Below are 57,202 nucleotides of genomic sequence, written 5' to 3'. Positions count from 1 at the left end.
CGGCACCCTCTACCTCACCGAGATCGCCGAACGCATCCAGCGGGTCGACGGCCAGCTCCACACCCTCGCCCAGACCGGCGTCGTCCTCACCCTCGTCGGCTTCGCCTTCAAGACGGCCGCCGTGCCCTTCCACTTCTGGGTGCCCGACACCTACGTCGGCGCCCCCCTGCCGATCGCGGCCTACCTGTCCGTCGTCGGCAAGGCGGTCGGCTTCACCGGCCTGATCCTCGTCACCGTCGTCGCCCTCCCGTCGTACGCCGACGTCTGGGGCCCGGCCATGGCCGCGCTCGCCGCGCTCACCATGACCGTCGGCAACGCGGGCGCGCTGCGCCAGCAGCCCACGCGCGCGTACAGCGCCGTACGCCTGCTCGCCTGGTCGTCCGTCGGACAGGCCGGCTACCTCCTGGTGCCGGTCGCCGCCGCCGCGTACTCCGACGACGCCGAACGCTCCATCGGCTCCACCGTCGCCTACGCGCTCATGTACGCCGCCGTGAACCTCGGCGCCTTCGCGGTGGCCGCCCTGGTCGGCCGCACCCGCACCCTGAACCGCCTCAGCGACTACCGCGGCCTGTACGCGACGAACCCCGTGGCCGCCCTCCTGCTGGCGTTCTTCCTGCTCTGCCTCGCGGGGCTCCCGCCGGGCATCATCGGCCTGTTCGCGAAGGTGGTTGTCTTCTCGGCGGCCGTCGACGCGGGCCTCGGCTGGCTCGCCGTCGTCATGGCCGTCAACGTCGTCGTCGCGCTGTTCTACTACCTCCAGTGGACGGCCCTGCTGTTCCGCGCCCCCGAGGGCGAAGCCGTCCGGCACCGCGTCCCCGCCCCGCTCACCGCCGCGCTCGCCGTGACCGCCGTGCTCGGCATCGCCCTGTCCGGCGCGCCCCAGCTGGTCCTGCGCTTCGCGGACACCGGCCTCTTCTAGACCGCGCACCGGCCTTCCGGAGCGCGCCCCGGCACGCGCGCGTGCGGCACCCGACCGCCACGCGCGCGTGAGGCGCGCCCGCCCCTCACCCGGACGGCCGACGCCCGCCACCGCGCGCACCGGGGAACTGGCGGCCCCCGCCTGGCGTTGACCAGTACGGAAGGGTCCACTGGACGTGTCACCACGGCACCAGTGGTGTCACACACAGGCAGAGCAGCATCGACCAGCAAAGGGTTCCCCTGCCGCACCACTTGGAGGGCGTACCGTGCACCGCCGGCACAACGGGCTCAGGACCGCAGTCCTCCTCGGGGGACTGTCCGCACTCATCATCGTCATCGGCGGCTTCTTCGGCCGTGCCGGGCTCGTCGTCGCCGTCCTCGTCGCGCTGGGCACCAACGCCTACGCGTACTGGAACAGCGACAAGCTGGCGCTACGCGCGATGCGTGCCCGCCCGGTCAGCGAATTCGAGGCCCCGGCGCTCTACCGCATGGTCCGGGAGCTCTCCACACAGGCCCGCCAGCCCATGCCCCGCCTGTACATCTCCCCGACAGAAGCACCGAACGCCTTCGCCACGGGCCGCAACCCGCGCAACGCGGCGGTGTGCTGCACCGACGGCATCCTCCGCCTGCTGGACGAGCGTGAACTGCGCGGCGTCATCGGGCACGAGCTGAGCCACGTCTACAACCGCGACATCCTCATCTCGTCGGTGGCCGGCGCCCTGGCCTCCGTGATCATGTTCCTGGTCAACTTCGCCTGGCTGATCCCGATCGGCCGCTCGGACGACGACGACGGCCCCGGCCTGCTCGGCATGCTGCTGATCATGATCCTTGGCCCGCTCGCCGCCACCCTCATCCAGCTCGCGATCAGCCGCTCCCGGGAGTACGACGCCGACGCGTCCGGCTCCCAGCTCACCGGCGACCCGCTCGCCCTCGCCAGCGCCCTGCGCAAGCTGGAGGCGGGCACGAAACAGCTTCCGCTGCCGCCCGAGCCCCGGATCGAGACCGCGAGCCACATGATGATCGCGAACCCCTTCCGTCCCGGACAGGGACTGTCGAAGATGTTCTCCACACACCCGCCCATGGCCGAGCGCATCGCCCGGCTCGAGAGGATGGCAGGCCCTCGGTGAAGACAATCCTCAACGTCATCTGGCTCGTCTTCAGCGGCTTCTGGCTGTTCCTCGGCTACGTGGTCGCCGGCGCGCTGCTGTGCGTCACCATCATCGGCATACCGTTCGGCATAGCCGCCTTCCGCATCGGCGTCTACGCCCTGTGGCCCTTCGGGTACGCGGCCGTCGAGCGCCGCGACGCGGGCGCCCCGTCCTGCGTCGGCAACGTCCTGTGGCTGGTCCTCGCGGGCTGGTGGCTGGCGATCGGCCACATCATCACCGGCGTCCTGCTGTGCGTCACGATCATCGGCATCCCGCTGGGCCTCGCCAACTTCAAGCTGATCCCGGTCTCGCTCACCCCGCTGGGCCGCGAAATCGTGCGCACGGACCAGCAGTTCACCACCACGGCCTGGTGACGCGGGGCCGGCGGCGGTCACGCGCGCGTGCGCGTCACCGCCGCCCCCTCCACCGCCGCACGCCGTACGCCGCCGCGCCGACGGCCAGCACGCCCGCACCCACGGCCACGGACGTCACCGGCAGCGCGAACGCCAGTACCGCGCAGCCGACGAGACCCACCGCCGGCGTCAGACGCGCCACCGGGGCACGGTCGAGCGTCCAGGCCGACGCGTTGGCCACCGCGTAGTACGCCAGCACCCCGAAGGAGGAGAACCCGATCGCGCCGCGCACGTCCACCGTGGCGGCCAGCACGGCGACCACCGCGCCCACCGCCAGCTCCGCGCGGTGCGGCACCTGGAACCGCGGGTGCACGGCGGCCAGCGGAGCGGGCAGGTGCCGGTCCCGGGCCATCGCCAGCGTCGTACGGGACACACCCAGGATCAGCGCGAGCAGCGAGCCCAGCGCGGCCACGGCGGCGCCCACGCGCACCACCGGCGCCAGCTCCGGAACCCCGGCGGCGCGCACCGCGTCGGCCAGCGGCGCGGTCGCGTTCCCGAGGCCGCCGGAACCCAGCACGGAGAGCACGGCCACCGCCACGCACGCGTACACGACCAGTGTGATGCCCAGGGCGAGCGGGACGGCGCGTGGAATCGTCCGCTCCGGGTCCCGCACCTCCTCGCCGAGCGTGGCGATCCGCGCGTACCCGGCGAACGCGAAGAACAGCAGACCGCCGGCCTGAAGCACCCCGCCGACGCCGCCGGAGACCCCCACGTCCAGCCGCCCGGCGTCGGACTCGGCGGAGCCCAGGCACACGACCACGACGGCGGCGAGAACCGCCAGCACCACCGCCACGATCACCCGCGTCAGCCGGGCGGACTTCTGGACCCCGCCGTAGTTCACCGCGGTCAGCGCGACCACGGCCGCGACGGCGACGGCGTTCGCCTGCCCCGGCCACACGTACGCGCCGACGGTGAGCGCCATCGCCGCGCACGACGCCGTCTTCCCGACGACGAACGACCAGCCCGCCAGGTACCCCCAGAACTCCCCGAGCCGCTCGCGCCCGTACACGTAGGTGCCGCCCGAGGCCGGGTACCGGGCGGCCAGCCGTGCCGACGAGGAGGCGTTGCAGTAGGCGACGACGGCGGCGACCGCGAGCCCGAGCAGCAGCCCCGAGCCGGCGGCGCGCGCGGCGGGGGCCAGGGCGGCGAAGACACCGGCGCCGATCATCGAGCCGAGCCCGACGACCACGGCGTCCGTCACGCCGAGGGTGCGCCGCAGTTCAGGACCGGTGGAAGTCATGGTCCGCACCCTACTGATCAGCCGCACCCGGCCACGCAACCGCCGGGTGGCGCGGGGACGTCCTCTCGACCAGCACGCCATGAACGACGGCCGAGCACGGCTCCGCCCGGAGCAGGATCACACCGGCGGGACGTCTTGGGCACAGGGGGAAAGGGCAGGGTCACGGCATGACGTTCATCAGCTGGATCATCCTCGGGCTGCTGGCGGGAGCCATCGCCAAGTTCCTGCTGCCCGGCCGCGACCCGGGCGGGCTCGTCGGTACGACGGCCATCGGCATCGCGGGCGCGTTCATCGGCGGCTGGATATCGGCCCGTTGGCTGGACCACCCGATCACCAAGGACTTCTACGACGGCGCGACGTGGGCGGCGGCCATCGGCGGCGCGCTGGTCCTGCTGGTGGGGTACCGCCTGCTTTTCGGCCACTCACGCGACTGACGCCGCGGCGGCGCGGTGGGGTGGCGGTCCGCCAGACGGCCGGGCGGCACGGCACGGCGGTTCGGGAAGGGTGGGCCCCACGGCAATGAGGGCGCCCACCCGTGCCTCACCTCACCGGTAGTTCACGAACTGCAGCGCGAAGTCGAAGTCCTTGCCCTTCAGCAGCGAGATGACGGCCTGCAGGTCGTCACGGCTCTTGGAGCTGACCCGCAGCTCGTCGCCCTGCACCTGGGCCTTCACGCCCTTCGGGCCCTCGTCCCGGATGATCTTCGCCACCTTCTTGGCGTTCTCCTGGGAGATGCCCTCCTCGATCGAGGCGAAGATCTTGTACTCCTTGCCGGAGAGCTGGGGCTCACCGGCGTCCAGCGCCTTCAGCGAGATACCGCGCTTGACCAGCTTGGACTGGAAGACGTCGAGGACAGCCTTCACCCGGTCCTCGGAGTTCGCCTCCATGAGGATCTTCTCCCCGGACCACGAGATCGAGGCACCCACGCCCTTGAAGTCGTAGCGCTGCGAGATCTCCTTGGCGGCCTGGTTGAGGGCGTTGTCGACCTCCTGCCGCTCGACCTTCGAGACGATGTCGAAACTGGAGTCGGCCATGTCCTGTGGCTCCTTGTATCGGGGTGCGTATCGGGTGCGTACCGGGCACGGACCGGCGTACGTGGGGTGGCCGCCGGACCCGGTGGGGACCCGGGCCGCATCCGCACAAGACTAGCCACCCGCGGCGTCCCGGACCCCGATCAATCGGGTGGCGAAGCACCCCTCGGCATCGGGTATTGTTTACGTCGTTGCCACGGAGCACCGCCGAAAGGCGGTTCGAAGGGCAGCAACCCCGGCGGTGTGCCCGAGCGGCCAAAGGGAGCAGACTGTAAATCTGCCGGCTCAGCCTTCCCAGGTTCGAATCCTGGCGCCGCCACACTTGAGGAGACCCCCTCCGAACTGCGGAAACGCAGCACGGAGGGGGTCTCCTCGTTGTACGGGCCGCCCCGGAACGCCCTCCGTGAGGTTCCCCGCCCCCCGGGGGCACACTGATCCCATGTCCACGCCCCGCAGGCCCTGCCCCGAGTGCCGTCGTGAGATCGCCGTCGTCGCCGGGCGGTTCGCGCGGCACGATCCGCCCGGTGCTCGTGAGCACGGCGAACTCGTCTCCTGTCCCGGTTCCCGTCGGCAGGCCCAACTGGTCGCGCCGCAGCCGACGTTGGACGGCTACGTCGTACCCGACTTCCCTGGTCAGTTGGCCCTGTTCTAGGCACCGGATGTGCCGGGTACCGGGCGCCGGCCTCAGTTGCCCGCGACCGACTTCACCGCCACCGACACCGGCGTCGACCCGGCGACCAGTTCCAGGGTGAGACCGGCCGTCGACGACGACTCCACCAGCTCCGCGAGGACGGCGGCCACGTCGTCGCGCGGCACCGGACCGCGGCCCGTGTGCGCCTCCAGCCGTACGAGACCGGTTCCGGCGTCGTCCGTCAGTGAACCCGGGCGCAGGATCGTCCAGTCGAGGCCCTTCAGGCCCTGCACGTACGCGTCGGCCTCGCCCTTGGCACGCAGGTACACGTCGAAGATCTCGCGGCCCTCGTGCTTCGGATTCGCGCCCATGGACGACACGACGACGAGGCGTCCCACGCCCGCCCGGACCGCCGCGTCCGCGAACAGGACCGCCGCGCCCTTGTCGACCGTGTCCTTGCGGGCCGCCCCGCTGCCCGGTCCCGCGCCCGCCGCGAACACCGCCGCGTCCGCGCCCCGCAGCCGCTCGGCGACCTCCTCGACAGACGCCGACTCCAGGTCCAGCACGACCGGTTCGGCACCGGCCTGCCGCAGATCGTCGGCCTGCTCGGGCTTGCGGACGATGCCCGCGACCTCGTCCCCGCGCGCGGCGAGCAGTCGCTCCAGCCGCAGCGCGATCTGACCATGACCACCAGCGATGACAATGCGCATGTCTTCGACCGTACGCCCGCGCCGCCCCGTCCGCCGTACGACTTCGGCCACCCCGCCCGCCCACCGGGGCCACCCCGCGCATCGAGGACCCGCCGGCCGCCGGTCCGCCGCCGACGCCTCCGCGCGCTCCGCCCTCCCGGCTAGGAAACCTCCCCGCGGCCCTGCCTCGGCAGCCCCAGCTCCACCGATCCCGCCGAGTTGCCGTACTCCCGTACCGCGCTGGTCCGCGCCACCACGCGCCCCCCGTGCACCACGACGCGGCTGTACGCCAGCGACAGCACGCCCGCCAGCCCCTCGCCGCGCACCGCCAGCAGTTCCGCAGGGAAGCCAGCCTCCACCCGGACCTCGGGCAGGCCCATGGCCGCCCGCGCCGACGAACTCACGGCGTCGTAGGCCTCCTCCGGCCGCAGCCCGCAGCGCGAGGCCAGCAGGTACGCCGCCTCCAGCGGGTCCCCGCGGCCCACCGGGTTGGACACGTCCCGCAGAGCGCCGCTCCCGGCGGCGACGCGCACCCCGGCCGCCCGCAGCAGCCGTACCGGCGCCGCGCCGCGGCGGTCGGCGCCCGCGCAGCCGCCCTGCGGCAGGCACACCACCGTCACGCCCGCCGCCGCAAGCTGGTCCGCCGTACGGGAGGCCAGGTCGGAGGGCAACCGGCTCAGGCCGGCGCACGGGCCCAGCGTCACGCCGGGGCGCAGTCCGCCCGCCATCGCCGCGAGCCGGGCGAGGCGGGCCGGGTCGTCGGCGTCGGTGTGCAGGTCGACGGGGCAGCCGTGCTCGGAGGCGACCTCCAGGACGGCCTCGACGTAACCCGTCGGGTCGGGGTCCAGGTCGGGGCAGCCGCCCACCACGGAGGCGCCCATCTTCACGGCGTCCCGCAGCATCGCGAGCCCGTCGGCCCCGGCGACCCCGGTCAGCACCCGGGGAACGGCGACCGTGGTCAGCTCGGCCAGCCCGCGCAGCGCACGCCGGGCGCGCAGAACGGCGCCGAGCGCGCCGAGCCCTTGGACGTCGCCCACGCGCACGTGTGCCCGTACCGCCGTCGCCCCGTGCCCGAGTTGCAGCAGCGTCGCCTCCGTGGCGCGGCGCTGCACGTCCGTGGCGTCGTACGACACCGGGCCGGCCGCGTCGGCCGTGAGCGCGGTGTCGCCGTGGGCGTGCGGCTCGGCCGGGGCCGGCAGGAGGAGATGGCCGGCGAGGTCCACCCGCACGCCGCGCGGTCCGGCCGGCGCCAGGCTGCCCGCCGTGCCGACCGCCTCGATGCGCCCGCCGCCCAGCCGTACGTCCACGGTCCGGCCGTCGGTCAGCCGCGCCCCGCACAGCAGGAGGGAGGCCGGCTCGGCCGGGCCCGGGGAGGACGACGAGTGCGGCGGCTGCGGCTGGCTGTCGGGCATCGCGCTCCTGGATCTCGGGGGGCTGCGCGGGGAGAGGACGCAAGATCACGCAGAGTGAGTCGAGCCTAGGACGGCGACCGGGCCGCGGCCCGCAGGAGCGCAATAGTCGTACCGGCGTGGTCGGCGGCCCCGCGCCGTCGGAAACCGGTACGGCCGGGGCAGTCGAGCTGCGCGGGACGGCGGGCCGGGGAGGGCGCGGCGGACGCCCCGAAACGGATTTGGGCGAACCGCTGCCGACCGTGTAATGTCTTCATCGCTCGCCCCAATAGCTCAGTCGGCAGAGCGTCTCCATGGTAAGGAGAAGGTCTACGGTTCGATTCCGTATTGGGGCTCTGGTGTGAGAGGTTCCCGCCGCGAGGCGGGGCCCGATCGCATCGCAGCGGTGTAGCTCAGTCGGTAGAGCAAGCGGCTCATAATCGCTGTGTCACCGGTTCAAGTCCGGTCACCGCTACTCTAAGTAGCCGATTGCGGGGTCGGTCCTTCGATCGGCTACTCTTCCATGCGTTAACCCAGTCCCATCCGTTCGTCAAGGAGCACTCACGTGGCTGCCACCGACGTCCGCCCGAAGATCACGCTGGCCTGCGTGGAGTGCAAGGAGCGGAACTACATCACCAAGAAGAACCGGCGTAACAACCCGGACCGTCTTGAGATGAAGAAGCACTGCCCGCGTTGCAACGCGCACACCGCGCACCGCGAAACGCGATAAACCAGGCTCGTACACGAGGCCGCCCCCGCAGTCGGGGGGCGGCCTCGCGTCGTTCTCGGTCCCGGTTACCGGTCGGTTCGGCCGGCTGCGGACACCCGCGCAGGTCAACCAGAACAGACAGTGGAGGTGCCGAGCCATGGCGCTCGACCAGTCCTTCGTGGGGCGGACCTACCCGCCCACCGAGCCCTACGAGGTGGGCCGGGAGAAGATCCGTGAGTTCGCGCAGGCGGTGGGGGACGCGAACCCTGCGTACACGGACCCGGAGGCCGCCAAGGCGTTCGGCCACCCGGACGTGATCGCTCCGCCGACTTTCGTTTTCGCGCTCACGTTCAGGGCCTCTGAGCAGGTCGTGCAGGACCCGCAGCTGGGGCTCGACTACAGCCGGGTGGTGCACGGCGACCAGAAGTTCGCGTACACCCGGCCGGTGCGGGCCGGGGACCGGCTGACGGTCACCTCCACCATCGAGGCGGTCAAGTCGATGGCGGGCAACGACATCCTGGACATCCGCGGCGAGGTCCACGACGAGGCCGGCGAGCACGTCGTGACCGCCTGGACGAAGCTGGTCGCGCGTGCGGCCGAGGGGGCGTGAGCATCACCATGACGGCGAAGATCGCGTACGCCGACGTCGAGGTCGGCACCGAACTGCCCGGCCAGTCCTTCCCCGTGACGCGCGAGACGCTCGTCCGGTACGCGGGTGCGTCCGGTGACTTCAACCCGATCCACTGGAACGAGAAGTTCGCCAAGGAGGTCGGACTGCCGGACGTCATCGCGCACGGCATGTTCACCATGGCCGAGGCGATCCGCGTCGTCACCGACTGGACCGGCGATCCGGCCGCGGTCGTCGAGTACGGTGTCCGCTTCACCAGGCCGGTCGTCGTCCCGAACGACGACAAGGGCGCCGTGATCGAGGTCACCGGCAAGGTCGCGGCCAAGCTGGACGACAACACGGTCCGCGTCGACCTGACGGCCACCAGTGCCGGACAGAAGGTGCTGGGCATGTCCCGGGCGGTCGTACGACTCGCCTGATCGTGACCCTGCGTAAGGGGCGTCCTCCATGAGGGACGCCCCTTACGTGTGTCCCGTCACAGTCGCCCCAGGACGACGACTGGGCCGCCGCTGCGGGCGGCATCACCGGCGACTCCGCGACCTCTTGACTTGGTTAGTGATTGAGTACTAACTTTCTTCGCATGGTCAGGATGAGCGCAGAAGAGAGGCGTGAGAGCGTCATTCGCGCGGCGATCTCGGAGTTCGCGCAGAACGGCTACCACGGCACCTCCACCGAGGCGATCGCCAAGCGGGTGGGTGTCTCGCAGCCGTATCTCTTCCGGCTCTTCCCGGGCAAGAAGGCGATCTTCCTCGCGGCGACCGAGCGCTGCATGCAGGACATGCGGCGGATGTTCGAGGAGGCCGCCGAAGGGCTGGAGGGCGAGGAGGCCCACGACGCCATGGGGGAGGCGTACGCGCGGCTGATCTCCGAACAGCCCGAGCGGCTCCGCATGCAGTTGCAGACCTTCCTCGCGGTCGCGGTCGCCGAGGCGTCGGGCGACCACGAGTTCGGCGAGATGGTCCGCAGGGGCTGGATGGAGATCTGGGACAGCGTCCACCTGCCGCTGGGGGCCGACACCGACGCGACCACGTCCTTCATGGCGTACGGGATGCTCATCAACACCCTCGCCGCCATGGGGTTCCCGGCCGAACATCGGGTGTGGGAGGGGTTCGACATCGCCCCCCGCGTGCGGCAGGAGACCGAGGACTCCTAGGCCTGCCTTCGGGTCGGCCCGAAGGGCGGCGAAATCAGGCCCTCTCACACCCAAAGAAGTTATTGACCAATAACTAACCGACTCGTCGCACACTCATTCACAACTCAGTGCTCACTCCTTGGGGAAGCGATGTCACAGCACACAGCGGAACGTCGCGGAGGGACCGCCTGGGCCCTCGCCATCACCAGCGTCGCCGGATTCATGGCGGCACTCGACAACCTCGTCGTCACCACCGCCCTGCCCTCGATCCGCGAGGACCTCGGCGGGGCACTGCACGACCTCGAATGGACCGTGAGCGCCTACACGCTCACCTTCGCGGTCCTGCTCATGTTCGGTGCCGCCCTCGGCGACCGCTTCGGCCGCCGCCGCCTGTTCATGGCCGGCATCGCCGTCTTCACCGCGGCCTCGGCCGCCGCGGCCATGGCCCCCGGCATCGACTCCCTGATCGCCGCCCGCGCGGTCCAGGGCGCCGGCGCGGCCGTCATGATGCCGCTGACGCTCACCCTGCTGACGGCGGCCGTACCGGCGGAACGGCGCGGCATGGCGTACGGCATCTGGGGTGCCGTGAACGGACTCGCGGTGGCCTCCGGACCGCTGGTCGGCGGCAGCCTCACCGAGCACATCTCCTGGCAGTGGATCTTCTGGCTGAACGTTCCGCTGGGCCTGGCCCTGCTGCCGCTCGCCCGGCTCCGCCTCGCCGAGTCCTACGGCACCGGCGCCCCACTCGACCTCCCCGGCACCCTGCTCGCCAGCGGCGGCCTCTTCGGGCTCGTCTACGGCCTGGTACGCGGCCCGGTCGACGGCTGGACGGGCCCGGTGGTCATGACCAGTCTGTTCGCCGGGTCGGCGCTGCTCGTCGGCTTCGTGCTCTACAGCACCCGCGCCAAGAACCCCATGCTTCCGATGCGGCTGTTCCGCTCCCGGGCCTTCGCCGGCATCAACGCGGCGAGCCTGATGATGTTCCTCGGCATGTTCGGCTCGATCTTCCTGCTCAGCCAGTACATGCAGGGCGTCCTCGGCTACTCGCCCACCGAGGCGGGGCTCCGCATGCTGCCCTGGACGGGGATGCCGATGCTCGTCGCGCCCGTCGCGGGCATCCTCTCCGACCGCATAGGCGGCCGACCGGTCGTCGCCGCGGGCCTCTTCCTCCAGGCGGCGGGCCTCGGACAGCTGGCCTTCGTGGCCACCGCCGACGCCTCCTACGCCGCGCAGCTGCCCGCCCTCGTCACCAGCGGCGTCGGCATGGCCCTGTTCTTCGCCCCCGCGTCCAGCCTCGTGATGTCCAGCGTCCGCGCCGGGGAACAGGGCATCGCCTCCGGCGCCAACAACGCGCTGCGCGAGGTCGGCGGTGCGCTCGGCATCGCCGTCATGGCGTCCATCTTCTCGGCGCGGGGCGGCTACGAGTCCGGCCAGGCCTTCGTCGAAGGGCTGCGCCCGGCGCTGTTCACGGGCTCGGCGGTCGTCGCCCTCGCCGGGGTGGCCGCGCTGCTGATCCCGACCAGGCGGGGCGCGGCACACACGGCGGCCGGGGAGGTGCCGAAGCTACTGCCGGAACCGGCCGCCCGCTGACGACCCACGATCCAGCACAAGCCCGCCCGACCAAAGGGACATCCGTAGGAACCCAGAAGGAGGAGCCATGCCCACCCTTCCCTGGACCACCCCGAACCCGGCACCGACCGGCGTCGAGGTCCACGTGTTCGCCTCCCGCTTCGAGACCCGCACCCTGTGGGGGGCGCTGAAGTTCCTCGTAGGCACGCCGGCCGTGTGGCGGCAGGTGAGCCGGGCGCCCGGCGCGTACGGGGCGACGCTCAGGGCGAAGCCGCTGAGCCGGACCTTCTGGACGCTGTCCGCCTGGGAGTCACCGGCGGCCCTCAAGGAGTTCGCCCGCTCCGGAGCCCACTCACCGGCCTCGCGGAACCTGTCCGGCCAGATGCGCGACTCGAAGTTCGTCAGCTGGCAGGTGAGGAGCGACGAACTGCCGCTCGACTGGGACGACGCGATCCGCCGCCTCACGTGACCTCGCGCGCGTACGGCCCCGCTTCGCCGACGGGACCGTACGCGCGCGTGCCGGGGCTGTCGGTGCCGTCTCGTAGTCTTGGGCCCGTGCAGGAACTCCACGACGCCCCCCTCGGCCCGCTGACCACCTTCCGGCTGGGCGGCCCCGCGACCCGGCTGGTCACCGCCACGACCGACGCCGAGGTGATCGCCGCCGTCCGCGACGCCGACGCGACCGGCACGCCGCTGCTGATCATCGGCGGCGGATCGAACCTGGTCATCGGCGACAAGGGCTTCGAGGGCACCGCCCTGCGCATCGCCACCCGCGGCGTCGAGCTCACCGGCACCCGCCTGGAGCTGGCCGCCGGCGAGGTGTGGACCGACGCCGTCGCCCGCACCGTAGAGGCCGGACTCGCCGGCATCGAATGCCTGTCGGGCATCCCGGGCTCGGCGGGCGCGACCCCCATCCAGAACGTGGGGGCGTACGGCCAGGAGGTCTCCTCGACGATCACCGAGGTGATCGCGTACGACCGCGGGTCGGGCGAGACGGTCACCCTGCGGAACGAGGAGTGCGACTTCTCCTACCGCCACAGCCGCTTCAAGGCCGACCCCGAGCGGTACGTCGTGCTGCGCGTCCGCTTCGAGCTGGAGGACGCGGACGGGCTGTCGGCGCCGATCAAGTACGCCGAGACGGCCCGCGCCCTGGGCGTGGAGCCCGGCGACCGGGTGCCGCTCGCCGACGCCCGGGAGACCGTGCTGAAGCTGCGGGCGGGCAAGGGCATGGTGCTGGACCCCGAGGACCACGACACCTGGTCGGCCGGGTCCTTCTTCACCAACCCGATCCTCACGGCGGAGCAGTTCGCCGCGTTCCACGCGCGCGTGAAGGAGCGCCTCGGCGCCGACGCGGAACCGCCCGCCTACCCGGCGGGGGAGGGGCGTACGAAGACGTCCGCGGCCTGGCTCATCGACAGGGCGGGCTTCACCAAGGGCTACGGCAGCGGTCCGGCCCGCATCTCCACCAAGCACACGCTCGCGCTCACCAACCGGGGCGGGGCCACGACGGAGGACCTGCTGGCGCTGGCCCGCGATGTGGTGTCCGGCGTCCGCGAGGCCTTCGGGATCACGCTGGTCAACGAGCCGGTGATGGTCGGCGTGAGCCTGTGAGGCGGTAGCGCGAGGGCGTGACGGTGACCGGCGTCTCTTGCGACCGGCGTCGGGGTGCCCGCGGGGTGGGTCGCGCGGCCCGGCGCTACGGGGTTGCCGCCCGCGCCCACCCGTGCGGCCCGCATGCCCGCGGCGTGCGACGTGCCGCCGCCCGGCTGTACCGCCGCTCGGCTGTCCGGCGTTGTCCGGTTGCCCGGCGTTGGCGTGACCGCGGGGTGGGTCGCGCGGCCCGGCGCTCTCGGGTTGCCGCCCGCGCCCACCCGTGCCGCCCCAGCGGCACGACTGCCCGCGGCTTGCCCGCGTGGGATGGGTGGGGCGGAATGGGCCACCGGCCCGCAGTCGCGTACGGCGGGAAGGGGACGTGTCGGGGGGTGTCCGCCCGCAGCGGTTGGCGCGTCAACGCCCCGCACTTATGTAAGCAACCGATTCCGCGCCGTTCCGAGGACGGACACCCCCCGGCGCGGCCCCGACCCACCCACCGAACCGACAGCGCAACGCACGCCACCACCGCACCCGCACAGGCCGCCGCAGGCACCCGCACAACCGCCGGAGGCACCCCCAGCCGCCCCGCCCCACCCCCTCAGCTCGTCAGCCAGGCGTCCACCCCCGCCAACAGCTCCCCCTTCACCGCTTCCGGCGCCGCCGACCCCCGTACCGACTGGCGGGCCAGTTCCGCCAGTTCCGCGTCCGAGAAGCCGTGATGCTGCCGGGCCATCTCGTACTGCGCCGCCAGACGCGAGCCGAACAGCAGCGGATCGTCCGCGCCCAGCGCCAACGGCACACCCGCCTCGAACAGCCGCCGCAACGGCACGTCCTCCGGCTTCTCGTACACCCCCAGCGCCACGTTCGACGCCGGACACACCTCGCACGTCACGCCCCGGTCCGCCAGCCGCTTCAGCAGTCGCGGATCATCCGCCGCCCGCACCCCGTGCCCGATCCGATGCGCCCCCAGGTCGTCCAGACAGTCCCGCACGGACGCCGGCCCGCTCAGCTCACCCCCGTGCGGCGCCGACAGCAGCCCGCCCTCGCGCGCGATCGCGAACGCCCGGTCGAAGTCCCGCGCCATCCCGCGCCGCTCGTCGTTGGAGAGCCCGAAGCCGATGACGCCCCGGTCCGCGTACCGCACCGCCAGCCGCGCCAGCGTCCGCGCGTCCAGCGGATGTTTCATGCGGTTCGCGGCCACGAGCACCCGCATCCCGAGCCCCGTGTCCCGCGCCGCGGTCTCCACCGCGTCCAGGATGATCTCCAGCGCCGAGACCAGCCCACCCAGCCGCGGCGCGTACGACGTCGGGTCGACCTGGATCTCCAGCCACCGGGAGCCGTCCCGCAGATCCTCCTCGGCGGCCTCCCGCACCAGCCGCTGGATGTCCTCCGGCTCCCGCAGGCACGAGCGCGCCGCGTCGTACAGCCGCTGGAAGCGGAACCAGCCCCGCTCGTCCGTCGCCCGCAGCTGCGGCGGCTCGCCACTCTTCAGGGCCTCGCTCAGCGTGTCCGGCAGACGGACGCCGTACTTGTCGGCCAGCTCCAGCACCGTCCCCGGCCGCATCGATCCGGTGAAGTGCAGGTGCAGATGGGCCTTCGGCAGCTCAGAGAGATCACGTACACGCTCCATTCCAGGATCCTGCCGTACGTGTCCGCCGTCCCGGTAGCGGTTTCCCCGTTAGTGGTCTTGCTCGCACAAACGAATGGGACCACCTCCGAGGATTCGGAGGTGGTCCCATGGCGGGAGGCGGACGTCAGTCCCGGGCCTCCGCCAGCAGCTTCTGGATACGGCTCACGCCCTCGACGAGGTCCTCGTCCCCGAGCGCGTACGACAGCCGCAGGTACCCGGGCGTACCGAACGCCTCACCGGGAACGACCGCGACCTCGACCTCTTCGAGGATCAGCGCGGCCAGCTCGACCGTGTCCCGCGGACGCTTGCCGCGGATCTCCTTGCCGAGCAGCTCCTTGACCGACGGGTACGCGTAGAACGCCCCCTCCGGCTCCGGGCAGACCACGCCGTCGATCTCGTTGAGCATCCGCACGATGGTCCTGCGGCGCCGGTCGAAGGCCTCCCGCATCGTCGCGACGGCGTCCAGGTCGCCGGACACGGCGGCGAGGGCCGCGGCCTGGGCGACGTTGGAGACGTTGGACGTGGCGTGCGACTGGAGGTTCGTCGCGGCCTTGACGACGTCCTTGGGGCCGATGATCCAGCCGACGCGCCAGCCGGTCATGGCGTACGTCTTGGCGACACCGTTGACGACGACGCACTTGTCGCGCAGCTCGGGCAGGAGCGCGGGCAGCGACGTGAAGGTGGCGTCGCCGTACACGAGGTGCTCGTAGATCTCGTCGGTCAGCACCCACAGCCCGTGCTCGACGGCCCAGCGGCCGATCGCCTCGGCGTCGGCCCGGCTGTAGACGGCGCCGGTCGGGTTCGACGGCGAGACGAACAGGACGACCTTGGTCTTCTCGGTGCGGGCGGCCTCCAGCTGCTCCACCGACACCCGGTAGCCGGTGGTCTCGTCGGCGACGACCTCCACGGGGACACCGCCGGCGAGCCGGATCGACTCGGGGTACGTCGTCCAGTACGGGGCCGGGACGATGACCTCGTCGCCCGGGTCGAGGATCGCGGCGAACGCCTCGTAGATCGCCTGCTTGCCGCCGTTGGTCACCAGGATCTGGGACGGGTCCACCTCGTAGCCGGAGTCGCGCAGCGTCTTCGCGGCGATCGCGGCCTTCAGCTCGGGCAGACCGCCGGCCGGCGTGTAGCGGTGGTACTTCGGGTTCTTGCAGGCCTCGATCGCGGCCTCGACGATGTAGTCCGGGGTCGGGAAGTCGGGCTCACCGGCGCCGAAGCCGATCACCGGACGCCCGGCGGCCTTGAGGGCCTTGGCCTTGGCGTCCACGGCGAGGGTGGCGGACTCGGAGATCGCGCCGACTCGGGCGGAGACCCGGCGCTCGGTGGGAGGGGTTGCAGCGCTCATGGGGCCCATCGTTTCAGACCGGAAACTCCAGCGGCACGGGGGTTTCACAGACTGAACAGGACCGGGCAAAGGCCGGAACATCAGTCCGTATCCACCGCGTGTTCACCGCGGCCCACCCTCGCGCACAGGGCGATCTTCCGCCAACCTGCGGCCCGCCGGGCCCGTTCGAGGGGCCGCGCCGCCGCTTTCTGTTCGACGCCCGGCCCCGGAACACGTACACTCTCACCTCGTTGGCCTTCAGCGGGTCGCGCTCATCCGGTGCACACCAAGCATCCGGGTGTATGCGGTACGTTGGTGGACACACAAAGGGTCGTAGCTCAATTGGTAGAGCACTGGTCTCCAAAACCAGCGGTTGGGGGTTCAAGTCCCTCCGGCCCTGCTACACACACCTTCGCCAGGATGTGTGCGCATGTACGTACAGCAATGCACCGCCGTGCGGCTCAGACCGGGCGCGGCACGGCCACGACCCGGAATCAGGTGAGGACGAGTGACGGACGCCGTGGGCTCCATCGACATGCCTGATGCCCAGGACGAGGCGCCGGACTCCAAGAAGAAGTCCCGCAAGGGCGGCAAGCGGGCCAAGAAGGGCCCCCTGAAGCGCCTGGCGCTCTTCTACCGCCAGATCGTCGCGGAACTCCGCAAGGTCGTCTGGCCGACTCGCAACCAGCTCACGACGTACACGACCGTGGTGATCATCTTCGTGGTCATCATGATCGGCCTGGTGACCGTGATTGACTATGGGCTCAGCAACGCAGCCAAGTACGTCTTCGGCTGAGTGCCCAGCGAAGAGCGCCGAGGTACCCGGCGCTCCTTTCGCATGTTCCACCCCTATGTATCCAGGAAGAAGCAGCCACCGTGTCTGACCCGAACGTGAACGACGCCATCGAGCCTGTCGAGTCCGTCGAGGACGAGCTCGACGCCGTCGAGGGCGCGGACAGCGAGGACACCGAGGCCTCCGCGGAGGTCGAGGCTGCCGACGCCGTCGCGGACGAGCCCGCCGAGGCCGAGACCGAAGAGGCCGACGAGGCCGCCGCCGAGGCCGCCGAAGAGGAGTCCGAGGCCGAGCCCGAGGACGAGCGCGACCCGGTCGAGAAGCTCCGCGACGAACTGCGGGTCCTGCCCGGCGAGTGGTACGTCATCCACACGTACGCCGGTTACGAGAACCGCGTGAAGACGAACCTGGAGCAGCGCGCCGTCTCGCTGAACGTCGAGGACTACATCTTCCAGGCCGAGGTGCCGCAGGAAGAGGTCGTCCAGATCAAGAACGGCGACCGCAAGACCATCAAGCAGAACAAGCTCCCGGGCTACGTCCTCGTCCGCATGGACCTGACGAACGAGTCCTGGGGCGTCGTCCGCAACACCCCCGGCGTCACCGGCTTCGTGGGCAACGCCTACGACCCGTACCCGCTGACCCTGGACGAGATCGTCAAGATGCTCGCGCCGGAGGCGGAGGAGAAGGCCGCCCGCGAGGCCGCCGAGGCCGAGGGCAAGCCTGCTCCGCAGCGCAAGGTCGAGGTCCAGGTGCTGGACTTCGAGGTGGGCGACTCGGTCACCGTCACCGACGGCCCGTTCGCCACGCTGCAGGCGACCATCAACGAGATCAACCCGGACTCGAAGAAGGTCAAGGGTCTCGTCGAGATCTTCGGCCGCGAGACCCCGGTCGAGCTGTCCTTCGACCAGATCCAGAAGAACTGACGTCTTCCGGACTCACCGCTTCCGAGTAGGTCAGGCAGGCTCTCGCAGCCGGTCTGACCTGCTCGGTTTTTAGCCGCGCATGGATACCCGTTATCGTTGTGCGGTATGCCTCCGTCCGGATGATCCGGACGGGTAGGCGGAAAAACTCTCACTAGGACCCGGAGAGAGCACATGCCTCCCAAGAAGAAGAAGGTCACGGGGCTCATCAAGCTCCAGATCCAGGCCGGTGCCGCCAACCCGGCTCCGCCGGTCGGCCCCGCGCTGGGCCAGCACGGCGTGAACATCATGGAGTTCTGCAAGGCGTACAACGCCGCGACCGAGTCGCAGCGTGGCTGGGTGATCCCGGTGGAGATCACGGTCTACGAGGACCGTTCCTTCACCTTCATCACCAAGACGCCGCCGGCCGCCAAGATGATCCTCAAGGCCGCGGGTGTGGAGAAGGGCTCCGGCGAGCCGCACAAGACCAAGGTCGCGAAGATCACGCGCGACCAGGTCCGCGAGATCGCCACCACCAAGATGCCCGACCTCAACGCCAACGACCTGGACGCCGCCGAGAAGATCATCGCCGGCACCGCCCGTTCCATGGGCGTCACGGTCGAGGGCTGACCTCACCCCGTCACCAAGCAGAAGTGTGGAAGGGCCTGCTCGGCCCGGACCACGACTCCTAAGAATCCACAGGAGCAGTAGTGAGCAAGCGCAGCAAGTCCCTTCGCGCTGCGGACGCCAAGATCGACCGGGAGAAGCTGTACGCCCCGCTCGAGGCCGTCCGTCTGGCCAAGGAGACCTCCACGACCAAGTTCGACGGCACCGTCGAGGTCGCCTTCCGTCTGGGTGTCGACCCGCGCAAGGCCGACCAGATGGTCCGTGGCACCGTGAACCTTCCGCACGGCACCGGTAAGACCGCCCGGGTCCTGGTCTTCGCGACCGGTGACCGTGCCGAGGCCGCGCGTGCCGCGGGCGCCGACATCGTCGGCGCCGACGAGCTGATCGACGAGGTGTCGAAGGGCCGTCTGGACTTCGACGCCGTTGTCGCCACCCCGGACCTCATGGGCAAGGTCGGCCGCCTCGGCCGCGTGCTCGGTCCGCGTGGTCTGATGCCGAACCCGAAGACGGGCACCGTGACGCCGGACGTCACCAAGGCCGTCAACGACATCAAGGGCGGCAAGATCGAGTTCCGCGTCGACAAGCACTCGAACCTGCACTTCATCATCGGCAAGGTGTCCTTCGACGACACCAAGCTGGTGGAGAACTACGGCGCCGCGCTGGAGGAGATCCTCCGTCTGAAGCCGTCCGCCGCCAAGGGTCGTTACATCAAGAAGGCCGCCATCACCACCACGATGGGCCCCGGCATTCCGCTCGACCCGAACCGCACCCGCAACCTCCTCGTCGAGGAGGACCCGGCCGCGGTCTGAGCCTGAGGCTCACCTCGTCGGACGACGGGCCCCGCACCTTCGGGTGCGGGGCCCGTTCCCTTTCCCCGCTTCACCGGTATCCGGGTTCGCGGCCCTGCGGGGGCGTTCTGCGCCGTTCGTGACGTGCCGGGTGGCCCGCCGGCGGGCGGGAGGGTGCGGCGGCGCCCAGAGGCGCCGTTGGAGCGGATTTGCTTGACAGCGATGCGGTCACGTACTCTCCTAACGAAGCCAAAGACCGCTGGTCGTTGCCGTGCGCTCGTCAGAGGGCGCGGTGGCCGAAGGATCCGCTGAACTGCGGACGACCCGCGCAGGTGACTGTGGAAGAACTCCCGGAGTGCGCTCGTGAAAGCGTGCGTGCGCCCGGTCGAGTCCGCCCCGTGCGCCTGCGCCGGGGCGTTTCGTTTTCCCTCAGTCCTCCTTCGGGTCCGCGCGGTCCGAATCACCCGGAAGGAGGCCGAGGCTCTATGGCGAGGCCCGACAAGTCCGCCGCGGTTGCCGAGCTGACGGACAAGTTCCGCAGCTCCAACGCCGCCGTGCTGACCGAGTACCGCGGTCTCACCGTGGCGCAGCTCAAGCAGCTGCGCCGGTCGCTCGGTGAGAACGCCCAGTACGCCGTGGTGAAGAACACGCTGACCAAGATTGCGGCCAACGAGGCCGGGATCACGACGCTGGACGACCAGTTCAATGGTCCGACGGCTGTCGCCTTCATCACCGGTGACCCGGTGGAGTCGGCGAAGGGTCTGCGCGACTTCGCCAAGGACAACCCGAATCTCGTCATCAAGGGCGGTGTCCTTGACGGCAAGGCGCTGTCCGCCGACGAGATCAAGAAGCTTGCGGACCTCGAGTCCCGCGAGGTTCTGCTCTCCAAGCTGGCGGGTGCCATGAAGGGCAAGCAGTCCCAGGCTGCCGCGCTCTTCCAGGCTCTCCCGTCGAAGCTCGTCCGCACCGTGGACGCCCTTCGTGCCAAGCAGGCAGAGCAGGGCGGTGCCGAGTAATTCGGCTCGCTTTCCGATCCTCGCCGCATGAGGTGAGGGTCGATGCGGGCCCGACGTACGCCCGCCTCACCCAGTACATCCGGCACCTGCCGATTTAGTGGAAGGACCGCCATCATGGCGAAGCTCAGCCAGGAAGACCTGCTCGCGCAGTTCGAGGAGATGACCCTCATCGAGCTCTCCGAGTTCGTGAAGGCCTTCGAGGAGAAGTTCGACGTCACCGCCGCCGCCCCGGCCGCCGTCGTCGCCGCCGCCCCGGGTGCCCCGGGTGCGGGCGCCGAGGCCGCCGAGGAGAAGGACGAGTTCGACGTCATCCTCACCGGCGCCGGCGACAAGAAGATCCAGGTCATCAAGGTCGTGCGTGAGCTGACCTCCCTGGGCCTGAAGGAGGCCAAGGACCTCGTCGACGGCACCCCGAAGCCGGTCCTGGAGAAGGTCGCCAAGGACGCCGCGGAGAAGGCCGCCGAGGCCCTCAAGGGCGCCGGCGCCTCCGTCGAGGTCAAGTAAGACCTTCCGGGTTCCGCTGGACCTGTAACGCCTCAGCACCGCAGAGCGATCATCCATCCGGGTGGTCGCTCTGCGGCGTTTCCGGGGCCCGGCGGCGGCTGCCTTGCACCTGTGGCGGTGCGGAGTAAGGTGATCTTCGTTGTGCCTCCGCGGGCCGGGAAGCCACCGGGCGGCAACCAGTTTGGGCAAGGGGGCCCTTGACGAACCGGACGCAGCGCGCGATTCTCAGGACGCGTCGCCAGAAGGATCCGAATCCGAGGCATGGATCGGCGACGAAGAGGGCAGTATCACCGTGCGTTGAGGGCAGGGCCTTGTCGCAGGAGTTGAGAACAACGAGGGTCTCGCAAACCCGCACTGGACATCAGTGTGCCAAGTGGCTACACTGACCCTTTGCGCTGCCTGTTAGCTGCCCCCTGCCCGTCACCAGGGGTCTGCCCTCGCCACAGCACCGACGAAAAGATCGTCTCTGACCTGGGACATTTGTCTGTGCATCGGTGAGGGGCCGGTACGCGCGTAGTGAGTCCGAGCCCTCGGAAGGACCCCCTCTTGGCCGCCTCGCGCAACGCCTCGACCGCGAATACGAACAACGCCGCCAGCACCGCCCCGCTGCGCATCTCTTTTGCAAAGATCAAGGAGCCCCTCGAGGTTCCGAACCTTCTCGCGCTGCAAACCGAGAGCTTCGACTGGCTGCTCGGCAACGACGCGTGGAAGGCTCGCGTCGAGGAGGCTCTCGAGAACGGGCAGGACGTCCCCACCAAGTCCGGTCTGGAGGAGATCTTCGAGGAGATCTCCCCGATCGAGGACTTCAGCGGGTCGATGTCGCTGACCTTCCGCGACCACCGTTTCGAGCCGCCGAAGAACTCGATCGACGAGTGCAAGGAGCGCGACTTCACGTACGCGGCTCCGCTGTTCGTCACGGCCGAGTTCACGAACAACGAGACCGGCGAGATCAAGTCCCAGACGGTCTTCATGGGCGACTTCCCGCTCATGACCAACAAGGGCACCTTCGTCATCAACGGCACCGAGCGTGTCGTCGTGTCGCAGCTGGTCCGTTCGCCGGGTGTCTACTTCGACTCCTCCATCGACAAGACGTCCGACAAGGACATCTTCTCCGCCAAGATCATCCCGTCCCGGGGTGCCTGGCTGGAGATGGAGATCGACAAGCGCGACATGGTCGGTGTCCGCATCGACCGCAAGCGCAAGCAGTCCGTCACCGTCCTCCTGAAGGCGCTCGGCTGGACCACCGAGCAGATCCTCGAGGAGTTCGGCGAGTACGAGTCCATGCGCGCCACCCTGGAGAAGGACCACACCCAGGGCCAGGACGACGCGCTCCTCGACATCTACCGCAAGCTGCGCCCGGGCGAGCCCCCGACGCGCGAGGCGGCGCAGACCCTGCTCGAGAACCTCTACTTCAACCCGAAGCGCTACGACCTCGCGAAGGTCGGCCGCTACAAGGTGAACAAGAAGCTCGGCGCGGACGAGCCGCTGGACGCCGGTGTGCTCACCACCGACGACATCATCGCCACCATCAAGTACCTGGTGAAGCTGCACGCCGGTGAGACCGAGACGATCGGCGAGTCCGGCCGCTCGATCATCGTCGAGACCGACGACATCGACCACTTCGGCAACCGTCGTATCCGCAGCGTCGGCGAGCTGATCCAGAACCAGGTCCGTACGGGTCTCGCCCGTATGGAGCGCGTCGTGCGCGAGCGCATGACCACCCAGGACGTCGAGGCGATCACGCCGCAGACCCTGATCAACATCCGGCCGGTCGTCGCCTCCATCAAGGAGTTCTTCGGCACCAGCCAGCTGTCCCAGTTCATGGACCAGAACAACCCGCTGTCGGGCCTGACGCACAAGCGTCGTCTCAACGCCCTCGGCCCGGGTGGTCTGTCCCGTGAGCGGGCCGGCTTCGAAGTCCGTGACGTGCACCCCTCGCACTACGGCCGCATGTGCCCGATCGAGACGCCGGAAGGCCCGAACATCGGTCTGATCGGCTCGCTGGCCTCCTACGGGCGGGTCAACGCGTTCGGTTTCATCGAGACGCCGTACCGCAAGGTCGTCGACGGCCAGGTCACCGACGACGTCGACTACCTGACCGCCGACGAGGAGGACCGCTTCGTCATCGCGCAGGCCAACGCGCCGCTGACCGACGACATGCGGTTCGCCGAGGCCCGCGTCCTGGTCCGCCGCCGTGGCGGCGAGGTCGACTACGTCGCCGGTGACGACGTGGACTACATGGACGTCTCGCCGCGCCAGATGGTGTCGGTCGCGACCGCCATGATCCCGTTCCTGGAGCACGACGACGCCAACCGTGCCCTCATGGGCGCGAACATGATGCGTCAGGCCGTGCCGCTGATCCAGTCCGAGGCGCCGCTCGTCGGCACCGGCATGGAGTACCGCTCCGCGGTCGACGCCGGCGACGTGGTCAAGGCCGAGAAGGACGGTGTGGTCCAGGAGGTCTCCGCGGACTACATCACCACCGCCAACGACGACGGCACGTACATCACGTACCGCCTGGCGAAGTTCTCGCGCTCCAACCAGGGCACCTCGGTCAACCAGAAGGTCATCGTCAACGAGGGTGACCGGATCATCACCGGCCAGGTCCTCGCCGACGGTCCCGCCACGCAGAACGGCGAGATGGCGCTCGGCAAGAACCTGCTGGTGGCGTTCATGCCGTGGGAGGGTCACAACTACGAGGACGCGATCATCCTGTCGCAGCGCCTCGTGCAGGACGACGTCCTCTCCTCGATCCACATCGAGGAGCACGAGGTCGACGCCCGTGACACCAAGCTCGGCCCCGAGGAGATCACCCGGGACATCCCGAACGTCTCCGAGGAGGTCCTCGCCGACCTCGACGAGCGCGGCATCATCCGCATCGGTGCCGAGGTCGTCGCCGGCGACATCCTCGTCGGCAAGGTCACGCCCAAGGGTGAGACCGAGCTGACCCCCGAGGAGCGCCTGCTCCGCGCGATCTTCGGTGAGAAGGCCCGCGAGGTCCGTGACACCTCGCTGAAGGTGCCGCACGGCGAGATCGGCAAGGTCATCGGCGTCCGCGTCTTCGACCGCGAAGAGGGCGACGAGCTGCCGCCGGGCGTGAACCAGCTGGTCCGTGTCTACGTGGCGCAGAAGCGCAAGATCACCGACGGTGACAAGCTCGCCGGCCGGCACGGCAACAAGGGTGTCATCTCCAAGATCCTGCCGATCGAGGACATGCCGTTCCTGGAGGACGGCACCCCCGTCGACATCATCCTCAACCCGCTGGGTGTGCCGTCCCGAATGAACCCGGGACAGGTCCTGGAGATCCACCTCGGCTGGCTCGCCAGCCAGGGCTGGGACGTCTCCGGCCTCGCGGACGAGTGGGCCCAGCGCCTCCAGGTCATCGGCGCCGACCAGGTCGACCCGCGTACCAACGTGGCCACCCCGGTCTTCGACGGTGCCCGCGAGGACGAGCTCGCCGGTCTGCTGGAGCACACCATCCCGAACCGCGACGGCGACCGCATGGTCCTCCCGTCCGGCAAGGCGCGGCTGTTCGACGGCCGCAGCGGTGAGCCGTTCCCGGACCCGATCTCGGTCGGCTACATGTACATCCTGAAGCTGCACCACCTGGTCGACGACAAGCTGCACGCCCGCTCGACCGGTCCGTACTCGATGATCACCCAGCAGCCGCTGGGTGGTAAGGCCCAGTTCGGTGGCCAGCGCTTCGGTGAGATGGAGGTGTGGGCGCTGGAGGCTTACGGCGCCGCGTACGCCCTCCAGGAGCTGCTGACCATCAAGTCCGACGACGTGACCGGCCGCGTGAAGGTCTACGAGGCCATCGTCAAGGGCGAGAACATCCCTGAGCCCGGCATCCCCGAGTCCTTCAAGGTGCTCATCAAGGAGATGCAGTCCCTGTGCCTCAACGTGGAGGTGCTGTCCTCGGACGGCATGTCCATCGAGATGCGCGACACCGACGAGGACGTCTTCCGCGCTGCGGAGGAGCTTGGCATCGACCTGTCCCGGCGTGAGCCGAGCAGCGTCGAAGAGGTCTGACGGGAGTTCGGCCGGGCTCGTCATGAGCCCGGCCGGCCCCAGGACCCCCGTATCAGACCCCATGACTTACAACCCTGAGAGGGATTGACGCATAGTGCTCGACGTCAACTTCTTCGACGAGCTCCGGATCGGTCTGGCCACCGCTGACGACATCCGTCAGTGGAGCCACGGCGAGGTCAAGAAGCCCGAGACGATCAACTACCGCACGCTCAAGCCCGAAAAGGACGGACTCTTCTGCGAGAAGATCTTCGGTCCGACCCGGGACTGGGAGTGCTACTGCGGCAAGTACAAGCGTGTCCGCTTCAAGGGCATCATCTGCGAGCGCTGTGGCGTCGAGGTCACGCGCGCCAAGGTGCGCCGTGAGCGGATGGGCCACATCGAGCTGGCCGCTCCCGTCACCCACATCTGGTACTTCAAGGGCGTCCCGTCGCGCCTGGGCTACCTGCTCGACCTGGCCCCGAAGGACCTGGAGAAGGTCATCTACTTCGCGGCGTACATGATCACGTACGTCGACGAGGAGCGCCGCACCCGCGACCTGCCCTCGCTGGAGGCCCACGTCTCCGTCGAGCGCCAGCAGATCGAGCAGCGCCGCGACGCCGACCTGGAGGCCCGCGCCAAGAAGCTCGAGACCGACCTGGCCGAGCTGGAGGCCGAGGGCGCCAAGGCCGACGTGCGCCGCAAGGTGCGCGAGGGTGCCGAGCGCGAGATGAAGCAGCTGCGCGACCGCGCCCAGCGCGAGATCGACCGTCTCGACGAGGTGTGGAACCGCTTCAAGAACCTCAAGGTCCAGGACCTGGAGGGCGACGAGCTGCTCTACCGCGAGCTGCGTGACCGCTTCGGCACGTACTTCGACGGTTCGATGGGTGCCGCGGCGCTGCAGAAGCGCCTGGAGTCCTTCGACCTGGACGAGGAGGCCGAGCGCCTCCGCGAGATCATCCGCACCGGCAAGGGCCAGAAGAAGACCCGCGCGCTCAAGCGCCTGAAGGTCGTCTCCGCGTTCCTGCAGACCAGCAACAGCCCCAAGGGCATGGTGCTCGACTGCGTGCCGGTCATCCCGCCGGACCTGCGTCCGATGGTGCAGCTCGACGGTGGCCGCTTCGCGACCTCCGACCTGAACGACCTGTACCGCCGCGTGATCAACCGGAACAACCGACTGAAGCGCCTTCTCGACCTCGGTGCGCCCGAGATCATCGTGAACAACGAGAAGCGCATGCTCCAGGAGGCCGTGGACGCGCTCTTCGACAACGGCCGTCGTGGCCGCCCGGTGACGGGCCCCGGCAACCGTCCGCTGAAGTCGCTGTCCGACATGCTCAAGGGCAAGCAGGGCCGCTTCCGTCAGAACCTGCTCGGTAAGCGTGTGGACTACTCCGCGCGTTCCGTGATCGTCGTCGGTCCGCAGCTGAAGCTGCACCAGTGCGGTCTGCCGAAGGCGATGGCGCTGGAGCTGTTCAAGCCGTTCGTGATGAAGCGCCTGGTCGACCTGAACCACGCGCAGAACATCAAGAGCGCCAAGCGCATGGTCGAGCGCGGCCGCACGGTCGTGTACGACGTGCTGGAAGAGGTCATCGCGGAGCACCCGGTTCTGCTGAACCGTGCGCCCACGCTGCACCGCCTCGGCATCCAGGCCTTCGAGCCGCAGCTGGTCGAGGGCAAGGCCATCCAGATCCACCCGCTCGTGTGCACCGCGTTCAACGCGGACTTCGACGGTGACCAGATGGCCGTGCACCTGCCGCTGTCCGCGGAGGCGCAGGCCGAGGCCCGCATCCTGATGCTGTCCTCGAACAACATCCTCAAGCCGGCCGACGGCCGCCCGGTGACGATGCCGACCCAGGACATGGTCCTCGGTCTGTTCTTCCTCACCACCGACGGCGAGATGCGCGAGCTCAAGGGCGAGGGCCGGTCCTTCGCCTCCGTCGCCGAGGCGATCATGGCCTTCGACGCGGGCGACCTGTCCCTCCAGTCGAGGATCGACATCCGCTTCCCGGTGGGCACCATCCCGCCGCGCGGGTGGACGCCGCCGGCGAGCGAGGAAGGGGACGACGCCGTCGGGGAGCGGGCGTGGCAGCAGGGTGACAGCTTCCGGCTGAACACCACGCTGGGCCGCGCGCTCTTCAACGAGCTGCTGCCCGAGGACTACCCGTTCGTCGACTACGAGGTCGGCAAGAAGCAGCTCTCCGAGATCGTCAACGACCTCGCCGAGCGCTACCCGAAGGTCATCGTGGCGGCGACGCTCGACAACCTGAAGGCGGCCGGCTTCTACTGGGCGACCCGTTCCGGCGTCACCGTGGCCATCTCCGACGTCGTCGTTCCCGAGGCGAAGAAGGAGATCGTCAAGGGCTACGAGGCGCAGGACGAGAAGGTCCAGAAGCAGTACGAGCGCGGTCTGATCACCAAGGACGAGCGCACGCAGGAGCTCATCGCGATCTGGACCAAGGCGACCAACGAGGTCGCCGAGGCGATGAACGACAACTTCCCGAAGACCAACCCGATCTTCATGATGGTGAACTCGGGTGCACGAGGCAACATGATGCAGATGCGTCAGATCGCCGGTATGCGTGGTCTGGTGTCGAACGCGAAGAACGAGACGATCCCGCGTCCGATCAAGGCGTCGTTCCGTGAGGGCCTGTCCGTGCTGGAGTACTTCATCTCCACGCACGGTGCCCGTAAGGGTCTGGCGGACACCGCTCTGCGTACCGCCGACTCGGGTTACCTCACCCGTCGTCTGGTCGACGTCTCCCAGGACGTCATCATCCGCGAGGAGGACTGTGGCACCGACCGCGGCCTCAAGCTCGACATCGCCGAGCGCGGCGCCGACGGCGTGCTGCGCAAGGCGGACAACGTCGAGACGTCCGTGTACGCGCGCTGCCTCGCCGAGGACATCGTCGTCGACGGCAAGGTGCTGGCCCCGGCCGGCACCGACCTGGGCGACGTCCTCATCGAGGAGCTCGTCAAGCACGGCGTCCAGACGGTCAAGACCCGCTCGGTCCTGACCTGCGAGTCCGCCGTCGGCACCTGCGCCATGTGCTACGGCCGCTCGCTGGCCACCGGCAAGCTGGTCGACATCGGTGAGGCGGTCGGCATCATCGCCGCCCAGTCCATCGGTGAGCCCGGTACCCAGCTGACGATGCGTACCTTCCACACCGGTGGTGTGGCCGGTGACGACATCACCCAGGGTCTGCCGCGTGTCGTCGAGCTCTTCGAGGCCCGTACCCCGAAGGGTGTCGCCCCGATCTCCGAGGCCTCCGGCCGCGTCCGGATCGAGGAGACCGAGAAGACCAAGAAGATCGTCGTCACCCCGGACGACGGCAGCGACGAGACGGCGTACCCGATCTCGAAGCGTGCCCGTCTCCTGGTCAGCGAGGGCGAGCACGTCGAGGTGGGCCAGAAGCTCACCGTGGGTGCCACCAACCCGCACGACGTGCTGCGCATCCTGGGCCAGCGTGCCGTCCAGGTCCACCTGGTCGGCGAGGTCCAGAAGGTCTACAACTCGCAGGGTGTGTCGATCCACGACAAGCACATCGAGATCATCATCCGGCAGATGCTGCGCCGTGTGACGATCATCGAGTCCGGCGACGCCGAGCTGCTGCCCGGCGAGCTGGTCGAGCGCTCGAAGTTCGAGACCGAGAACCGTCGTGTGGTCCAGGAGGGCGGTCACCCGGCCTCGGGTCGTCCGCAGCTCATGGGTATCACCAAGGCCTCGCTGGCGACCGAGTCGTGGCTGTCGGCGGCGTCCTTCCAGGAGACGACCAGGGTCCTCACGGACGCGGCGATCAACGCCAAGTCCGACTCCCTGATCGGCCTCAAGGAGAACGTCATCATCGGTAAGCTCATCCCGGCCGGTACGGGTCTGTCCCGCTACCGCAACATCCGGGTCGAGCCGACCGAGGAGGCCAAGGCCGCGATGTACTCGGCCGTGGGCTACGACGACATCGACTACTCGCCGTTCGGCACGGGCTCCGGCCAGGCCGTTCCGCTGGAGGACTACGACTACGGTCCGTACAACCAGTAAGGCGTAGGTCTGAACGACCGGAGGGCGGTCACCCTGGTGGGGTGGCCGCCCTCCGGCGTGCCCGGCTGTGTGACGGCCGTGTCACGAAGGGTGCTGTTCGCGCGGTGGGCGGAACCAAGCGGGGGTATGGGGCGTTCAAGTCTTCGAGAGCTATGTGGCCGGGCCCCGGGGAGGCAGCCGTGTCGTACCCGACACCGTGGCAGGGCAAGCCGTTGCAGGGACCGGGCGGGCCGCCGATGCTCGCGTCGCACGCGGACCGGGAGCGGGCCGTGGACGTGCTGCGGGCGGGGTACGGGGAGGGGCGGCTGGACCACCCCGAGTTCGAGAAGCGCGTCACGCGGGCCTACCAGGCCCGTACGGTGGCCGATCTGGCCGTGCTGGTCGCCGACCTGCCGCAGGGGCCCATGCCGCAGACGATGGCCGCGGTGGGGCCCGTGCCGCGGACGTTCCTGCCGGCGCCGCAGCCGAAGACGAACGGCAAGGCGATCGCGTCGATGGTCTGCGGGATCCTGTGCGTGGCCACCGGCGGGCTCACGGGTCTGCCGGCGGTGATCCTGGGTCACCTGGCCCAGTCGGAGATCCGCCGCACGGGCGAGGGCGGCGACGGCTTCGCCCTGACGGGCCTGGTGCTGGGCTGGCTGTCGGTGGCCGGCTGGGTGTTCTTCGCGGTTCTGATCGGGCTGGTGGCGGTGCTGGCGGGCTCGCCGGGCTGAGCAATTCGAAGATCATCAAGGGCGTGGGGTCTTGACATGCCTCGTTCGGCGAGGTGGGCGACGCCCATTTGTTTTGACCGCAGCCAATGAGGTAGGTACGCTCAGACCTTGTGCCTGGGGTGTGCCCTGGCCCTCGTGTGTGCCTTTGAACCGCACAGGGTCCGAGAGCGGCCACCGTAATCTGCGCCCTTTCCGTCGCTGCGGCGGGAGTCTGCCGGATTCGACACACCCGACCGCGTGGGTCGGCGACGTTCCAGGTTAGCTTCACCATTCGGCACACAGAAACCGGAGAAGTAGTGCCTACGATCCAGCAGCTGGTCCGCAAGGGCCGGCAGGACAAGGTCGAGAAGAACAAGACGCCCGCACTCGAGGGTTCCCCTCAGCGTCGTGGCGTCTGCACGCGTGTGTTCACGACCACCCCGAAGAAGCCGAACTCGGCCCTGCGTAAGGTCGCGCGTGTGCGTCTGACCAGCGGGATCGAGGTCACCGCTTACATTCCGGGTGAGGGACACAACCTGCAGGAGCACTCCATCGTGCTCGTGCGCGGCGGCCGTGTGAAGGACCTGCCGGGTGTTCGTTACAAGATCATCCGCGGCTCGCTCGACACCCAGGGTGTCAAGAACCGCAAGCAGGCTCGCAGCCGTTACGGCGCCAAGAAGGAGAAGTAAGAATGCCTCGTAAGGGCCCCGCCCCGAAGCGCCCGGTCATCATCGACCCGGTCTACGGTTCTCCTCTGGTGACCTCCCTGATCAACAAGGTGCTGCTGAACGGCAAGCGCTCCACCGCCGAGCGCATCGTCTACGGCGCCATGGAGGGCCTGCGCGAGAAGACCGGCAACGACCCGGTCATCACGCTGAAGCGCGCTCTTGAGAACATCAAGCCGACCCTCGAGGTCAAGTCCCGCCGTGTCGGTGGTGCCACCTACCAGGTCCCGGTCGAGGTCAAGCCCGGCCGTGCCAACACGCTGGCGCTGCGCTGGCTGGTCGGTTACTCCCGCGCCCGTCGCGAGAAGACCATGACCGAGCGTCTGCTCAACGAGCTCCTCGACGCCTCCAACGGCCTCGGTGCCGCTGTGAAGAAGCGCGAGGACACGCACAAGATGGCCGAGTCCAACAAGGCCTTCGCGCACTACCGCTGGTAGTCGCAGACCCCATCGAGACCGAGAGAAGACGAAAGCCTTATGGCTACCACTTCGCTTGACCTGGCCAAGGTGCGCAACATCGGCATCATGGCCCACATCGACGCGGGCAAGACGACCACCACCGAGCGGATCCTGTTCTACACCGGCGTTTCGTACAAGATCGGTGAGGTCCACGACGGCGCTGCCACCATGGACTGGATGGAGCAGGAGCAGGAGCGTGGCATCACGATCACCTCTGCTGCCACCACCTGCCACTGGCCGCTGGAAGACGTCGACCACACCATCAACATCATCGACACGCCGGGTCACGTCGACTTCACCGTTGAGGTGGAGCGCTCCCTGCGCGTGCTCGACGGTGCCGTGACGGTGTTCGACGGCGTCGCCGGCGTTGAGCCCCAGTCCGAGACGGTGTGGCGTCAGGCGGACCGCTACGGCGTTCCGCGCATCTGCTTCGTCAACAAGCTCGACCGGACCGGTGCCGAGTTCCACCGCTGCGTCGACATGATCAGCGACCGCCTGGGTGCGCAGCCGCTCGTCATGCAGCTGCCGATCGGTGCCGAGGCCGACTTCAAGGGCGTCATCGACCTCGTGACGATGAAGGCCCTGGTCTGGTCCGCCGAGGCCACCAAGGGCGAGATGTACGACACCGTCGACATCCCGGACACGCACGCCGAGGCTGCCGAGGAGTACCGCGGCAAGCTGCTCGAGGCCGTGGCCGAGAACGACGAGGAGCTGATGGAGCTGTACCTGGAGGGCACCGAGCCCTCCGTGGAGCAGCTGTACGCGGCGATCCGTCGTATCACCATCGCGTCCGGCAAGGGCGGCGGCACGACCGTCACCCCCGTGTTCTGCGGCACCGCGTTCAAGAACAAGGGCGTCCAGCCCCTGCTCGACGCGGTCGTGCGCTACCTGCCGTCCCCGGTCGACATCGAGGCCATCGAGGGCCACGACGTCAAGGACCCGGAGACGGTCGTCACGCGCAAGCCGTCGGACGACGAGCCCCTCGCCGCGCTGGCGTTCAAGATCATGAGCGACCCGCACCTCGGCAAGCTCACCTTCGTCCGCGTGTACTCCGGCCGTCTGGAGTCCGGCACCCAGGTGCTGAACTCCGTGAAGGGCAAGAAGGAGCGCATCGGCAAGATCTACCGCATGCACGCGAACAAGCGTGAGGAGATCGAGTCGGTGGGCGCCGGTGACATCGTCGCCGTCATGGGCCTGAAGCAGACCACCACCGGTGAGACGCTGTCCGACGACAAGAGCCCGGTGATCCTGGAGTCCATGGACTTCCCGGCGCCGGTCATCCAGGTCGCCATCGAGCCCAAGTCCAAGGGCGACCAGGAGAAGCTGGGTGTGGCCATCCAGCGTCTCGCGGAGGAGGACCCCTCCTTCCAGGTTCACTCGGACGAGGAGACCGGCCAGACCATCATCGGTGGTATGGGCGAGCTGCACCTCGAGGTGCTGGTCGACCGTATGCGCCGTGAGTTCAAGGTCGAGGCCAACGTCGGTAAGCCGCAGGTCGCGTACCGTGAGACGATCCGCAAGTCGGTCGAGAAGGTCGAGTTCACCCACAAGAAGCAGACGGGTGGTACCGGCCAGTTCGCTCGCGTGATCATCGCGATCGAGCCGATCGAGGGCGGCGACGCCTCGTACGAGTTCGTCAACAAGGTCACCGGTGGTCGTATCCCGAAGGAGTACATCCCTTCGGTCGACGCCGGCTGCCAGGAGGCCATGCAGTTCGGCATCCTCGCCGGTTACGAGATGACCGGTGTGCGCGTGACGCTGCTCGACGGTGCCTACCACGAGGTGGACTCCTCCGAGCTCGCGTTCAAGATCGCCGGCTCGCAGGCCTTCAAGGAGGCCGCGCGCAAGGCTTCGCCCGTGCTCCTCGAGCCGATGATGGCCGTAGAGGTCACCACGCCCGAGGACTACATGGGTGACGTCATCGGCGACATCAACTCCCGCCGTGGCCAGATCCAGGCCATGGAGGAGCGGGCGGGTGCCCGCGTCGTGAAGGGCCTCGTGCCCCTGTCGGAGATGTTCGGCTACGTCGGCGACCTCCGCAGCAAGACGTCGGGTCGCGCAAGCTACTCGATGCAGTTCGACTCCTACGCCGAGGTTCCGCGGAACGTCGCCGAGGAGATCATCGCGAAGGCCAAGGGCGAGTAACGGACCGCGCGTCCACGCCGTAGGCTTGACCCCGGAGCCTGCAGGGGGCGTTTCACCGCGAACTCGGTGAAACGCCTCGGGCCCGGGCATTCCAGCAAAGATCACCTGGCGCCGATGAGTAAGGCGTACAGAACCACTCCACAGGAGGACCCCAGTGGCGAAGGCGAAGTTCGAGCGGACTAAGCCGCACGTCAACATCGGCACCATCGGTCACATCGACCACGGTAAGACGACCCTCACGGCCGCCATTACCAAGGTGCTGCACGACAAGTACCCGGACCTGAACGAGGCCTCGGCCTTCGACCAGATCGACAAGGCTCCTGAGGAGCGTCAGCGCGGTATCACCATCTCCATCGCGCACGTCGAGTACCAGACGGAGGCGCGTCACTACGCCCACGTCGACTGCCCGGGTCACGCGGACTACATCAAGAACATGATCACCGGTGCCGCCCAGATGGACGGTGCCATCCTCGTGGTCGCCGCCACCGACGGCCCCATGCCGCAGACCAAGGAGCACGTGCTCCTGGCCCGCCAGGTCGGCGTTCCGTACATCGTCGTCGCCCTGAACAAGGCCGACATGGTGGACGACGAGGAGATCCTGGAGCTCGTCGAGCTCGAGGTGCGTGAGCTCCTCTCCGAGTACGAGTTCCCGGGCGACGACGTTCCCGTCGTCAAGGTCTCGGCGCTCAAGGCGCTCGAGGGCGACAAGGAGTGGGGCGACTCCGTCCTGGAGCTCATGAACGCCGTCGACACCGCGATTCCGGAGCCGGAGCGCGACGTCGACAAGCCGTTCCTCATGCCGATCGAGGACGTCTTCACCATCACCGGTCGCGGTACGGTCGTCACCGGCCGCATCGAGCGTGGTGTCCTCAAGGTCAACGAGACCGTCGACATCATCGGCATCAAGACCGAGAAGACCACCACCACGGTCACCGGCATCGAGATGTTCCGCAAGCTGCTCGACGAGGGCCAGGCCGGTGAGAACGTCGGTCTGCTCCTCCGTGGCATCAAGCGCGAGGACGTCGAGCGCGGCCAGGTCATCATCAAGCCCGGTTCGGTCACGCCGCACACCGAGTTCGAGGCCCAGGCCTACATCCTGTCCAAGGACGAGGGTGGCCGCCACACGCCGTTCTTCAACAACTACCGTCCGCAGTTCTACTTCCGGACGACGGACGTGACCGGCGTGGTGACCCTCCCCGAGGGCACCGAGATGGTCATGCCGGGTGACAACACCGAGATGAAGGTGGAGCTCATCCAGCCCGTCGCCATGGAAGAGGGCCTGAAGTTCGCCATCCGTGAGGGTGGCCGGACCGTGGGCGCCGGCCAGGTCACCAAGATCAACAAGTGAGCTTGCTGATCTGACCTGGTAGCCAGCGAGCACCGGGAGGGGCCCGCACGACTTCGGTCGTGCGGGCCCTTTCGCATGCCCGGCCCCGTCTCCGGCGGCTATTGCATGTTCTGCAGGTGCGGATGGTCGTACGACGTCGTGCAGACGTAGAGCTGGAGGCAGTAGCCGCGGCCGATGTTGAGGTGGGTGTCGTGGGCCGTGTCCGTGCCGGTGTCCTCGACCGGCCGCCAGCTTCCGCTGCCGCCGTCCCACTCGCTGCCGTCGATGGTGAGCAGCGGCCGGACCTCGCCGCCGCACTCGGCGCACGTCATCGGGAACGGGTCGGAGAAGCTCCACGGCGCGTGCCCGCCGACCTTGCAGCCGGGCGCCACGCCGAGGTCGGACTGGTACGCGAGTTCCTGGTCGTCCTCCCAGGCGCCGATGCGGTCGGCCAGTTCCCCGGGGAGTTCGTGCGGCGCGGGGTATTCGGTGACCGGCTCCGGGTGCAGCACGCAGGGCTCGGGCAGGTAGTCGTCGTTCCCCACGACCGGCGGCCCGGGGACGTCGTCGAGCGGGTCGGTGACGTCGGCGGCGGTGCGCCAGCGCAGTTCGGTGCGCGGGAGGTAGTCGCCGACGTGGTCGTAGGGGCACCACAGGACCTGGAGCAGGTCGGTGCCGGCGGGGCGGGGCAGGCCGGGCACGTCCCTGGCGTAGAGCTGGGCCACGGGGATCAGCGGAGAGGGACCCTCGACGGGTACGCGCCGGTCCTCGGACGCGCGGTCCACGACCTCCCGCTCCTCGGCGGTCAGCAGGTCCGTACCGGCGGGGCGGGGGCGGGCCCACGCCTCGGCGAGGATGCCGCGCCGCTGCCGGATCTCCTCGGGCACGACACCGCGCTGCCAGGGTTCACCGTGGTCGGGACAGACGGGCCAGGGCTCGTCGGCGGGCCACAGCAGCGGACCGCCGACCGAGCTGTCCGCCGCGGTCGGGTCGCCCGCCCGGGGGTGCAGCCGGACAGTGGTGCGAGCCAGCGGCGCGAGCTCGGGGAACGGCGCGGTGACGTCGAGGGGCCGGGGCGGTGTCGTGCGGGTCATGATCGGCAGCGTATGGGGCGGGGGCCGTGCGGCCCAGCCGCGCTCCGGAGGCGAACCGGCCCCCTCCGCTTGATCGTTGGATTTCTCACCCGTCGGTACAGCCGTTGGGCGGGGGTGAGAGTCTGACCGACTGAAGATCCGCCGACCGCCGAGAGTGAGCGCAGCGCCCGTGAGTACCCTGCAGCACCCCGAGCAGCCCGACGAACGGCCGGGGGAGCCGTCCGGGCAGCCGTCGGGGGAACCGGCCCTGACCGACGAGCAGTTGGCGGCGTTTCTGCGGGAGGCCGCGGAGGGCGGGGGCGCGGGCGCGCCCAAGGAGCCGTCGGCGCGGGCGCGGATGGTGACGCGGCGGCTGCGTGAAGAGGAGGAGGCGGCGGCCCGGCAGGGCGGGCGGGGCGGCCGTGGCAGACGCCTGGGCCGGGGGCGGCGGGCCGAGGCACCGGCGGCGGCCCCGCCGGGCTGGCGGACCGGGCCCGCGTGGCAGGAGACGGACGCCCGTCGCACGCGGCGGCGCCGGGTGCTGGCGGGCGTCGGTGTGACGCTGGCCGTCGCGCTGGCCCTGGTCGCCGTGCGGCCCTCGCTGGTGCTGGACCGGATACCGGGCCTGGGCACGGACGCCGCCGCCTCGCCGACGCCGCTGCCCGCCGAGACGGGCCGGCCGGACGACGCGCCGGGCGACGCGGCGAGTTCCGGGGCGGCCACCCTTGAGCACCCGTTCCGCGGGTCGCCCGCCGAGCGGTGGGCGGACGGCGCGGACGCCATCGAACTGCCCGAGGCGAAGGCGCTCGCCGGTCTGAGCGAGGCGGACGTGGCGCGCGGCCTGCGCCGTGCCAAGGAGTTCCTGGTCGCCGCCAACCTGGACGAGGAGGTGCTGCGCGGCGGGACGCCGAGGCGGGCGCTGGACCTCCTCGACCCCAAGCAGCCCGGTCTGCTGTCCGACGTGCGGCGGTCGTTGCGCGAGCCGACGCGGGACAACGACCCGGTCATGCTGTTCAGCCGCTTCGACCCGGACGAGGCGCGGCTCGCCGGTGACGTGGTCAAGGTGCGCGGGCACATGACGGTCGCCGAGGGGCGGCCGGGCGAGGTCGAGGTGCACGCGGACTACACGTTCGTCTACCCGACGGTGCGGGCGCACGGCGACAGTGACGCGGTGGAGCGCACGATCGTGCGCCGGGACATCACGCTGCTGCTGTCGAACCCCCGGTACTGGGAGGTCACCGAGGGGCGCCTGATGCTGGACGCGTACGACGTGCGGTCCTACAACGACGCCTGCGGGGTGTACGACGGCTACTTCCACCCCGACTTCCCGCAGGCGCCGTCCCCCGGCACCCCAGCCACCGGCCCGACCGTGGACCCGTACGACCGCAGGGACGGCACGGGCGGCGCCGGCGGCAGCGACGAGTGCGCGACGGTCAGCCGGACCTGAGCCGTCCGCGGGCAACGCCGAAGGGCCCGGCGGCCGGCCGCCGGGCCCCGCGCCCCCCTCAGCGGGTCATGCGCGCTGCCACAGCGCCGGGGTGTTCGACGGCTCCCAGCCCACCTGGGCCTGGTGGGTCTGCAGGCACCGGTAGGCGGCGCCGCCGTAGGTGACCTGGGCGCCCGCCTGGTAGACGGTGCCGGCGGCCCAGGTACCGCCGGGCTCACCCGGTTCGCCGGGCTCGCCGGGGCCGCCGGTGGTCGTCCTGAGGGTGAGGCCGTAGGCCTGCAGGAGCGGGTTGAGCGGCTGGAAGTACGTCGTGCCGCCCGTCGAGCAGTTGCCCGAGCCGCCCGAGGTGACGCCCTGGGCCTGGCTGCCGGAGAGGTAGGAGCCGCCGGAGTCGCCGGGCTCGGCGCACACGCTGGTGCGGGTGACGCCGTAAATGGTGCCCTCGGGGTAGGTGACGCTGGTGTTCAGCTGCTGGATCGTGCCGCAGTGCCAGCCGGTCGTGGAGCCGGAACGGCACACGGACGAGCCGACCGGGGCCTGGGTGGAGCCGGTCACCTGGACGTTCTGACCGCCGGCGCCCTTCACGTACGGGGTCGCCGTCCAGTTGGTGTTGGTGGCCACCCAGGCCATGTCGTTGCCGGGGAAGGCCGAGCCCTGGAAGGTGCCCTGCGCGACGCGGTTGTAGCCGGTGGTGCCGGTGCCGACCCGGCCGCAGTGGCCGGCGGTGGCGAAGCCGTGCTGGGCGCCGCGCGTGACGGGGAAGCCGACCGAGCAGCGGCCGCTGTTGGTCATGTAGTACGCGTCGCCGCCCCGCAAGTCGTAGAGCGGGCGCGGCCGTTCGGCCGACCGCTCGACGCGGGCGAGGGAGCGGTCGACGCCGGCGGCGCGCAGCAGGGCGCGGGCGGCGGCCGGCTCGGCGGTCTCGACGACGAGGGAGTTCGTACGGACGTCGACGTACCGGACGGGGGCGACGGTGGCGCCGCGGTCCCGTGCCGCCCGGTCCAGGCGGGCCATGGCCGCGTCGAGCACGGCGAGCGGACGGCGTACGACGGCGGCGACGGCGCCCCGCGCCTCGATGGCCGGTACGTCGGCGGCGTCGGTGGTCGCCACGGTCAGCGTGCCGGACTCGGCGCCCCGCACCCAGGCGCCCGCGAAGTCGGCGCCCAGCGCGGCGCGCAGCCGCCCGGCGATGGCGCCGGCCTCGGCCTCGTTGGCCAGGCGGCGCTGAGCCTGCCGCCGGTCGAGGCCGAGGTCGCGCTGCATGGCGTGCAGCAGGGCGGGCGGGGCGTCGGCGGTACGGAGGGTTTCGGCGGCGGAGGGGGAGGCGGCGGGGGTGGCGGACGTGGCGGACGCGGCGGTGGCTGCTGCGGCGGAGTCGGTGGCCGTGGCCGAGCGGGTGGCCGTGGTCGCTGCCGCACCCGTGTCGCTCAGGCCCGTGAGGAGCAGGGCGCCGGTTGCCGCCAGGGCGGCGCACAGAGCTCGGCTGTGACGTTGGAGCATGGGGATCTCCTCGGTTTCGGTGGGGAAGCTCCGTGGGGAGGTGCCGAAACCGTAGGGAGCGCCAAGGCGCCCGGGTAAGCCGCCGGTTGACCCTCCTCCCCGGCGTTATGGAAGCGGGGGCCTGGTGTCTCGGGGCGTCCTGCCCGGTCGGGTCCGTGCGAGGCGGGAGCCTGGTGTTTCAGGGCGTCCTGCCCGGTCGGGTCCGTGCGAGGTGAGGGTCCGGCGTTTCAGGGCGTCCGGTCGGGTCCGTGCGAGGTGAGGGTCCGGTGTTTCAGGGCGTTCGGTCGGGTCCGTGCGAGGTGAGGGTCCGGTGTTTCAGGGCGTTCGGTCGGGTCCGTGCGAGGTGAGGGTCCGGTGTTTCAGGGCGTCCGGTCGGGTCCGTGCGAGGCGAGGGTCCGGCGTTTCAGGGCGTCCGGCCAGGCCCGTGCGAGGCGAGCCAGTCGGTGTAGCCGGTGCTGCGTGTCGCCGCGGCGGCGTGGGCGTGGCGGGCCTGCGCGAGCACGGTCGCCGCGAGGTCCGGTGGCTGTGACGCCGGATGCCGGCCGAGCAGGTGCCGCCACAGCAGCGGCGTACCGGCGAGCGGCCGGGTGGTGACGCCGGGCGTGGCCGGGAAGGTCGCCCGGCACAGGCCCACCGCGCGGCCGACCTGCACGAGGTGGACGAGGGACGCGGTGTCCGTCTCGTACATGCGGCGCGGGGCGAACCCGGCACGGGCGCAGGCGGCGGTGAAGCAGTCGCCGAAGCAGCCGTCGCCGGGGACGCAGGCCCACGCGTCGTCGGCCAGTTCGCCGAGGTCCACGTCGGGGCGGTGGGCGAGCCGGTGGTCGTCGGGGAGCATGACGAAGACGGGGTCGACGGCGATTTCCTGCCATACGAGGTGCGGCGCGCCCGGCGGTGCGGCGGAACCGCAGGTCCCGGCGAGCGCGAAGTCCAGGGTGCCGTCGCTGAGTTGTTCGGCGAGTCGCCGTTCGGACCAGGAGGCGCAGGTGGTGACGGTGACGCCCGGCACGGCCCCGGCGAGCCGGTCGACGCGGGCGCCGAGCAGCGGGCCGTGCGTGCCGCCGATCCGCAGGCGCTGCTTGGCGTGCCGGTCGCGGGCGAACCGGTTGGCCTCCTGCTGGAGTTCGCTCACGGCGGGCAGGACGACCCGGGCGCGCTCCAGGACGAGCTCGCCGAGCGGGGTGGCCCGTACGCCGTGCCGGCCGCGCGCGAACAGCGTGCCGCCCAGGGCTCGTTCGATGCGCTTGAGCTGGGCGCTCAGTGCGGGCTGGGTCAGGCCCAGCGTGGTCGCCGCCCTGGTGAGACTGCCCGCGTCGGCGATCGCCCGGATCGTCCTCAGATGCCGCAACTCCAGCTCCATGAGGGGAGCTTGCGGCGCGGCCGGGACGGGGGCAAGGGGTTGGTACGGACCTGTGGCGGAGCGCCCCGCGGCACGGGTGCCGGAACGCGGCCCGGACTCGTCGTTCGGGAGGCCGGGGCGTTCTGCGGGCGGCGTGCCGCGGGGCGTGGGGCGTGGGGCGTGGGGCGTGGGGCGCCGGGGTTCAGCCCTTCGCGGCGGCGCTGTCGGCCGCGGACACCCGTACGTAGTCGATGGTCATCGTCTGCGGGAACTGGGTGCTCGCGTCGGGGCTGCCGGGCCAGTTGCCGCCGACGGCGAGGTTGAGGATCAGGAAGAACGGGTGGTCGAAGACCCACTTGTTGCCGCCGAGGTCGGCGGGTGTGCGGGTCTGGTAGGTCTGGCCGTCGACGGACCAGGTGATCTTCTCGGGGCTCCAGTCGACCGCGAAGACGTGGAAGTCGTCGGCGAAGGCCCGGCCGTCGGGGAGGCTGTACGGGGCGCCGCTGCCGGAGTAGCCGGGGCCGTGCAGGGTGCCGTGGACCGTGTTCGGCTCCTTGCCGACGTTCTCCATGATGTCGATCTCGCCGCTGTTGGGCCATCCGACGCTGCCCAGGTCGTCGCCGAGCATCCAGAACGCCGGCCAGATGCCCTGCCCGCGCGGGATCTTGATACGGGCCTCGAAGTGGCCGTAGGCCTGCGTGAAGGTACTGGCGGTGTTGAGCCGCGCCGAGGTGTACTCGCAGGGCCCGTACCAGCACTGGAGCCCGGTGTCGGTGTTCTTGCGGGCGGTGATGACGAGGTTGCCGTTGCCGTCGAGGGCGGCGTTGTCCGTGCTGTTCGTGTAGTACTGCAGCTCGTTGTTGCCGTTGCCGGTGCCGCCGGTCTCCAGGGTCCACTTGCCCGGGTCGGGGGCGGTGCCGGCGGCGCCGTCGAACTCGTCGGACCAGGTCACGGCCGTGGGGGTGGCCGTGTCGGTGGCGGCGGTGGCGGCGTCGGCCCGGTCGGTGCCCGGTCCGGTGCCGGTGAGGGCGAGGGCGCCGGTGACGGCGGCGGCGACCAGCAGCGCGAGCCCGCCGAGCGACCGCCGGCGTGCGCGATGAGCAGCCATGGCTGAACACACCTCTGTTTGTGGGGGGTTGGTTGAGTGTGATGGTCGAGCATGGTCGATCGTGGTGGATGCTACGGACGGTTCACGCGGCAACCAACCGCCGGATCAGTCCCGGGGCGGCGCTTAATGACGGCTTAAGGCGGGGTTAAGGGGGCGGGGCGTCGATGGGCCCCAGTCCTCGGATTCCTGACGGGTGAGCCGAGTGACGGCTCTACCCGCCCAGCCAGGTGAGCCGGACGACGTGGACGCGTTCGCTGCGTACGACGGTCTGGTACGTGAACATTCCGCCGGGCATGGTGACGGGAGCGAGCATCTACGTGCGTTTCTCCTGGTCAGTGGGTGCCCGCGAGATGATTCCGGGGCGGAGCGTCGGTCTCCCCGGCGGGTGCTGCCGCGTGGCAGTCGCGGCAGCGGGTGCCGGGGGCGGGGGAGCGGAACGCGCGATCGCAGCCGTCGCAGTTGCGCAGGGGATGCCGGACGGGCGGCGGTTCGGCCGGAACGGGGGCGGCGGCGGCAGGAGGGCCGTGAGGCGGTGGGCCAGGAGGGCGGCCGGGCGGCGCAGGCCTTCTGGAGGCAGATCGCTGGTCAGGGCGTGGCGTACGGCGGCGGGGGTGACGTCCCGTTCCAGCCAGGCGGCGACGCCGGGGGCGAGGTGGGCCGTGTCGCAGGAGGAGAGGAGCAGCGCCGGGTCGTGGCGGCGCAGGCCGGTGAGGAGGTCGACGGCCCGTTGGAGCAGGGCGGGGGAGGGGCAGGCCGGCTGGGGTACGGCCGGGAGAGGGCGCTTCTTGCGGGGCGGGCGCTGGATCTGGCGGACGGGTGCGGGAGCGGGGGCCTGCTCCGGGAGCTCGGGCGGCGGCGCGTGGGGCGCGCGCTCGGTCGGTACTTGGTGCCGGGGCGCCGCGGGCTGGTTGCAGGAGATCGTGCGGGTGACGATGCGGCCTGCGGGGGTGCGCTCGCGCGTGCGGCGCAGATAGCCGTGGGCCTCCAGCTCGCGCAGCGCCGCGGCGATCCGGGTAGCGCCCTCCGGGAAGCGCGCGGTGAGGGTCTTGATGTCGACGCGGGCGCCGGTCGGCAGCGACTGGATGTGGCACGCCAGGCCGATGGCGAGGAGGGAGAGGTCCGGATGCTGGGTGAGGTGGTTGCCGATCACCGTGAAGCGGGAGGTGTGGCGGCGGTTGTCGTGGGCGACGCCCCCGGCGGGGCGTACACGGGGGCGTGGGGTCCCCCGTGCGTGGGACCGATCGTCAGCAAGGGCTGACTCGGCGTGCGGGCGCACGCTAGGGTTCTGCGTATCCATCGGGAAGGTCCTTGCTTCCTGAGTGGTCAGGCCCTCGCATCGGGATGGCAGTCCCTGCGGGGGCCGACGTCTGTCTGGGGCTGTTTGCGCCGAGCGTAGGGGAGTTGAGGGTCCGGAAATCCAGCCGGGCCCGTGATGTTCACCCTCCTGAGTGAGCGGACGAGCCGGGCGGGAGGGGTGGGGCTCGGTCGGGTTCTTTCTCCCTCACGTTCCTTGGGGAATGGCGCTGGCGACACCGGAGCCCGAGGAGACGGGTTCCGGTGTTTCCGGGCCCACTTCCGCCCACACCGTCTTGCGTGGGAAGCGGCCTTCCGACCCGCCCCAGCGGTCCGCCGGCGCCTCCACGAGCAGCAGGCCGCGGCCCGACTCCGCGTCCCACCCCGGCTCCCGAGGACACGGCAGCCGGTCACCGCGCGTGTCCGTGACCTCGATGCGGAGCGTGTCCGCTGCGTGGAGATCGCGACGGCGGCCCGCGCGGTCCACGTCCGCGACTCCAAGCACCTGGCAGGCCCGCGCCTCGCGGTCGCGCCCACCGCGTGCGCGGGCTTGCTGACGTACGCCTCGGAGGGCTGACGCTCCCTCCGCGCCCTCATGCGCCCCGCCCCCGGTCACAGGCCGGCGGCGGGGCGCTTTGTGTGCGATCAGGTGCACGGGTATTGACCTCGCGCTCGGCGGGCCTTTAGCTTCCGTCAACCCCAAATGTTTCGGAACGGGTTTCGAAACATTCGAGAACGAACGACGGAATGAGACTCCCCGCATGAGACCCATTCGCTTCGCCACCGCGTCCCTGGCCGCCGCCGCCCTGACCCTGCCGCTCGTGGCGGGCGTGGCCACGGCCGACCCGTCGGCAGGCCGGGAGGCCGCGCCGCACTCCAACGCAAGGTTCGACCGGCTGCGCGAGGCCGCGCCCGAGGGCTTCTTCGTCGGCACGGCCGTGGCCGGCGGCGGCCACCACCTGGAGCAGGACTACCCGGACCCGTTCACGTCGGACAAGGAGTACCGGAAGATCCTGGGACGCCAGTTCAGCTCGGTGTCCCCCGAGAACCAGATGAAGTGGGAGTTCATCCACCCCGAGCGGGACCGCTACGACTTCGCGGCGGCCGACGGCATCGTCGAGTTCGCCGAGAAGCACGGCCAGGTCGTGCGCGGGCACACGCTGCTGTGGCACAGCCAGAACCCCGCGTGGCTGGAGAAGGGCGGCTTCTCCAAGGAGGAGCTGCGGGCGATCCTGCGCGAGCACATCACCACCGTGGTCGGCCGGTACGCCGGCCGGATCCAGCAGTGGGACGTCGCCAACGAGATCTTCGACGGCGAGGGCGAACTCCGTACGCAGGACAACATCTGGATCCGCGAGCTGGGTCCGGGCATCGTCGCCGACGTGTTCCGGTGGGTGCACGAGGCCGACCCGGAGGCGAAGCTGTTCTTCAACGACTACGGCGTCGAGAGCGTCAACGCCAAGAGCGACGCCTACTACGCGCTCACGCGGGAACTGCTGCGGCAGGGCGTCCCGGTGCACGGCTTCTCCGTGCAGGCGCACCTGAGCACGCGGTACGGCTTCCCGGGCGACCTGGAGACCAACCTGCGGCGGTTCGACGCGCTGGGCCTGGAGACGGCGGTCACCGAACTGGACGTGCGGATGGACCTGCCGGAGAACGGCGTGCCCACGCAGGCGCAGGAGCGGAAGCAGGCCGACTACTACCAGCGGGCGCTGTCGGCGTGCCTGGCCGTGGACGGCTGCAACTCCTTCACCATCTGGGGCTTCACGGACAAGTACTCGTGGGTGCCGGTGTTCTTCGAGGGCGAGGGCTCCGCGACGGTCATGACCGACGACTTCGACCGCAAGCCGGCGTTCTACGCCCTGCGGGACACGCTGAAGGGGGCGCGAGGCTGATTCTTGCCTTGCCGGCGTGGACTAGCGACCGGAGACGCCTCCCGCACCAGCTGAATGTGGCCGGTGCGGGAGGCGTCTCCGGCACGGTGGCAGTCACGGCGTGGTGAAGCGACCGGGGCACGACGGGGCTGACCGTACTGGCACACGTCCACCAGACTGTTCGCATGACCACCGCCTTCGGCGCGGGTGAGTACAGGTACTCATGCGTGCTAGTCGGTCTGGCCGATGAGTTGTGTGATCAACGCGCTACGGTACAAGTCAGTGCTGTTCAGCAGACGCTGCGTGCTCAGCACGATCGTCTCTACCGCTGGTGTAACGCGAAACGGGGAGGAGCTGACGCATGGCGTGGGAGGAGTGGGAGCAGCTAAAGGCCTCAGCGGCTGAGCGGCAGCCCACGAGAATGCAGCTGAACCAGATGCCTGCAGACCCAGGTGGCAGTGCCCCCTCGGGCAGGGAGAACGGTGGCGGAGGCAGACTCAAGCACTCAGCCCAGCCGTGGAACCGGGCTGCGAAGACTGCTGACGACCTCCGAAGCAGCACCAACACGACGAGAACCGCGCTCACGACCGCACATGAGGGCATGGTGAGAGGGCTCACAGGGCTGGAGAGCCTGGCTGAGCTCAAAGGAGTGCTGACCTCTTGGGAGAAGCGGCTGGACGCCGTGCGCGACGAGTGTGAGTCGCTGGAGCCCACATTGCGTGCGGTCGGCAAAGAGTTGGCCGGGGTTGACACCGGAACCGCTGCAAGGGTGAACGCGGTGCGGGTGAACCGGGAAGGTGACGCCGAGTGACGTCTGCCTTGACCTGGCAGCAATTGCGCGATGTCAATTTGATGGCGCTGGATGATGCGGCGGACGGCTGGGCAGCAGTGTCACGACAGGCTGACGCCGCGCAGGAGCGGGTCGACGGGGACATGGACGGCGCCCTTTCCAAGACACAGGAGAGCGAGTCGGCGAAAGCAGCGGCGAGGCGGTTCAAGCGGCTGAGCGCCAACTACGACTACATCAAGACGGAGTGCGGATTGATCCGTACGGCAGTGAGTGGCCTGTCAGCGGAACTCGCGCCCTACCAAAGGACGGTGAAGGACGCGCTGGCGGAGGCGGAAGCGCTGTCGTACACGGTCCACAAGGACGGCAGTGTCTCCTACCCGGCGGGCGGCAAGAACCAGCTCACGGGGGAGCCTGTCCCGGGCGGTACGGTCGCGGGAAACAGCGGTCTCCTCGGGCCGGGCAACGACGGACTGCATAGTCCTGCCAAAGGCGATCTCTATCAGCCTGGTGCGCAGAAGCCTGGTCTGATCAACCCGAACCCGCACCACGCCAAGGCCCAGGAAATCGCCGACCGTATCGCTCGTGCACTGCGCCAGGCCCACGAGACCGACGAGCGTTACCGGAGCGCCTTGAGCAAGCTCAAGGCCGCGCCTGGTCTCACCGTCGACAGGAAGACGTGGGCGGACGCGGCGGCGGACGTGCAGGCCGTACGTGATGCCACGTACGAGTACCTGAAGCGCGAGATCCCGCTCGACAAGTCGCCGGCCGACCGTAAACAGTGGTGGGACCACCTTTCCGACGCCCAACGCGAGGAGTACCTGGCAAGCTACCCGGACGTCATCGGCAACCTGGACGGCATCCCGGCAGTTGTACGCGATGAGGCGAACCGGGAGAACCTGCAGTTGCTGATCGCCAAGTTGGAGGGTCAGGACAGGGAGCAAGCCAAGGCCCGGCTCGGAGGGCTGAAGGAAATTCAGCACCAGTTGGAGGTGAACGCGGCGAATCGGCTCACTGACCCCAAGGAGCCGCCGATGTATATCCTGGGCCTCGCCGACGAGGGCACTGGCCGTGCCGTTGTCGCCTTCGGTAACCCCGACAGCTCCAAGAATGTCTCCGCATATGTTCCCGGGCTTGGCACGGCGCTCGATGACGAGTTCGCCCGCAACGACGTGAAGCGTGCCCGGGACACCGCCATCGGCGCCCGGGACAAGGATCCGTCGAGCGCCTCCATCGTGTGGCTCGGCTACGACCCGCCGCAACTCGGCGGTGTGGACGCATCGACCCTGCTCTCGAACAGCGAAGTGATGTCCGCCGAGCGGGCCGAAAAGGGCGCGCCTGCCTACAACTCCTTCATGAGCGGCCTGGCCGCCACCAACTCCCATGGGGATCCACACCTAACGGCGATCGGACACTCCTATGGCTCCCGGCTGGTCGGTGCGGCCACTCAGGAACCTGGCGGGATCCCGGACGCCGACGACATCGTGTTGCTGGGCAGCCCTGGCGTGGGCGTCGACAAGGCGGAGCATCTGGGCGTCCCCAAGGGCCATGTATTCGTGGGGGCGGCCGACAACGACCCGGTGACTCAGCTGCCGTCCAAGCAGGAAGCTGTCGCGGGAGGAGTTTTGAGTGGGGCCGGTCCGCTGGTGTCGTACGTCGGGGGCGATATCGCCGACCAGGGCGACGATGACATCTGGTTCGGCAAGGACCCGGCCAGCGAGGCTTTCGGCGCTCATCGCATCAAGGTCGATGACGGCCCACGACCTTTGATCGACGGCCAAGGGCCGACCCCGGCGCACTCCAACTACTTCAACCCAGAAGTCGACCCCGAGTCCGCCGCCAACGTGGCCGCCATCGTTGCGGGGCACCCTGAACTTGTCACCTCGGAGAAGCACCGATGAAGCACTACGCCCCGCTCGCCATCGTGGCCATCTCGTCGGCCGTATGCGCACTGTCCGGCTGCGGCCTGATCGATGACGACGGCACCGGGACCGAGAGCAAGCCGGAGAAGAATAACGTGAACATGCAGGAAGCCGCGGACCGCGCTGAGCAGATCCTGGATGGCACGCTCGCCGCGATCAAGCCTGGAGTCGAGGCGGTTCGGGGACCATCCAGTGACTCGATCTGCACCGACTTCAAGGACGACGGGACGGGCACCGGGACCGTCACGCGGAGGCGGTACGTCATGACGATCGTCTCAGAGGCGCGACGTGGCAGTTTTCTCGGAGTGATCGAACGCCAGTGGAAGAAGGACGGGTACGAGATCACCTCCGTGCGCAAGAACAAGGAGATGCCAGCGATCTTCGCTTCGACCCCAGAGGGGTTCCGGCTCAGCCTGGAGATCGGCTACAAGGGGCAGGCCTCGTTCAGCGCCACATCTCCCTGCGTCACTGAATCCGACGTCATCGAAGCCCCACGCGAGCCCATCGATCCGGACTCCGAAGCCAGCAAGGGGCTGCCGTACGTACATTCCGAGTTCTGGTCAGCCGACACACCGCCGCGCCAGAAAGGCACCCCGTGACCTCACGCCCCGAGCCCAAGGCCGCCCTCGACTTCCTGCGCACCGAGATCGAGCGCCGCAACCCGGCGGAGCCCGAGTTCCACCAGGCGGCGCGCGAGGTGCTGGAAAGCCTCGCGCCGGTGCTGGCGGCGCGGCCCGAGTACGCCGAGCCGGGCCTGCTGGAGCGGCTGATCGAGCCGGAACGGCAGATCATCTTCCGGGTGCCGTGGCAGGACGACCGGGGCCGCGTCCACGTCAACCGCGGCTTCCGGATCGAGTTCAACAGCGCGCTGGGCCCCTACAAGGGCGGCCTGCGTTTCCACCCCTCCGTGAACCTCGGCATCGTCAAGTTCCTCGGCTTCGAGCAGGTCTTCAAGAACGCGCTGACCGGGCTCGGCATCGGCGGCGGCAAGGGCGGCAGCGACTTCGACCCGCAGGGCCGCAGCGACACCGAGGTCATGCGCTTCTGCCAGTCCTTCATGACGGAGCTGTACCGGCACATCGGGGAGTACACCGACGTGCCGGCGGGCGACATCGGCGTCGGCGGCCGGGAGATCGGCTACCTCTTCGGCCAGTACCGGCGGATCACCAACCGCTGGGAGGGCGGCGTACTGACTGGCAAGAGCGCCGGCTGGGGCGGCTCGCTGATCCGCCCGGAGGCGACCGGGTACGGCAACGTCCTCTTCGCGGAGGCGATGCTGCGCGAGCGCGGCGAGGACCTGGAGGGGCAGACGGCGGTCGTCTCCGGCTCCGGGAACGTCGCGATCCACACCATCGAAAAGCTGGCGGCCCTCGGCGCCACCCCTGTGACCTGCTCGGACTCGGGCGGCTACGTCGTCGACGAAAAGGGCATTGACCTCGACCTCCTGCGCCAGATCAAGGAGGTGGAACGCGGCCGGGTGAGCACGTACGCCGAACGGCGCGGCGCATCCGCGCGGTTCGTCCCCGGCGGGCGGGTCTGGGAGGTCCCGGCCGACGTGGCGCTCCCGTCGGCCACGCAGAACGAACTGAACGCGGACGACGCGGGAGCGCTCATCCGCAACGGCGTGAAGGCGGTCTCCGAGGGCGCGAACATGCCGACGACCCCGGATGCCGTCCAGCTCTTCCAGCAGGCGGGAGTCGCCTTCGGCCCCGGCAAGGCGGCCAACGCGGGCGGCGTCGCGGTCAGCGCCCTGGAAATGACCCAGAACGCCTCCCGCACCACCTGGCAGGCCCACCAGGTCGAAGCCGAACTGGCCCGCATCATGACCGACATCCACACCACCTGCGCCGAAACCGCCGCCCGCTACGGCACCCCCGGCGACTACGTGACGGGCGCGAACATCGCCGGCTTCGAACGGGTGGCGGACGCGATGCTGGCGCAGGGGGTGATCTGAGGAGTGTCGGCGGGAAGCGCGGGAACGCGGGCGCCTCAGTGACTGGGCGGCGTGGCGAACTTGCGTGCAACGCCCCGGCTTTGAGGCACCCGTCGGCCGCCCACCGCACCCCGCCCCCGTGGCAGGCGGGATACCCTGGCACCGACGATCAGACAGTGGCGTGAGCGAATTTGCTCACCGCAAGACGACCGTGGAGCGACGGGGGCGGAAGCAGTGGCAGAACCCATGGGGGCGGCTCGTACGGGTACCGACACGGCCGGGTCGCACGCCGGCACGAGGCTGAACCAGCTGCCGGCGGATCAGGGCGGCGGTGGAACCGCGGGCCCTGCGGGGCCGCCGGCCCTGGGCAAGGACCTGGCCTCCTCACCCGCGGAGAAGAAGCGCGCGGCGAAGGCGATCGAGGAGAACATCGAGCCCGACACGCAGAAGGCCGGCAGGTGGGCGGACGACGACTCCGCCGGCGCGGTCAAGGCGTTCGGCCCGAAGGACGGCGACGGCTGGGTCACCTCAAAGGCTCTGAAGAAGGCCCACGAGACATGGGGTGACCAGGTGAAGAACCTCATGGACCGGCTCGCTGCGGAAAAGAGCGCCCTGCGCAGTACGAGCACTCTGTTGCAGAGCACGGATGTCGGGGTGGGCAGCGGCGTCCGGCAGGTGTCCGTTCTGGACCGGCTCTGACCACGCGGAGAACGCAATGCCCACCTACCACGAAATCATGACCACCGATCTCTCCACGCTCACCACCGCCGCCGAAGGCTGGGACGACATGGCGAAGGAATTCGCCAAGCAGGAGAAGGCCTACCGGCGCGACGTCCACGGCATTTCGATGGGCACCAGCTGGGTCGGGTTGAGCGCCGACGCGGCGAACAACCGCTTCGACATCACCCTGAAGCAGTTCCAGTACGCACAGACGGAGGCCAAGGCGGTGGCCTCCCTGCTGCGCGACGCCCACACGCAGTTCGTCGACCTGCGGGGCAGGCTGAAGTCCGCACGGCAGGAAGCCGTCGATGCGCGCATGAAGGTCTCCGACCAAGGGGTTGTGAGCCTCGACACCGAGCGTCTGACGGAGCAGGAACGCCGGGCGGTCCACCACGACCCCGGCTATCTCGAAGCAGTCCAGTCGTGGCAGGCCCGCATCAACAAGGCCGTTCAGGACGTGTCGGACGCCGACGCCGGTATGCGAATCGCCCTGGAGGCCGTCGTGACGGACTCCAGCCCTCTCGCCGGCGGGAAGGGCTTCAACGGGCAGGCACAGGGAGACATCGAGAAGTACGAGGGAGAGGCCGCACAGAAGGCGCTGGACAAGCTGGCCAAGGGCGACCGGCTCTCCGACCGGGAATTGGCCGAGCTGAAACGGACGTTCCGCGACAACAGCGACGACGCCGCCTTCTCCCGCACCCTCCTCGACGGCTTGGGCGCCACCGGCACGATCAAGCTCACGAACGAGCTGAACGACCTCATCCACGCGCGGGACGGAGACCGGGCGGGCGACTACTCGAAGATCGAGACCGGCCTCGCGAACGCACTCGCCTCGGCGACGAAGGACACCAGGTCGCCGTGGTACGAGGCCTGGCGGGAGGACATGCGCCAGGCCGGTGTCGAACGGCACGCGACCGACACCCAGGGCGCGCGTCTCGACAAGGCCGTCGGCTACCAGTCGCTCGTCACGCTCATGCAGAAGGGCCACGGCTACTCGGCCGACATGCTCGGAGACCTGACCGACGACATGATCGCCGCGGAGAAGGCGGACCCCGGCGTCTGGCAGCTGAAGCACGAGTACAGCGGCAAGCGGGACGGCTGGTTCGCCAACGACCCGGTGGACGGCATGCTGGGGCTCATTAGCCGTGATCCCGACGCGGCGGCGAAGTACCTGAGCTCCGACGAGAACATGCAGTACCTCATGAAGGAGCGCGACTGGGACGTCACGCTGCATGAACACGAAGGGCCCAAGGCCAGCACGTACTCGGCCGGCCTGGACGGTGACAACCGCGCCGGCTTCGGCGCGGCGCTGCAGGCCGCGGCGACGGGCATCGATCCCGCCGACCCGAACGGCCTCTACGTCGAACACAGCAAGGAGAACAACGCCGTCTTCGAGAAGGCGATCACCCACTTCGCCGAGGCCGGCGACGACTTCCCGCCGTCCATGCGGGAACCGATCGCCACGATCCTCGTCAACCACGGGGACACCGTGCACAAGTCGATGAGCAACGTCGACATGGCCGCCTCACCCCTGGACCAGACCGACCTCTTCGAGGTCACCAAGCAGGTCTCCAAGGACCAGGACGCCTACAACACGCTGAACGCAGGCCTGAATCAGGCGATGGTTGCCGACATCCACGACCGGTCCGGTTCCCAGGAGTCCCTGACACGCGCGGGCCGAACGGTCGGTTTCCTGGAGGAGGCCCGCGTCCAGGCACAGGGAGACCCGAAGACCGCCGAGTTCGAGGCCAAGCCCCTCTTCGACGAGGCCATCAGCTACATCCCGGTCGCCAGCGACAAGGTCCAGCAGGGATTCGACTACGTTGTCGCCGAGTGGCTGAAGGACGAGCAGAAGAGGCTGGATGATCAGACCACCAAGGACAACGTCGACGCTCACTTCACGAGGAATCGGCAATTGGTTGCGCTGACGGAGGAATGGAAGAACGCGCACGACGAGGACCGGCTCTACGACGCGCAGAACCACATCGACGATGCCGCGAACAACGGTGCCAAGCACGCGCGCGGTGTCTCCGGGAAGGTGACGCAGTGAGCCACCGTTGGCGCATCGCCTCACAGAGCGCCGCCGTTCTCGCTGTCTGCCTCGCAGTGACGTCCTGCAACGGATCTTCAGACGAGGAGATCCCGCAGAGCATGTGCGGAACTCGCGTCGACCGGGACCTCGCGCGCCCGCTGATCACTTCGACCGACGACTTGGACGAGTACAGCCGAGTCGACCGGCAGGAGGCGATCTCGGCGCCTTGCGCCCTGCTGTCGGGTGGGGACCCGGTCCTCGAATTCCATTTCTCCTGGACACCCGACGCTCCGGGGTTCGCGGAGAGGGATCAGTTCGATCCGGTGTTCAACGATGTGGCCGAATGGAAGGTTGCGGACCTGGGTGAGGAATCCGTCGTCGGCAACAACGGAGCCATTGTGTCGACACCGTGCAAGACCACGCGGGGCGAGCACTTCACGCTCAAACTGCACATGCCTCGAGTAAAGATCACGGACCGTAGTCACCGGCAGGACATCATCGCCTTCATGCGCGACTACTTCCCCGCGACAGTCAAAACGCTGCACTGCGAGTGACTCGCCCTCGCCGCAGGGGACGACCGATGGCACTCGGCTGATCGGTTTCGTCAGGCCGTCCCGCCGTCCCCGGACTGGGAAGCGGAACCGACGGGCCCGTCGGCCAGGTCGACCAGGCCGGACGGCGTCTGTGTTTGACCCACGTCCCCCCCGGGGTATTCTCTCCGGCTCGATTGGCGTCCGCGCTGCCCTCTGTGGCAGACTGTCCGAGTTGCTCGGTCGAGTGTTGATGCTGCGCGCCTCCCGCCGGGAGGACCGGAAGCGAGTCCCACAGTACTCGTCGCCCCTGATCAGGGGCGGACGTACGGGAATCTTCCGGGAAGCGTTGCGCGGCGCCGGCCAGGCACCCGGTGGGCCTTTCGCCTCCGGCTCGCGGTTCCGGAAGGGCCGTGTGCAATCCCGCAGGGATGTTCGAACAAGGGACATCTGTGTCAGCGAGAGTGCGACACGCCCGACCGCGTGGGTCGGAGAACGAAGAGTGGAACACCGGGTTCCAGAGCGTTACGAGAGACAGGACTACTGAGTAGCCATGGCGGGACAGAAGATCCGCATCCGGCTCAAGGCCTACGACCACGAGGTCATCGACAGCTCGGCGAAGAAGATCGTCGAGACGGTGACGCGTACTGGTGCGTCGGTCGCGGGCCCGGTGCCGCTGCCCACTGAGAAGAACGTGTACTGCGTCATCAAGTCGCCGCACAAGTACAAGGACTCGCGCGAGCACTTCGAGATGCGCACGCACAAGCGCCTGATCGACATCCTCGACCCGACCCCCAAGACCGTTGACTCCCTGATGCGACTCGACCTCCCGGCCGGTGTCGACATCGAGATCAAGCTCTGAGGCCGGTGATCTGAGAATGGCTAAGCAGATCAAGGGCATCCTGGGCGAGAAGCTCGGCATGACGCAGGTGTGGGACGAGAACAACCGTGTCGTCCCGGTCACCGTCGTCAAGGCCGGCCCGAATGTCGTGACCCAGGTCCGCACGAACGACGTCGACGGCTACGAGTCCGTCCAGATCGCTTTCGGCGAGATCGACCCGCGCAAGGTGAACAAGCCCCTCAAGGGCCACTTCGCCAAGGCCGACGTCACTCCCCGCCGCCACCTCGTCGAGATCCGTACCGCTGACGCCAGCGAGTACACCCTCGGCCAGGAGATCACCGCCGAGGTGTTCGAGGCCGGCATCAAGGTCGACGTGACCGGCAAGAGCAAGGGCAAGGGCTTCGCCGGTGTCATGAAGCGCCACAACTTCCGTGGCCTCGGCGCCGGACACGGCACCCAGCGCAAGCACCGCTCGCCCGGTTCCATCGGTGGCTGCGCCACCCCGGGCCGCGTGTTCAAGGGCCTCCGCATGGCGGGTCGCATGGGCAACGAGCGGGTCACCACCCAGAACCTGACCGTCCACGCCGTTGACGCGGAGAAGGGTCTGCTGCTCATCAAGGGCGCGGTTCCCGGTCCGAACGGCGGCCTCGTCCTGGTCCGCACCGCGGCCAAGGGGGCCTGAGGTAACCGATGAGCACTGTTGACATCCTTTCGCCGGCGGGCGACAAGGCCGGTACCGTCGAGCTCCCCGCGGAGATCTTCGACGTCGAGAAGGTCAGCATCCCGCTGATCCACCAGGTCGTCGTCGCGCAGCTGGCTGCCGCCCGTCAGGGCACGCACAAGACCAAGACCCGTGGCGAGGTCCGGGGTGGCGGTAAGAAGCCTTACCGCCAGAAGGGCACCGGCCGTGCGCGCCAGGGCTCGACCCGTGCGCCGCAGTTCGCCGGCGGTGGCGTCGTCCACGGCCCGCAGCCGCGCGACTACTCGCAGCGGACCCCGAAGAAGATGAAGGCTGCCGCTCTGCGTCACGCCCTCACCGACCGGGCCCGCCACAACCGCATCCACGTCGTCACCGGCGTGATCGAGGGCGAGACCCCGTCCACCAAGGCCGCCAAGTCGCTGTTCGGCAAGATCTCGGAGCGCAAGAACCTGCTCCTGGTCGTCGACCGCGCCGACGAGGCCGCGTGGCTGTCCGCCCGCAACCTGCCCCAGGTCCACATCCTGGAGCCGGGCCAGCTGAACACGTACGACGTTCTCGTCTCCGACGACGTGGTCTTCACCAAGGCCGCCTTCGAGTCCTTCGTGTCCGGCCCGAAGGCCAACGACACCGAAGGGAGCGAGGTCTGATGGCCATCCGTCACCCCGCTATCGCCTCGAAGGCCGCGAAGAAGGCCAAGGAGGCGCGCGTCAAGAAGGCGCGTCGCCACGCCGCCGAGGGCAAGAACACCGTCGTCACCCCGGCGAGCAAGGCGTACACGGACCCCCGTGACGTCCTGCTGAAGCCGGTCGTGTCCGAGAAGAGCTACGCGCTCATCGACGAGAACAAGTACACGTTCATCGTCGACCCGCGGGCCAACAAGACCCAGATCAAGGAGGCCGTCCAGGCGGTCTTCGAGGTCAAGGTCACCGGGGTCAACACGATCAACCGCCAGGGCAAGCGCAAGCGGACCCGCACCGGCTTCGGCCAGCGCGCGGCGACCAAGCGCGCGATCGTAACCCTCGCCGAGGGCGACCGTATCGACATCTTCGGCGGTCCGACCGCGTAAGCGGGTCGGATCGTCCGATATCGGACGAGGACTGAGAAATGGGAATCCGCAAGTACAAGCCGACTACGCCGGGCCGCCGTGGCTCCAGCGTCGCCGACTTCGTCGAGGTCACGCGGTCCACGCCGGAGAAGTCGCTGGTCCGCCCGCTGCACAGCAAGGGCGGCCGTAACAACGCCGGTCGTGTGACCGTTCGCCACCAGGGTGGCGGACACAAGCGCGCCTACCGCGTGATCGACTTCCGTCGTCACGACAAGGACGGCGTGCCGGCGAAGGTCGCGCACATCGAGTACGACCCCAACCGCACCGCGCGCATCGCGCTGCTGCACTACGCCGACGGCGAGAAGCGCTACATCCTCGCCCCGCGCAACCTGCAGCAGGGCGACACCGTGGAGAACGGTCCCGGGGCCGACATCAAGCCGGGCAACAACCTGGCCCTCCGCAACATCCCGGTCGGTACCACGATCCACGCGATCGAGCTCCGTCCCGGTGGCGGCGCCAAGTTCGCCCGCTCCGCCGGCGCCTCGGTGCAGCTGCTGGCGAAGGAGGGCACCATGGCCCACCTCCGCATGCCGTCCGGTGAGATCCGCCTGGTCGACGTCCGCTGCCGCGCCACTGTCGGCGAGGTCGGCAACGCCGAGCAGAGCAACATCAACTGGGGCAAGGCGGGCCGCAAGCGGTGGCTGGGCGTTCGCCCGACCGTCCGTGGTGTCGTCATGAACCCGGTTGACCACCCGCACGGTGGTGGTGAGGGCCGGACCTCCGGTGGTCGCCACCCTGTGTCCCCGTGGGGCAAGAAGGAAGGCCGTACTCGTTCGCCCAAGAAGGCGTCGAACAAGTACATCGTCCGCCGCCGCAAGACGAACAAGAAGCGCTAAGGACGGGTTGAGATGCCTCGTAGCTTGAAGAAGGGACCCTTCGTCGACGACCACCTGATCAAGAAGGTGGACGCGCAGAACGAAGCCGGTACCAAGAACGTCATCAAGACCTGGTCCCGTCGCTCGATGATCGTCCCGGCGATGCTCGGTCACACGATCGCGGTGCACAACGGCAAGACCCACATCCCGGTGTTTGTCACCGAGTCCATGGTCGGCCACAAGCTCGGCGAGTTCTCGCCGACGCGCACCTTCCGGGGTCACGTCAAGGACGACCGGAAGTCGAAGCGCCGCTAACAGCGGGGTGGAATGACCAATGACAGACACTGAAGGGACAACCATGGAAGCCAGGGCCCAGGCGCGGTACATCCGCGTCACGCCCATGAAGGCCCGCCGCGTGGTGGACCTCATCCGTGGCATGGACGCCACGGAGGCTCAGGCGGTCCTGCGTTTCGCCCCGCAGGCCGCGAGCGTGCCGGTGGGCAAGGTGCTTGACAGCGCCATTGCCAACGCCGCGCACAACTACGACCACACCGATGTCGACAGCCTCTACATCTCCGAGGCCTACGTCGACGAGGGCCCGACCCTGAAGCGGTTCCGGCCGCGCGCCCAGGGCCGCGCCTACCGGATCCGCAAGCGGACCAGCCACATCACCGTGGTCGTCAGCAGCAAGGAAGGAACCCGGTAATGGGCCAGAAGGTAAACCCGCACGGGTTCCGGCTCGGTGTCACGACCGACTTCAAGTCGCGTTGGTACGCCGACAAGCTGTACAAGGACTACGTCAAGGAAGACGTCGCCATCCGTCGGATGATGACGTCCGGCATGGAGCGCGCCGGCATCTCGAAGGTGGAGATCGAGCGCACCCGTGACCGTGTGCGTGTGGACATCCACACCGCGCGTCCCGGCATCGTCATCGGCCGCCGCGGCGCCGAGGCCGACCGCATCCGCGGTGACCTGGAGAAGCTGACCGGCAAGCAGGTCCAGCTGAACATCCTCGAGGTCAAGAACCCGGAGACGGACGCTCAGCTGGTGGCCCAGGCCGTCGCCGAGCAGCTGTCCTCCCGCGTCTCCTTCCGCCGTGCCATGCGCAAGAGCATGCAGTCGGCGATGAAGGCCGGCGCCAAGGGCATCAAGATCCAGTGCGGTGGCCGCCTCGGCGGCGCCGAGATGTCCCGCTCGGAGTTCTACCGCGAGGGCCGTGTGCCCCTGCACACGCTCCGCGCGAACGTGGACTACGGCTTCTTCGAGGCCAAGACGACCTTCGGCCGCATCGGCGTGAAGGTCTGGATCTACAAGGGCGACGTCAAGAACATCGCCGAGGTCCGCGCCGAGAACGCCGCCGCCCGTGCGGGCAACCGCCCGGCCCGTGGTGGCAACGACCGCCCGGCCCGTGGTGGCCGCGGTGGCGAGCGTCGCGGGCGCAAGCCGCAGCAGGCTCCGGCTGCCGAGGCCCCCAAGGCCGAGGCTCCCGCCGCCGCTCCGGCTGAGAGCACCGGAACGGAGGCCTGACCGACATGCTGATCCCCCGTAGGGTCAAGCACCGCAAGCAGCACCACCCCAAGCGCAACGGTATGTCCAAGGGTGGAACGCAGGTTGCGTTCGGCGAGTACGGCATCCAGGCGCTGACCCCGGCGTACGTCACGAACCGCCAGATCGAAGCGGCTCGTATCGCCATGACCCGTCACATCAAGCGTGGCGGCAAGGTCTGGATCAACATCTACCCGGACCGCCCCCTCACCAAGAAGCCGGCCGAGACCCGCATGGGTTCCGGTAAGGGTTCGCCGGAGTGGTGGGTCGCCAACGTCAAGCCCGGACGCGTGATGTTCGAGCTGTCGTACCCCAACGAGAAGATCGCCCGTGAGGCGCTGACCCGTGCGGCCCACAAGCTGCCGATGAAGTGCCGGATCGTCAAGCGCGAGGCAGGTGAAGCGTGATGTCGGCCGGTACCAAGGCGTCCGAGCTGCGCGAACTGGGTGACGAGGAGCTTCTGGCGAAGCTCCGCGAAGCCAAGGAAGAGCTGTTCAACCTCCGCTTCCAGGCGGCGACGGGTCAGCTCGAGAACCACGGTCGGCTCAAGGCCGTCCGTAAGGACATCGCGCGG

54 protein-coding genes, 4 tRNA genes and 3 pseudogenes (2 of these 61 cut by a window edge) are annotated in these 57,202 nt (G+C 69.4%); 49 read left to right on the top strand and 12 right to left on the bottom strand.

The features are described from left to right. The 3 genes from QC282_RS10360 to QC282_RS10350 form a co-directional block, all read left to right on the top strand. Positions 1-919: the 3' portion of an NADH-quinone oxidoreductase subunit N gene (locus QC282_RS10360; protein ID WP_279548951.1), read on the top strand. Its footprint begins 611 nt before the window's first position; 919 of the gene's 1,530 nt are visible here — the last part of the coding sequence; the start codon falls outside the window, past its left edge; it ends in the stop codon at positions 917-919. Positions 920-1,184: 265 nt separating this feature from the next. Continuing rightward, positions 1,185-2,045 (top strand): zinc metalloprotease HtpX, encoded by an 861-nt coding sequence (gene htpX, locus QC282_RS10355; protein ID WP_279548950.1) that lies wholly within the window; start codon positions 1,185-1,187, stop codon positions 2,043-2,045. Beyond that, a complete protein-coding gene (locus tag QC282_RS10350) occupies positions 2,042-2,440 on the top strand; it encodes a YccF domain-containing protein (protein ID WP_279548949.1) in 399 nt (132 codons plus the stop codon). Before htpX ends, QC282_RS10350 begins: the two co-directional genes overlap by 4 nt. 34 nt (positions 2,441-2,474) lie before the next feature. Here the strand turns inward: QC282_RS10350 and QC282_RS10345 are convergent, their stop codons facing one another. Beyond that, on the bottom strand, positions 2,475-3,719 hold the full coding sequence (locus QC282_RS10345; protein ID WP_279548948.1) for an APC family permease: 1,245 nt from the start codon (positions 3,717-3,719) through the stop codon (positions 2,475-2,477). Between the two features lie 167 nt (positions 3,720-3,886). On the opposite strand from QC282_RS10345, the gene QC282_RS10340 reads away from it, so the two are divergent. After that, positions 3,887-4,153 (top strand): GlsB/YeaQ/YmgE family stress response membrane protein, encoded by a 267-nt coding sequence (locus tag QC282_RS10340; protein ID WP_279548947.1) that lies wholly within the window; start codon positions 3,887-3,889, stop codon positions 4,151-4,153. A 111-nt stretch (positions 4,154-4,264) separates the two neighbouring features. Here QC282_RS10340 and QC282_RS10335 read toward each other — a convergent pair whose 3' ends face one another. Next, on the bottom strand, positions 4,265-4,753 hold the full coding sequence (locus QC282_RS10335; protein ID WP_279548946.1) for a YajQ family cyclic di-GMP-binding protein: 489 nt from the start codon (positions 4,751-4,753) through the stop codon (positions 4,265-4,267). Positions 4,754-4,987: 234 nt separating this feature from the next. On the opposite strand from QC282_RS10335, the gene QC282_RS10330 reads away from it, so the two are divergent. Continuing rightward, a tRNA-Tyr gene (locus QC282_RS10330) sits at positions 4,988-5,069 on the top strand. A gap of 120 nt (positions 5,070-5,189) precedes the next feature. Next, a complete protein-coding gene (locus QC282_RS10325; protein ID WP_279548945.1) occupies positions 5,190-5,402 on the top strand; it encodes a hypothetical protein in 213 nt (70 codons plus the stop codon). Between the two features lie 32 nt (positions 5,403-5,434). Here QC282_RS10325 and QC282_RS10320 read toward each other — a convergent pair whose 3' ends face one another. Beyond that, positions 5,435-6,091, bottom strand: a complete 657-nt coding sequence (locus QC282_RS10320) for an SDR family oxidoreductase (protein WP_279548944.1) — start codon at positions 6,089-6,091, stop codon at positions 5,435-5,437. Between the two features lie 140 nt (positions 6,092-6,231). After that, positions 6,232-7,482, bottom strand: coding sequence for an amidohydrolase family protein (locus QC282_RS10315; RefSeq protein ID WP_279548943.1), 1,251 nt, complete (start codon positions 7,480-7,482; stop codon positions 6,232-6,234). Positions 7,483-7,741: 259 nt separating this feature from the next. Between QC282_RS10315 and QC282_RS10310 the strand changes: the two genes are divergently transcribed. The 9 genes from QC282_RS10310 (at position 7,742) to QC282_RS10270 (ending at position 13,107) form a co-directional block, all read left to right on the top strand. Next, positions 7,742-7,814: transfer RNA gene (locus QC282_RS10310), tRNA-Thr, on the top strand. A 46-nt stretch (positions 7,815-7,860) separates the two neighbouring features. After that, a tRNA-Met gene (locus QC282_RS10305) sits at positions 7,861-7,933 on the top strand. Positions 7,934-8,023: 90 nt separating this feature from the next. Continuing rightward, positions 8,024-8,188 carry a 50S ribosomal protein L33 gene (gene rpmG, locus QC282_RS10300; RefSeq protein ID WP_003948671.1) on the top strand — a complete coding sequence of 55 codons (165 nt, stop codon included), beginning with the start codon at positions 8,024-8,026 and terminating at the stop codon, positions 8,186-8,188. A gap of 136 nt (positions 8,189-8,324) precedes the next feature. Next, positions 8,325-8,777: a MaoC family dehydratase N-terminal domain-containing protein gene (locus QC282_RS10295; RefSeq protein WP_279548942.1), complete on the top strand. Its 453-nt coding sequence runs from the start codon at positions 8,325-8,327 to the stop codon at positions 8,775-8,777. An 8-nt stretch (positions 8,778-8,785) separates the two neighbouring features. Next, positions 8,786-9,214 carry a MaoC family dehydratase gene (locus tag QC282_RS10290; protein WP_279548976.1) on the top strand — a complete coding sequence of 143 codons (429 nt, stop codon included), beginning with the start codon at positions 8,786-8,788 and terminating at the stop codon, positions 9,212-9,214. A 161-nt stretch (positions 9,215-9,375) separates the two neighbouring features. Further along, positions 9,376-9,948 carry a helix-turn-helix domain containing protein gene (locus tag QC282_RS10285; RefSeq protein ID WP_279548941.1) on the top strand — a complete coding sequence of 191 codons (573 nt, stop codon included), beginning with the start codon at positions 9,376-9,378 and terminating at the stop codon, positions 9,946-9,948. A gap of 129 nt (positions 9,949-10,077) precedes the next feature. Continuing rightward, entirely contained in the window at positions 10,078-11,517 is a 1,440-nt protein-coding gene (locus QC282_RS10280) for an MFS transporter (protein WP_279548940.1), read from the top strand. A gap of 67 nt (positions 11,518-11,584) precedes the next feature. Beyond that, positions 11,585-11,965 carry a DUF3291 domain-containing protein gene (locus QC282_RS10275; protein ID WP_279548939.1) on the top strand — a complete coding sequence of 127 codons (381 nt, stop codon included), beginning with the start codon at positions 11,585-11,587 and terminating at the stop codon, positions 11,963-11,965. An 86-nt stretch (positions 11,966-12,051) separates the two neighbouring features. Next, positions 12,052-13,107: a UDP-N-acetylmuramate dehydrogenase gene (locus QC282_RS10270; RefSeq protein ID WP_279548938.1), complete on the top strand. Its 1,056-nt coding sequence runs from the start codon at positions 12,052-12,054 to the stop codon at positions 13,105-13,107. Positions 13,108-13,687: 580 nt separating this feature from the next. Here the strand turns inward: QC282_RS10270 and QC282_RS10265 are convergent. Together QC282_RS10265 and QC282_RS10260 are read right to left on the bottom strand one after the other, a co-directional pair. Continuing rightward, positions 13,688-14,719 carry an adenosine deaminase gene (locus tag QC282_RS10265; RefSeq protein ID WP_279548937.1) on the bottom strand — a complete coding sequence of 344 codons (1,032 nt, stop codon included), beginning with the start codon at positions 14,717-14,719 and terminating at the stop codon, positions 13,688-13,690. Positions 14,720-14,843: 124 nt separating this feature from the next. Continuing rightward, positions 14,844-16,070, bottom strand: a complete 1,227-nt coding sequence (locus tag QC282_RS10260) for a pyridoxal phosphate-dependent aminotransferase (RefSeq protein WP_279548936.1) — start codon at positions 16,068-16,070, stop codon at positions 14,844-14,846. A 306-nt stretch (positions 16,071-16,376) separates the two neighbouring features. Between QC282_RS10260 and QC282_RS10255 the strand changes: the two genes are divergently transcribed. The 14 genes from QC282_RS10255 (at position 16,377) to tuf (ending at position 34,085) form a co-directional block, all read left to right on the top strand. Next, positions 16,377-16,449: transfer RNA gene (locus QC282_RS10255), tRNA-Trp, on the top strand. Positions 16,450-16,557: 108 nt separating this feature from the next. Then, positions 16,558-16,845, top strand: a complete 288-nt coding sequence (gene secE / locus QC282_RS10250; RefSeq protein ID WP_279548935.1) for a preprotein translocase subunit SecE — start codon at positions 16,558-16,560, stop codon at positions 16,843-16,845. Between the two features lie 80 nt (positions 16,846-16,925). Then, positions 16,926-17,765 (top strand): transcription termination/antitermination protein NusG, encoded by an 840-nt coding sequence (gene nusG / locus QC282_RS10245; RefSeq protein ID WP_279548934.1) that lies wholly within the window; start codon positions 16,926-16,928, stop codon positions 17,763-17,765. A gap of 171 nt (positions 17,766-17,936) precedes the next feature. After that, positions 17,937-18,371, top strand: a complete 435-nt coding sequence (gene rplK, locus QC282_RS10240; protein ID WP_006130605.1) for a 50S ribosomal protein L11 — start codon at positions 17,937-17,939, stop codon at positions 18,369-18,371. A gap of 80 nt (positions 18,372-18,451) precedes the next feature. Then, complete coding sequence (gene rplA / locus QC282_RS10235) at positions 18,452-19,177, top strand: 50S ribosomal protein L1 (RefSeq protein WP_279548933.1); 726 nt, start codon at positions 18,452-18,454, stop codon at positions 19,175-19,177. 464 nt (positions 19,178-19,641) lie between these two features. Next, positions 19,642-20,172 (top strand): 50S ribosomal protein L10, encoded by a 531-nt coding sequence (gene rplJ, locus QC282_RS10230; protein ID WP_279548932.1) that lies wholly within the window; start codon positions 19,642-19,644, stop codon positions 20,170-20,172. Between the two features lie 114 nt (positions 20,173-20,286). Then, the gene (rplL, locus tag QC282_RS10225) at positions 20,287-20,676 is read left to right on the top strand and encodes a 50S ribosomal protein L7/L12 (protein ID WP_279548931.1); all 390 of its coding nucleotides are present in this window, start codon (positions 20,287-20,289) and stop codon (positions 20,674-20,676) included. 546 nt (positions 20,677-21,222) lie between these two features. After that, the gene (gene rpoB / locus QC282_RS10220) at positions 21,223-24,708 is read left to right on the top strand and encodes a DNA-directed RNA polymerase subunit beta (RefSeq protein ID WP_279548930.1); all 3,486 of its coding nucleotides are present in this window, start codon (positions 21,223-21,225) and stop codon (positions 24,706-24,708) included. Positions 24,709-24,802: 94 nt separating this feature from the next. Continuing rightward, positions 24,803-28,717, top strand: a complete 3,915-nt coding sequence (locus QC282_RS10215) for a DNA-directed RNA polymerase subunit beta' (protein ID WP_279548929.1) — start codon at positions 24,803-24,805, stop codon at positions 28,715-28,717. Positions 28,718-28,896: 179 nt separating this feature from the next. Beyond that, positions 28,897-29,430: a DUF1707 and DUF4190 domain-containing protein gene (locus QC282_RS10210; protein ID WP_279548928.1), complete on the top strand. Its 534-nt coding sequence runs from the start codon at positions 28,897-28,899 to the stop codon at positions 29,428-29,430. 296 nt (positions 29,431-29,726) lie between these two features. Further along, positions 29,727-30,098, top strand: coding sequence for a 30S ribosomal protein S12 (rpsL, locus tag QC282_RS10205; RefSeq protein ID WP_003948652.1), 372 nt, complete (start codon positions 29,727-29,729; stop codon positions 30,096-30,098). Positions 30,099-30,100: 2 nt separating this feature from the next. After that, a complete protein-coding gene (rpsG, locus tag QC282_RS10200; protein ID WP_003998848.1) occupies positions 30,101-30,571 on the top strand; it encodes a 30S ribosomal protein S7 in 471 nt (156 codons plus the stop codon). A 39-nt stretch (positions 30,572-30,610) separates the two neighbouring features. Continuing rightward, positions 30,611-32,737 carry an elongation factor G gene (gene fusA / locus QC282_RS10195; RefSeq protein ID WP_279548927.1) on the top strand — a complete coding sequence of 709 codons (2,127 nt, stop codon included), beginning with the start codon at positions 30,611-30,613 and terminating at the stop codon, positions 32,735-32,737. A gap of 154 nt (positions 32,738-32,891) precedes the next feature. Beyond that, complete coding sequence (tuf, locus tag QC282_RS10190) at positions 32,892-34,085, top strand: elongation factor Tu (protein ID WP_279548926.1); 1,194 nt, start codon at positions 32,892-32,894, stop codon at positions 34,083-34,085. A gap of 98 nt (positions 34,086-34,183) precedes the next feature. Here tuf and QC282_RS10185 read toward each other — a convergent pair whose 3' ends face one another. Further along, complete coding sequence (locus QC282_RS10185; protein WP_279548925.1) at positions 34,184-35,158, bottom strand: hypothetical protein; 975 nt, start codon at positions 35,156-35,158, stop codon at positions 34,184-34,186. A 169-nt stretch (positions 35,159-35,327) separates the two neighbouring features. On the opposite strand from QC282_RS10185, the gene QC282_RS10180 reads away from it, so the two are divergent. Then, entirely contained in the window at positions 35,328-36,584 is a 1,257-nt protein-coding gene (locus tag QC282_RS10180) for a hypothetical protein (protein WP_279548924.1), read from the top strand. Between the two features lie 66 nt (positions 36,585-36,650). Here QC282_RS10180 and QC282_RS10175 read toward each other — a convergent pair whose 3' ends face one another. The 5 genes and pseudogenes from QC282_RS10175 to QC282_RS10155 all read right to left on the bottom strand — a co-directional run. Then, the gene (locus QC282_RS10175; protein ID WP_279548923.1) at positions 36,651-38,084 is read right to left on the bottom strand and encodes a carbohydrate-binding protein; all 1,434 of its coding nucleotides are present in this window, start codon (positions 38,082-38,084) and stop codon (positions 36,651-36,653) included. 403 nt (positions 38,085-38,487) lie between these two features. Next, positions 38,488-39,444, bottom strand: coding sequence for a LysR family transcriptional regulator (locus tag QC282_RS10170; RefSeq protein ID WP_279548922.1), 957 nt, complete (start codon positions 39,442-39,444; stop codon positions 38,488-38,490). Positions 39,445-39,658: 214 nt separating this feature from the next. Continuing rightward, a pseudogene (locus QC282_RS10165) lies at positions 39,659-40,531 on the bottom strand (glycoside hydrolase family 16 protein); the annotation flags it as partial. Positions 40,532-40,863: 332 nt separating this feature from the next. Further along, positions 40,864-41,828, bottom strand: a pseudogene (locus tag QC282_RS10160) (helix-turn-helix domain-containing protein). 204 nt (positions 41,829-42,032) lie between these two features. Further along, positions 42,033-42,269 (bottom strand): annotated as a pseudogene (locus QC282_RS10155) (ATP-binding protein); the annotation flags it as partial. 9 nt (positions 42,270-42,278) lie between these two features. Here QC282_RS10155 and QC282_RS10150 point away from each other — a divergent pair. The 19 genes from QC282_RS10150 to rpmC form a co-directional block, all read left to right on the top strand. Beyond that, on the top strand, positions 42,279-42,401 hold the full coding sequence (locus QC282_RS10150) for a DUF397 domain-containing protein (protein WP_336621067.1): 123 nt from the start codon (positions 42,279-42,281) through the stop codon (positions 42,399-42,401). 184 nt (positions 42,402-42,585) lie between these two features. Next, the gene (locus QC282_RS10145) at positions 42,586-43,719 is read left to right on the top strand and encodes an endo-1,4-beta-xylanase (protein ID WP_279548921.1); all 1,134 of its coding nucleotides are present in this window, start codon (positions 42,586-42,588) and stop codon (positions 43,717-43,719) included. 340 nt (positions 43,720-44,059) lie between these two features. Beyond that, on the top strand, positions 44,060-44,509 hold the full coding sequence (locus QC282_RS10140) for an amino acid ABC transporter permease (protein ID WP_279548920.1): 450 nt from the start codon (positions 44,060-44,062) through the stop codon (positions 44,507-44,509). Then, on the top strand, positions 44,506-46,386 hold the full coding sequence (locus tag QC282_RS10135; RefSeq protein ID WP_279548919.1) for an alpha/beta hydrolase: 1,881 nt from the start codon (positions 44,506-44,508) through the stop codon (positions 46,384-46,386). The genes QC282_RS10140 and QC282_RS10135 overlap by 4 nt, the downstream gene beginning before the upstream one ends. Next, positions 46,383-47,006: a hypothetical protein gene (locus QC282_RS10130; protein WP_279548918.1), complete on the top strand. Its 624-nt coding sequence runs from the start codon at positions 46,383-46,385 to the stop codon at positions 47,004-47,006. The genes QC282_RS10135 and QC282_RS10130 overlap by 4 nt, the downstream gene beginning before the upstream one ends. Beyond that, positions 47,003-48,361, top strand: coding sequence for an NADP-specific glutamate dehydrogenase (gene gdhA, locus QC282_RS10125; RefSeq protein WP_279548917.1), 1,359 nt, complete (start codon positions 47,003-47,005; stop codon positions 48,359-48,361). Before QC282_RS10130 ends, gdhA begins: the two co-directional genes overlap by 4 nt. A gap of 213 nt (positions 48,362-48,574) precedes the next feature. Continuing rightward, a complete protein-coding gene (locus QC282_RS10120; RefSeq protein WP_279548916.1) occupies positions 48,575-49,039 on the top strand; it encodes a hypothetical protein in 465 nt (154 codons plus the stop codon). Positions 49,040-49,076: 37 nt separating this feature from the next. Continuing rightward, positions 49,077-51,110: a hypothetical protein gene (locus QC282_RS10115; protein ID WP_279548915.1), complete on the top strand. Its 2,034-nt coding sequence runs from the start codon at positions 49,077-49,079 to the stop codon at positions 51,108-51,110. Further along, the gene (locus tag QC282_RS10110; RefSeq protein ID WP_279548914.1) at positions 51,107-51,646 is read left to right on the top strand and encodes a hypothetical protein; all 540 of its coding nucleotides are present in this window, start codon (positions 51,107-51,109) and stop codon (positions 51,644-51,646) included. The genes QC282_RS10115 and QC282_RS10110 overlap by 4 nt, the downstream gene beginning before the upstream one ends. Positions 51,647-52,175: 529 nt before the next feature. Next, positions 52,176-52,484: a 30S ribosomal protein S10 gene (gene rpsJ / locus QC282_RS10105; protein ID WP_003948644.1), complete on the top strand. Its 309-nt coding sequence runs from the start codon at positions 52,176-52,178 to the stop codon at positions 52,482-52,484. 16 nt (positions 52,485-52,500) lie between these two features. Beyond that, positions 52,501-53,145: a 50S ribosomal protein L3 gene (gene rplC / locus QC282_RS10100; RefSeq protein ID WP_279548913.1), complete on the top strand. Its 645-nt coding sequence runs from the start codon at positions 52,501-52,503 to the stop codon at positions 53,143-53,145. Positions 53,146-53,153: 8 nt separating this feature from the next. After that, a complete protein-coding gene (rplD, locus tag QC282_RS10095) occupies positions 53,154-53,810 on the top strand; it encodes a 50S ribosomal protein L4 (RefSeq protein WP_279548912.1) in 657 nt (218 codons plus the stop codon). Beyond that, positions 53,810-54,229, top strand: a complete 420-nt coding sequence (rplW, locus tag QC282_RS10090) for a 50S ribosomal protein L23 (protein WP_279548911.1) — start codon at positions 53,810-53,812, stop codon at positions 54,227-54,229. Before rplD ends, rplW begins: the two co-directional genes overlap by 1 nt. Positions 54,230-54,267: 38 nt before the next feature. After that, positions 54,268-55,104: a 50S ribosomal protein L2 gene (gene rplB, locus QC282_RS10085; RefSeq protein ID WP_279548910.1), complete on the top strand. Its 837-nt coding sequence runs from the start codon at positions 54,268-54,270 to the stop codon at positions 55,102-55,104. A gap of 12 nt (positions 55,105-55,116) precedes the next feature. Next, a complete protein-coding gene (gene rpsS / locus QC282_RS10080; protein WP_010036728.1) occupies positions 55,117-55,398 on the top strand; it encodes a 30S ribosomal protein S19 in 282 nt (93 codons plus the stop codon). A 43-nt stretch (positions 55,399-55,441) separates the two neighbouring features. Next, on the top strand, positions 55,442-55,789 hold the full coding sequence (gene rplV / locus QC282_RS10075) for a 50S ribosomal protein L22 (protein WP_028420772.1): 348 nt from the start codon (positions 55,442-55,444) through the stop codon (positions 55,787-55,789). After that, complete coding sequence (gene rpsC / locus QC282_RS10070) at positions 55,789-56,610, top strand: 30S ribosomal protein S3 (protein WP_279548909.1); 822 nt, start codon at positions 55,789-55,791, stop codon at positions 56,608-56,610. Before rplV ends, rpsC begins: the two co-directional genes overlap by 1 nt. A gap of 5 nt (positions 56,611-56,615) precedes the next feature. Further along, on the top strand, positions 56,616-57,035 hold the full coding sequence (gene rplP, locus QC282_RS10065) for a 50S ribosomal protein L16 (RefSeq protein ID WP_029380975.1): 420 nt from the start codon (positions 56,616-56,618) through the stop codon (positions 57,033-57,035). Continuing rightward, positions 57,035-57,202, top strand: the 5' portion of a protein-coding gene (gene rpmC / locus QC282_RS10060) for a 50S ribosomal protein L29 (protein ID WP_030831683.1). It continues 57 nt past the right edge of the window; only the first 168 of its 225 coding nucleotides appear in the window; its start codon is at positions 57,035-57,037; its stop codon lies off the right edge, out of view. Before rplP ends, rpmC begins: the two co-directional genes overlap by 1 nt.

It is taken from the genome of Streptomyces sp. DH24 (assembly GCF_029813775.1).
GTDB lineage: Bacteria > Actinomycetota > Actinomycetes > Streptomycetales > Streptomycetaceae > Streptomyces.
This window is presented reverse-complemented; position numbering and strand designations above follow the sequence as displayed.

Bases quoted from the DNA above. Each gene is read 5' to 3' on its own strand.
- QC282_RS10315 (WP_279548943.1), bottom strand. From the start codon at position 7,482: ATGCCCGACAGCCAGCCGCAGCCGCCGCACTCGTCGTCCTCCCCGGGC.
- rplJ (WP_279548932.1), top strand. From the start codon at position 19,642: ATGGCGAGGCCCGACAAGTCCGCCGCGGTTGCCGAGCTGACGGACAAG.
- QC282_RS10170 (WP_279548922.1), bottom strand. From the start codon at position 39,444: ATGGAGCTGGAGTTGCGGCATCTGAGGACGATCCGGGCGATCGCCGAC.
- rplP (WP_029380975.1), top strand. From the start codon at position 56,616: ATGCTGATCCCCCGTAGGGTCAAGCACCGCAAGCAGCACCACCCCAAG.
- rplD (WP_279548912.1), top strand. From the start codon at position 53,154: ATGAGCACTGTTGACATCCTTTCGCCGGCGGGCGACAAGGCCGGTACC.
- rpsJ (WP_003948644.1), top strand. From the start codon at position 52,176: ATGGCGGGACAGAAGATCCGCATCCGGCTCAAGGCCTACGACCACGAG.
- QC282_RS10285 (WP_279548941.1), top strand. From the start codon at position 9,376: ATGGTCAGGATGAGCGCAGAAGAGAGGCGTGAGAGCGTCATTCGCGCG.
- QC282_RS10185 (WP_279548925.1), bottom strand. From the start codon at position 35,158: ATGACCCGCACGACACCGCCCCGGCCCCTCGACGTCACCGCGCCGTTC.
- rplW (WP_279548911.1), top strand. From the start codon at position 53,810: ATGGCCATCCGTCACCCCGCTATCGCCTCGAAGGCCGCGAAGAAGGCC.
- fusA (WP_279548927.1), top strand. From the start codon at position 30,611: ATGGCTACCACTTCGCTTGACCTGGCCAAGGTGCGCAACATCGGCATC.
- rpsS (WP_010036728.1), top strand. From the start codon at position 55,117: ATGCCTCGTAGCTTGAAGAAGGGACCCTTCGTCGACGACCACCTGATC.
- QC282_RS10275 (WP_279548939.1), top strand. From the start codon at position 11,585: ATGCCCACCCTTCCCTGGACCACCCCGAACCCGGCACCGACCGGCGTC.
- QC282_RS10295 (WP_279548942.1), top strand. From the start codon at position 8,325: ATGGCGCTCGACCAGTCCTTCGTGGGGCGGACCTACCCGCCCACCGAG.
- rplV (WP_028420772.1), top strand. From the start codon at position 55,442: ATGGAAGCCAGGGCCCAGGCGCGGTACATCCGCGTCACGCCCATGAAG.
- QC282_RS10130 (WP_279548918.1), top strand. From the start codon at position 46,383: ATGAAGCACTACGCCCCGCTCGCCATCGTGGCCATCTCGTCGGCCGTA.
- QC282_RS10325 (WP_279548945.1), top strand. From the start codon at position 5,190: ATGTCCACGCCCCGCAGGCCCTGCCCCGAGTGCCGTCGTGAGATCGCC.
- QC282_RS10145 (WP_279548921.1), top strand. From the start codon at position 42,586: ATGAGACCCATTCGCTTCGCCACCGCGTCCCTGGCCGCCGCCGCCCTG.
- QC282_RS10175 (WP_279548923.1), bottom strand. From the start codon at position 38,084: ATGCTCCAACGTCACAGCCGAGCTCTGTGCGCCGCCCTGGCGGCAACC.
- QC282_RS10115 (WP_279548915.1), top strand. From the start codon at position 49,077: ATGACCACCGATCTCTCCACGCTCACCACCGCCGCCGAAGGCTGGGAC.
- QC282_RS10290 (WP_279548976.1), top strand. From the start codon at position 8,786: ATGACGGCGAAGATCGCGTACGCCGACGTCGAGGTCGGCACCGAACTG.
- rplK (WP_006130605.1), top strand. From the start codon at position 17,937: ATGCCTCCCAAGAAGAAGAAGGTCACGGGGCTCATCAAGCTCCAGATC.
- QC282_RS10335 (WP_279548946.1), bottom strand. From the start codon at position 4,753: ATGGCCGACTCCAGTTTCGACATCGTCTCGAAGGTCGAGCGGCAGGAG.
- rpsC (WP_279548909.1), top strand. From the start codon at position 55,789: ATGGGCCAGAAGGTAAACCCGCACGGGTTCCGGCTCGGTGTCACGACC.
- QC282_RS10340 (WP_279548947.1), top strand. From the start codon at position 3,887: ATGACGTTCATCAGCTGGATCATCCTCGGGCTGCTGGCGGGAGCCATC.
- rplB (WP_279548910.1), top strand. From the start codon at position 54,268: ATGGGAATCCGCAAGTACAAGCCGACTACGCCGGGCCGCCGTGGCTCC.
- QC282_RS10260 (WP_279548936.1), bottom strand. From the start codon at position 16,070: ATGAGCGCTGCAACCCCTCCCACCGAGCGCCGGGTCTCCGCCCGAGTC.
- QC282_RS10280 (WP_279548940.1), top strand. From the start codon at position 10,078: ATGTCACAGCACACAGCGGAACGTCGCGGAGGGACCGCCTGGGCCCTC.
- QC282_RS10140 (WP_279548920.1), top strand. From the start codon at position 44,060: ATGGCGTGGGAGGAGTGGGAGCAGCTAAAGGCCTCAGCGGCTGAGCGG.
- QC282_RS10265 (WP_279548937.1), bottom strand. From the start codon at position 14,719: ATGGAGCGTGTACGTGATCTCTCTGAGCTGCCGAAGGCCCATCTGCAC.
- rplC (WP_279548913.1), top strand. From the start codon at position 52,501: ATGGCTAAGCAGATCAAGGGCATCCTGGGCGAGAAGCTCGGCATGACG.
- QC282_RS10320 (WP_279548944.1), bottom strand. From the start codon at position 6,091: ATGCGCATTGTCATCGCTGGTGGTCATGGTCAGATCGCGCTGCGGCTG.
- rplL (WP_279548931.1), top strand. From the start codon at position 20,287: ATGGCGAAGCTCAGCCAGGAAGACCTGCTCGCGCAGTTCGAGGAGATG.
- rpsG (WP_003998848.1), top strand. From the start codon at position 30,101: ATGCCTCGTAAGGGCCCCGCCCCGAAGCGCCCGGTCATCATCGACCCG.
- QC282_RS10345 (WP_279548948.1), bottom strand. From the start codon at position 3,719: ATGACTTCCACCGGTCCTGAACTGCGGCGCACCCTCGGCGTGACGGAC.